Origin of the sequence: Halorhodospira sp. 9622 (assembly GCF_022228025.1) — a bacterium.
Classification (GTDB): domain Bacteria; phylum Pseudomonadota; class Gammaproteobacteria; order Nitrococcales; family Halorhodospiraceae; genus Halorhodospira; species Halorhodospira halophila_A.
In genome coordinates this window covers 1-57,671 of record NZ_JAJNRE010000007.1, presented here as the reverse complement: position 1 = coordinate 57,671, position 57,671 = coordinate 1, and the positions used below count along the sequence as shown (strand labels likewise).

43 protein-coding genes (1 of these 43 running past the window's edge) are annotated in these 57,671 nt (G+C 69.0%); 23 read left to right on the top strand and 20 right to left on the bottom strand.

Annotated features, from left to right (window positions below; genetic code table 11):
* The 4 genes in view from LRG07_RS05725 to LRG07_RS05710 are tightly spaced (at most 2 nt apart) and all read right to left on the bottom strand, a layout consistent with a single transcriptional unit that may run on beyond the window.
* Positions 1-796 carry the 5' portion of an ABC transporter ATP-binding protein gene (locus LRG07_RS05725; protein WP_201169959.1) on the bottom strand. The gene continues 182 nt to the left of window position 1, outside the view, so only the first 796 of its 978 coding nucleotides appear in the window; its start codon is at positions 794-796; its stop codon lies off the left edge, out of view.
* Entirely contained in the window at positions 796-2,130 is a 1,335-nt protein-coding gene (locus tag LRG07_RS05720) for an ABC transporter permease (protein ID WP_238641957.1), read from the bottom strand. Before LRG07_RS05720 ends, LRG07_RS05725 begins: the two co-directional genes overlap by 1 nt.
* Entirely contained in the window at positions 2,127-3,239 is a 1,113-nt protein-coding gene (locus tag LRG07_RS05715) for an ABC transporter permease (protein ID WP_201169953.1), read from the bottom strand. The genes LRG07_RS05720 and LRG07_RS05715 overlap by 4 nt, the downstream gene beginning before the upstream one ends.
* A 2-nt stretch (positions 3,240-3,241) precedes the next feature.
* The gene (locus tag LRG07_RS05710; RefSeq protein ID WP_238641956.1) at positions 3,242-5,773 is read right to left on the bottom strand and encodes an ABC transporter substrate-binding protein; all 2,532 of its coding nucleotides are present in this window, start codon (positions 5,771-5,773) and stop codon (positions 3,242-3,244) included.
* 277 nt (positions 5,774-6,050) lie between these two features.
* On the opposite strand from LRG07_RS05710, the gene LRG07_RS05705 reads away from it, so the two are divergent.
* From LRG07_RS05705 to LRG07_RS05690, 4 genes are all read left to right on the top strand, one after another.
* Positions 6,051-7,055 (top strand): YhdH/YhfP family quinone oxidoreductase, encoded by a 1,005-nt coding sequence (locus LRG07_RS05705; RefSeq protein WP_238641955.1) that lies wholly within the window; start codon positions 6,051-6,053, stop codon positions 7,053-7,055.
* 46 nt (positions 7,056-7,101) lie between these two features.
* Complete coding sequence (prpB, locus tag LRG07_RS05700; protein WP_238641954.1) at positions 7,102-8,007, top strand: methylisocitrate lyase; 906 nt, start codon at positions 7,102-7,104, stop codon at positions 8,005-8,007.
* Positions 8,004-9,125 (top strand): 2-methylcitrate synthase, encoded by a 1,122-nt coding sequence (gene prpC / locus LRG07_RS05695; protein WP_238636579.1) that lies wholly within the window; start codon positions 8,004-8,006, stop codon positions 9,123-9,125. The genes prpB and prpC overlap by 4 nt, the downstream gene beginning before the upstream one ends.
* 110 nt (positions 9,126-9,235) lie before the next feature.
* Positions 9,236-10,681: a bifunctional 2-methylcitrate dehydratase/aconitate hydratase gene (locus LRG07_RS05690; protein WP_201169942.1), complete on the top strand. Its 1,446-nt coding sequence runs from the start codon at positions 9,236-9,238 to the stop codon at positions 10,679-10,681.
* A gap of 49 nt (positions 10,682-10,730) precedes the next feature.
* On the opposite strand, the gene LRG07_RS05685 is transcribed toward LRG07_RS05690, so the two are convergent.
* On the bottom strand, positions 10,731-11,096 hold the full coding sequence (locus LRG07_RS05685) for a hypothetical protein (protein ID WP_201169940.1): 366 nt from the start codon (positions 11,094-11,096) through the stop codon (positions 10,731-10,733).
* A 194-nt stretch (positions 11,097-11,290) separates the two neighbouring features.
* Positions 11,291-12,067, bottom strand: a complete 777-nt coding sequence (locus tag LRG07_RS05680; RefSeq protein WP_201169938.1) for a bifunctional 2-polyprenyl-6-hydroxyphenol methylase/3-demethylubiquinol 3-O-methyltransferase UbiG — start codon at positions 12,065-12,067, stop codon at positions 11,291-11,293.
* A gap of 118 nt (positions 12,068-12,185) precedes the next feature.
* On the opposite strand from LRG07_RS05680, the gene LRG07_RS05675 reads away from it, so the two are divergent.
* The 3 genes from LRG07_RS05675 to LRG07_RS05665 are packed head-to-tail and all read left to right on the top strand — an operon-like array spanning position 12,186 to position 16,021.
* Positions 12,186-13,622 carry a PLP-dependent aminotransferase family protein gene (locus tag LRG07_RS05675; RefSeq protein ID WP_201242993.1) on the top strand — a complete coding sequence of 479 codons (1,437 nt, stop codon included), beginning with the start codon at positions 12,186-12,188 and terminating at the stop codon, positions 13,620-13,622.
* A gap of 49 nt (positions 13,623-13,671) precedes the next feature.
* Positions 13,672-15,339 carry an ABC-ATPase domain-containing protein gene (locus tag LRG07_RS05670; RefSeq protein ID WP_238633435.1) on the top strand — a complete coding sequence of 556 codons (1,668 nt, stop codon included), beginning with the start codon at positions 13,672-13,674 and terminating at the stop codon, positions 15,337-15,339.
* Positions 15,340-15,376: 37 nt separating this feature from the next.
* The gene (locus LRG07_RS05665) at positions 15,377-16,021 is read left to right on the top strand and encodes an SDR family oxidoreductase (protein WP_201169931.1); all 645 of its coding nucleotides are present in this window, start codon (positions 15,377-15,379) and stop codon (positions 16,019-16,021) included.
* A gap of 9 nt (positions 16,022-16,030) precedes the next feature.
* Here the strand turns inward: LRG07_RS05665 and LRG07_RS05660 are convergent, their stop codons facing one another.
* Genes LRG07_RS05660 through LRG07_RS05650 form a run of 3 tightly spaced genes read right to left on the bottom strand, consistent with a single transcriptional unit; the run spans position 16,031 to position 21,207 of the window.
* On the bottom strand, positions 16,031-16,222 hold the full coding sequence (locus LRG07_RS05660) for a DUF2892 domain-containing protein (RefSeq protein WP_201169928.1): 192 nt from the start codon (positions 16,220-16,222) through the stop codon (positions 16,031-16,033).
* Between the two features lie 54 nt (positions 16,223-16,276).
* Entirely contained in the window at positions 16,277-19,771 is a 3,495-nt protein-coding gene (locus tag LRG07_RS05655) for an FAD-dependent oxidoreductase (protein WP_238641953.1), read from the bottom strand.
* The gene (locus LRG07_RS05650; RefSeq protein ID WP_238634692.1) at positions 19,768-21,207 is read right to left on the bottom strand and encodes a DUF4139 domain-containing protein; all 1,440 of its coding nucleotides are present in this window, start codon (positions 21,205-21,207) and stop codon (positions 19,768-19,770) included. The genes LRG07_RS05655 and LRG07_RS05650 overlap by 4 nt, the downstream gene beginning before the upstream one ends.
* An 82-nt stretch (positions 21,208-21,289) precedes the next feature.
* Here LRG07_RS05650 and LRG07_RS05645 point away from each other — a divergent pair, with 82 nt between their 5' ends.
* The gene (locus LRG07_RS05645; protein WP_238641952.1) at positions 21,290-23,395 is read left to right on the top strand and encodes a TonB-dependent receptor; all 2,106 of its coding nucleotides are present in this window, start codon (positions 21,290-21,292) and stop codon (positions 23,393-23,395) included.
* Between the two features lie 95 nt (positions 23,396-23,490).
* Positions 23,491-24,396 (top strand): DMT family transporter, encoded by a 906-nt coding sequence (locus LRG07_RS05640; protein ID WP_238641951.1) that lies wholly within the window; start codon positions 23,491-23,493, stop codon positions 24,394-24,396.
* 9 nt (positions 24,397-24,405) lie between these two features.
* Here the strand turns inward: LRG07_RS05640 and LRG07_RS05635 are convergent, their stop codons facing one another.
* The 4 genes from LRG07_RS05635 to gltB are packed head-to-tail and all read right to left on the bottom strand — an operon-like array spanning position 24,406 to position 31,861.
* Complete coding sequence (locus tag LRG07_RS05635; RefSeq protein ID WP_201169918.1) at positions 24,406-24,876, bottom strand: NUDIX domain-containing protein; 471 nt, start codon at positions 24,874-24,876, stop codon at positions 24,406-24,408.
* Positions 24,845-25,939, bottom strand: coding sequence for a uroporphyrinogen decarboxylase (gene hemE / locus LRG07_RS05630; protein WP_201169917.1), 1,095 nt, complete (start codon positions 25,937-25,939; stop codon positions 24,845-24,847). The genes LRG07_RS05635 and hemE overlap by 32 nt, the downstream gene beginning before the upstream one ends.
* A 10-nt stretch (positions 25,940-25,949) precedes the next feature.
* Positions 25,950-27,359 (bottom strand): FAD-dependent oxidoreductase, encoded by a 1,410-nt coding sequence (locus tag LRG07_RS05625; RefSeq protein WP_201169916.1) that lies wholly within the window; start codon positions 27,357-27,359, stop codon positions 25,950-25,952.
* 41 nt (positions 27,360-27,400) lie between these two features.
* Positions 27,401-31,861, bottom strand: a complete 4,461-nt coding sequence (gene gltB / locus LRG07_RS05620; RefSeq protein WP_201242985.1) for a glutamate synthase large subunit — start codon at positions 31,859-31,861, stop codon at positions 27,401-27,403.
* A 261-nt stretch (positions 31,862-32,122) separates the two neighbouring features.
* Between gltB and LRG07_RS05615 the strand changes: the two genes are divergently transcribed.
* Positions 32,123-32,557, top strand: a complete 435-nt coding sequence (locus LRG07_RS05615; protein WP_201169914.1) for a MaoC family dehydratase — start codon at positions 32,123-32,125, stop codon at positions 32,555-32,557.
* 25 nt (positions 32,558-32,582) lie between these two features.
* Here the strand turns inward: LRG07_RS05615 and aroE are convergent, their stop codons facing one another.
* The 4 genes from aroE to hemB are packed head-to-tail and all read right to left on the bottom strand — an operon-like array spanning position 32,583 to position 36,392.
* Positions 32,583-33,395: a shikimate dehydrogenase gene (aroE, locus tag LRG07_RS05610; RefSeq protein WP_201169912.1), complete on the bottom strand. Its 813-nt coding sequence runs from the start codon at positions 33,393-33,395 to the stop codon at positions 32,583-32,585.
* A gap of 14 nt (positions 33,396-33,409) precedes the next feature.
* Positions 33,410-34,660, bottom strand: coding sequence for an inorganic phosphate transporter (locus LRG07_RS05605; RefSeq protein ID WP_201169910.1), 1,251 nt, complete (start codon positions 34,658-34,660; stop codon positions 33,410-33,412).
* A 3-nt stretch (positions 34,661-34,663) separates the two neighbouring features.
* A complete protein-coding gene (locus tag LRG07_RS05600; protein WP_201169907.1) occupies positions 34,664-35,338 on the bottom strand; it encodes a TIGR00153 family protein in 675 nt (224 codons plus the stop codon).
* Between the two features lie 4 nt (positions 35,339-35,342).
* Positions 35,343-36,392, bottom strand: coding sequence for a porphobilinogen synthase (gene hemB, locus LRG07_RS05595; RefSeq protein ID WP_201169904.1), 1,050 nt, complete (start codon positions 36,390-36,392; stop codon positions 35,343-35,345).
* A gap of 173 nt (positions 36,393-36,565) precedes the next feature.
* On the opposite strand from hemB, the gene LRG07_RS05590 reads away from it, so the two are divergent.
* Entirely contained in the window at positions 36,566-36,808 is a 243-nt protein-coding gene (locus tag LRG07_RS05590; protein ID WP_238641950.1) for a hypothetical protein, read from the top strand.
* Between the two features lie 106 nt (positions 36,809-36,914).
* Here LRG07_RS05590 and LRG07_RS05585 read toward each other — a convergent pair whose 3' ends face one another.
* From LRG07_RS05585 to LRG07_RS05575, 3 genes are all read right to left on the bottom strand, one after another.
* On the bottom strand, positions 36,915-37,802 hold the full coding sequence (locus tag LRG07_RS05585) for a phosphoribulokinase (protein ID WP_201169898.1): 888 nt from the start codon (positions 37,800-37,802) through the stop codon (positions 36,915-36,917).
* A 47-nt stretch (positions 37,803-37,849) separates the two neighbouring features.
* Entirely contained in the window at positions 37,850-38,530 is a 681-nt protein-coding gene (gene rpe / locus LRG07_RS05580; protein WP_201242984.1) for a ribulose-phosphate 3-epimerase, read from the bottom strand.
* Positions 38,531-38,628: 98 nt separating this feature from the next.
* Positions 38,629-39,585, bottom strand: coding sequence for a LysR family transcriptional regulator (locus tag LRG07_RS05575; RefSeq protein WP_011813846.1), 957 nt, complete (start codon positions 39,583-39,585; stop codon positions 38,629-38,631).
* A gap of 198 nt (positions 39,586-39,783) precedes the next feature.
* Here LRG07_RS05575 and LRG07_RS05570 point away from each other — a divergent pair, with 198 nt between their 5' ends.
* The 12 genes from LRG07_RS05570 (at position 39,784) to lpdA (ending at position 57,657) form a co-directional block, all read left to right on the top strand.
* Positions 39,784-41,205 (top strand): form I ribulose bisphosphate carboxylase large subunit, encoded by a 1,422-nt coding sequence (locus LRG07_RS05570; protein WP_201242983.1) that lies wholly within the window; start codon positions 39,784-39,786, stop codon positions 41,203-41,205.
* Between the two features lie 19 nt (positions 41,206-41,224).
* Positions 41,225-41,584 (top strand): ribulose bisphosphate carboxylase small subunit, encoded by a 360-nt coding sequence (locus LRG07_RS05565; protein ID WP_201169891.1) that lies wholly within the window; start codon positions 41,225-41,227, stop codon positions 41,582-41,584.
* A gap of 132 nt (positions 41,585-41,716) precedes the next feature.
* A complete protein-coding gene (locus LRG07_RS05560) occupies positions 41,717-42,523 on the top strand; it encodes a CbbQ/NirQ/NorQ/GpvN family protein (protein ID WP_201169889.1) in 807 nt (268 codons plus the stop codon).
* Positions 42,524-42,563: 40 nt separating this feature from the next.
* Entirely contained in the window at positions 42,564-44,906 is a 2,343-nt protein-coding gene (locus tag LRG07_RS05555) for a nitric oxide reductase activation protein NorD (RefSeq protein WP_201242982.1), read from the top strand.
* A gap of 129 nt (positions 44,907-45,035) precedes the next feature.
* Positions 45,036-47,042, top strand: coding sequence for a transketolase (gene tkt / locus LRG07_RS05550; protein WP_201169884.1), 2,007 nt, complete (start codon positions 45,036-45,038; stop codon positions 47,040-47,042).
* A 50-nt stretch (positions 47,043-47,092) separates the two neighbouring features.
* Complete coding sequence (locus LRG07_RS05545) at positions 47,093-48,277, top strand: phosphoglycerate kinase (protein WP_201169882.1); 1,185 nt, start codon at positions 47,093-47,095, stop codon at positions 48,275-48,277.
* Between the two features lie 35 nt (positions 48,278-48,312).
* Positions 48,313-49,746: a pyruvate kinase gene (pyk, locus tag LRG07_RS05540; RefSeq protein ID WP_201169880.1), complete on the top strand. Its 1,434-nt coding sequence runs from the start codon at positions 48,313-48,315 to the stop codon at positions 49,744-49,746.
* A 33-nt stretch (positions 49,747-49,779) separates the two neighbouring features.
* A complete protein-coding gene (gene fba, locus LRG07_RS05535; RefSeq protein ID WP_201169878.1) occupies positions 49,780-50,844 on the top strand; it encodes a class II fructose-bisphosphate aldolase in 1,065 nt (354 codons plus the stop codon).
* A gap of 104 nt (positions 50,845-50,948) precedes the next feature.
* Positions 50,949-51,590, top strand: a complete 642-nt coding sequence (locus LRG07_RS05530; protein ID WP_201169876.1) for a DUF502 domain-containing protein — start codon at positions 50,949-50,951, stop codon at positions 51,588-51,590.
* A gap of 137 nt (positions 51,591-51,727) precedes the next feature.
* Positions 51,728-54,403, top strand: a complete 2,676-nt coding sequence (gene aceE, locus LRG07_RS05525) for a pyruvate dehydrogenase (acetyl-transferring), homodimeric type (RefSeq protein WP_238641949.1) — start codon at positions 51,728-51,730, stop codon at positions 54,401-54,403.
* Positions 54,404-54,405: 2 nt separating this feature from the next.
* Entirely contained in the window at positions 54,406-55,788 is a 1,383-nt protein-coding gene (gene aceF, locus LRG07_RS05520; protein ID WP_201169871.1) for a dihydrolipoyllysine-residue acetyltransferase, read from the top strand.
* A gap of 96 nt (positions 55,789-55,884) precedes the next feature.
* Positions 55,885-57,657, top strand: coding sequence for a dihydrolipoyl dehydrogenase (lpdA, locus tag LRG07_RS05515; RefSeq protein ID WP_238641948.1), 1,773 nt, complete (start codon positions 55,885-55,887; stop codon positions 57,655-57,657).
* Positions 57,658-57,671: the final 14 nt, after the last annotated feature.

Genomic DNA, 57,671 nt, shown 5'->3' with positions numbered 1-57,671 from the left:
GCTCCTGGTGCAGCCGGGGCACCGAGTCCATCAGCAGCCGCGAGTAGGGGTGGGCGGGATGGCCGAAGAACGCCTCGGCGCTGGCGGTCTCCACCACCTGCCCGGCGTACATCAGCGCCACCCGGTCGGCCAGTTCGCTGGAGGTGGCGATATCGTGGGTGATCAGCACGAAGCTGACCCCGCGTTGGGCCTTGATGCGCTTGAGCACGTTCATGATGGATGCCTGGGTGAGCACGTCCAGCGCCGAGGTGGGCTCGTCGAGGACGACCAGGTCCGGTTCGGTCACCAGCGCCATGGCCAGCACCGCGCGCTGGCGCATGCCCCCCGAAAGCTCGTGGGGGTAGCGGCGCAGGAAATCCGTGGCGATGCCCACCTCCTCGAAGGCGGCGCCGGCGCGACGGTGTGCCTCCCGCCGGCCCAGCCGGTGGTGCACGCGCAGCGGTTCAGCCACCTGTTCCCCGACGCGCACCACCGGGTTGAGGGCGTTCATGGCCGCCTGCATGACCAGGGCGATGCGCACCCAACGCACTTCGCGGCGGAAGCGCTCCTCCGGAAGGCCGAGCACGTCGCGTCCGTCCAGGCGCATCTGGCCGCTGGGGGCATGGGCGTTGCGCGGCAGCGTGCGCAGCAGGGTACGCGCCAGCGAGCTCTTGCCGCAGCCGGACTCGCCGAGCACGGCCAGGGCCTCGTTGCGGCGCACCTCCAGGTTCACGCCGTCCACCGCCCACAGGGTGCCGCGCGCGGTGGCGTAGCCCAGGCGCAGGTTCTCGATCTCGAGCAGCGGGGCACCGGCCATCAGAGGTTCCTCAGCCGCGGGTTGAAGATCCGGTCCAGGGCGAAGCCGAGCATGGCAAAGCCGAGTCCGGTGAGCATCAGCAGCGCCGCCGGCGACAGCACCCAGTAGTAAAAGCCGTGGTAGAGCGCACTCTGGGCCTGGGCATCGTGCAGGACCTTGCCCCACGTCGGCAGCACCGGGTCACCCAGGCCGAGAACCGCCAACGACGCCTCCAGGAAGACGTAGGTGGGGATCAGGGTGACGAAGGTGGGGATGAGCACTGGCAGGATCCGCGGCACCATGTAGCGCAGGATGATCCGGCCGCCCCCGGCCCCATAGGCGCGCGCCGCCTCGATATAGGGCGCTTCACGGATGGGCAGCAGCATCGAGCGGTACATCTTGATCCCGGCGCTGAATATGCCCAGCACCACGACGACGCCGAGCATCAGCCAGATGCTGGTCGAATAGAGGGTGCCGATCATCACCAGGATCGGCAGCAGCGGCAGGATGATGTTCACCTCGGTGAGCCGCTGGATGGTGGCGTCCACCCAGCCCCCGTACCAGACCCCGGTGGCGGCGATGATCAGGGTGGTCACTGTGGTGCCCACGGCGGCGAGCAGTCCGAAGGCGAGGGCGACCGGCGTGCCCCAGAGCAGGGCTACGGCCAGGTCGCGGCGCTGGTGGTCGGTGCCGAAGGCGCCGTGGACCTGCCCGTAGACGACCAGCTCGGCGTGCAGCCGGGCGGACTCTTCGAAGTGCACCGTCTCGATAACCAGCTCGTAGGTGCCGGTGCGCACTGTCGGGTCCGGGGTTCCGGGCTCGGCGTCGGTGAACAGGCCGACCTGGGGCGCGCGGCCCAGCCGACTCTCCAGTTGCCGGTCCTGGGAGATGGAGAAGCGCTCCCGCTCCCCCACCCGGCGGGCGTCGATGGGGATCTCCTCGCCGTCCGGGGTGCGCCAGTGCACCCGCGTGAAGGGCTGGCCCTGCTCGAACTCCGCCTCGAGGAAGAGATTGATCTCCGAGGGGAAGCCGTCGTAGGGGAAGTCGACCTCCAGGGTGGTTGTCTCGAGCCGTGCTGCGCCCAGATCCTGACGCTCGGTGGGCGCATCCTCGCTGGAGACGGTGATGGTGCGCGGGGCGTCCCCGCCGAGAAGCCGGTCGGTCCACGCCGGGCTGGCGTTGACCGGCAGGTCCTGCCAGGCGTCGCCGCCGCGCCAGAGCTTCTGCGCCTCGGAGTAGGGGATGGCGGTCACGGCATAGATGGCCGTGGCGATCAGTATGGCGATGATCAGCAGCCCGGCCACGGCGGACGGGTAGCGTCGTACCTGGGTGAGCCCATCGCGCCAGCGGATCATCCCTGCCCCCCGTCGATGCGGACCCGCGGGTCCAGGATGGCGTAGAGGAAGTCCAGCAGGAACACGGTCACGGCCAGCAGGTAGGCAAAGATGACCACCGAGCCGATGATGACCGGCGTGTCACGGTGCCCGATGGCCTCGAAGAGTAGCGTGCCCAGGCCCGGCCAGTTGAAGACCTGTTCGAGAATGATCGCACCGCTCCATAGGCCGATGAGCATCAGCAGGAAGCTGGTGATGATCGGCGAAAGTGTCGGCCGGAGGATGTAGCGCTGCTCCACCAGGGCGTCGGGCAAACCCTTGGCACGGGCCATCTCCACATAATCCTCGCTGGAGTGGATGAGGAAGAACGTCCGCCACGAGTAGATCGATATGAAGATCTGGGCGATGAACATCGCCGCCACCGGTAGCGCCATGTGGCGGATCACGCTGGCTGCATAGGCCCACGGATCCTCCGGCGGCGGCACCGCCACCATGCCGCCGGACGGCAGCAGCGGGAAGATGAACGCAAGCAGCAGGATCAGGAAGATGCCGTAGAACCACGCCGGCGCCGCCGAGGTGGGTGCCAGGCCGATCACGGTCTGGTCCAGCCGGCTGCCGTAGCGTCGTGACAGCGACAGCGCGGCGAAGACCGAGACGAAAAACACCAGCAGGTTGGCGGTGCCGAAGAGCAGCAGCGTCGCCGGCAGGCGCTCGGCAATGATGTTGTAGACCTGCCGGGAACCGGCATCGCTGTGCATCTGCTCCGCCCGCCCCAGGTCGAGGGTCATGGCCGCGCGCAGGTAGTCGAAGCTGCGCACGATGAACGGCTCGTCCAGGCGCAGGCGCTCGACCTCTAGGTCGATCTGGCGCTGCATCAGTTCCTCGCGCTCCTCCGAGTCGAGGTCCTGGAAGGCCGGGTCTCCCCGGACCTGTTCGGCCACTTCGCCCTGGATCTGGGCCATGCGCAGCTCATCCACCTGCCCGCCCATGTTGGCGATGAGGATGGTCAGGTAGACACCGATCAGCACGGTCAGCAGCAGGGCGATGAGCCGCTTGGCGGTGAAAACCCCAAGATGACGGAGGTCGCGGAGCAAGGAGGCGGTGCGGCTGACGGGGGCGGCGCTGGCCACGGCTACTCCTCCTCCTGGCTGTCTGCTTCGGGGCCGCCGGCCGGTAGGGTGGCGAAGGCGTGGGTGGCGAATGCCGGCAGGGCCACGCTTCGTGAGGTGACGGCCAGTTCCATGCTGTTGGCTCCGGTGCCCAGCGTCTCCAGCGCCTCGGCGGGGACGCGGATGCGCCACTGTCCGTCGCCGTCCGGCTCGCTCTCGCCTTTCAGCGCCAGCCGGTCGTCCCGGTCGAAGAGGAGAAAGCGGGCGGTCTCGATCTCCTCGTCCGGGTAGGGTTCGCCGGCGTAAGTGATGCGGACCGTCAGCTCGAGATCCTCGCCGTGCTCGACCAGCAGCGGTCCGTCGATTTCCAGCTCCGGGATGCGCGGGTCGGTGAAGCGCAGCCACTTGTCGGCCGGATCCGGGTGATCCGGGTAGCGACGCAGCACGATGCTGCCCTCCACCGGGCGGACCGAGTGCAGGTAGAACGGCCCATCATCCACCCAGAAGTGGCCGCGTTCCTGCTGCCAGGTGTCGAGGGCGCGGTAGCGCTCGGCGGCCTCGCCCTCACGCAGCCATTCGCCAAGGGCCTGCTCGAAGGGCACCTGCTCGGCCTCAGCGGCAGCGCGCAGGTAGCCGCGGAGAACCTCCAGGCTCGGCCCCGAGACCAGGTTGAGCCACTCCACATCCATGCGGTCGGCCTTGCTCGAGGAGAAGGCGAGCTCGCCGCGGCGCTCGGCCTGGATGCCCAGGTTGACCACGTGCCAGGGCTGAGCGGCCGGGATGCGGGCGGCGACCAGGTTCTCGGCGTCCGGGTAGACCTGGTCGCTGTAGACCTCGACGGTCAGGGGGTCGGTATCGGTAATCCGCCAGCCGCGGAAGTTGCGTTGATAGACCTCGAACTCCGGCAGGTGGGAGGGATCGAACAGCGGGCTGTCCTCGTCGGCTCGGGCGAAGCTCAGGATCCAAGGCAGCACCACGTCGGCCACGGAGACCTGCGAGCCGTCGTGCCAGCGGCGCTCGAGGTAGTCGTCCTCGTAGTGGAGGACTACCCGCGAGCGGGCGGTCAGTCCATCCTCGTGGCGATCGTCCACGGTCAGGATGCGCTGCTCCTCCGGGTCCCAGTCGATCCAGGCGTCACCGGGGATCTCGATGGTCTCAGCGGTTTCCAGCGAGACCCAGTCCAGGGTGCGGTTGACCGGCGCGTCCTCAGTGACCGTGACCTCCGCCGAGTCGAGTCGCTGCGGCCAGTAGAGGCCGGTGAAGGGGTCGGGCAGCACCGCCGAGTCGGTCAACCCGCGCAGGATCATGCGGTCGAAGATCCAGTTGCTGCCGGCGACGTGGTTCCACGGTTCGGTGAGCATGCTCGGCGTGGCTGCCACCACGCGACCCCCCACGCGATCGCTGAAACGCAGGGTAAAGGGCCACAGCTGCGACCCGGAGAGCCCGCCGGCCAGGTCGCCGGCCACCTCAAGATCGGCGGCGTGGGGCCAGACACTGAGCTGATCCGCCAGCCAGATGCGCGCCGAGTTTTCCATCGCCAGGGTCAGGCCCTCCTCCATGAGTTCCTGGCGTTCCCCGACGCTGGTGTAGTCGCGGCGCTCCAGGCGCTCGGCGGCCTCGCTGAACGCCTCGGTGGGCTCATACGCCTGCCATAGCGGGTCGGGGCGGCCTCGGGGGGTGTAGTAGTAGTTGAAGTTGTCGCCGATGTCGCGGTTGATCACGGTCGAGACCCAGGCGCCGGTGTAGATGTGCCAGCGTCCGGCGGCCGGGTCGCCGGTCATCCAGATGCGGGAGGCCTCCTCGGCCGTGCGGTAGAGGCGCTCGACGGTGAAGCCGAGATCCTCCATCAGGTTGGCGATGTAGTCCCCGACCCGCTCACGGTTGTCCTCGGTGCGGATGAGCACGGTGAGGGTCACCGGCTCGTCGGCGTAATACCAGCGGCCCTCCCGGCGCTCGGCGCCGCGCGCCTCCATGGTTTCCGCGATGGTCGCCTCGGCGCGCTCCGGGTCATGGCGGTACTTGAGTTCCAGCGAGCGTGCGGTCTCCGCCAGCCGGGCGTAGTCGGGGAAGGCCGTGTTGATCGGCAGATAGCGGGGCACCGCAAGACCGCCGAAGAGTTCCTCGGCCACGTGGCGCCGGTCGATCAGGCGATTCAGCGCCTCGCGGATGCGCGGCTCGCGGAATGGATTGAGTCGCTGCTCGTCCTCGAAGGCGGCCGGGTTGAGGGTCAGCTCGATGGCCGTGCCGTGGGAAAGGAAGTGGTCGACCTGCTCCGAGTCCTGCGCCTGGCGGAAGATGGTGGCGCTGTCGATACCCTGAGTGAATAGGTGGTGCGAGCCGTGCTCGATGAGCGCGGTGAGCCGGCCCGGGTCGGACTCATCGGTGAAGATGATCTCATCGACTAGTGCACCGCGGCGTTCGGCCGGGTCGCCCGGTTCGCCCCGGTTGCTGGCGTCGGTGTCCGCGCCGCGCTGTTCGCCGATGATCAGCACGGTGGCGATTGCCCCGGCAATCAGGGCCAGCGCGGCCAGGGGGATATAGGAGCGCGGCGCCATGGGTCGAGCCTGTGAGTCCTCGCTGCGGGGTCGGTTTTTGACCGCAGCTCATGGTGCACCAAGCTTTGCGTGGGGTCCAACCTGCCCTTGGCCCGGGGCGCGCGCAATGCAGCGTGAGCCGGATCATTGTTGAACATAATGCTGCTCCCGTACGAAGCGCGCGGAGAACACGCAGAAAACGCCATGAGAGATCCTAACATATTGGTTGTTATATGATTTGGGAGGCGGTGAAGCGCTGTTGTAAACTCGCTGAACTGGCCGTCAGAGGTGATAAAAAATGCAGGAATTCACGGCGTGGCGGGTCCCGGAATCCGGCAGGGAGGATCAGGGCGGGGTCGTGACCCTCGGTGCCGCCGATCTGCCCGCTGGCGATGTGCTGGTCCGGGTGGCGTACTCCTCCGTCAACTACAAGGATGCGCTGGCCCTGACCGGCCAGGGCAAGATCCTGCGCCGTTTCCCCATCACCCCGGGGATCGATGCCGCCGGCGTCGTGGTTGAGAGCGACAGCGACGATGTGAAAGTCGGGGCGCAGGTGCTGATCACCGGCTGCGGTCTGGGTGAGGTCCACGACGGCGGCTTCGCCGAGTACGTGCGGATCCCTGCCGACTGGGTCGTGCCGCTGCCCGGAGGGCTGACGCCCCGCCAGGCGATGGCACTCGGTACCGCCGGATTCACGGCGGCGCTGGCCCTGATTCGCATGGAGGCGGCCGGGCAGACCCCGGCGCTGGGCGATGTGCTCGTCACCGGGGCTTCGGGGGGCGTGGGCAGCATCGCCGTGGATCTGTTCAGCAACGCCGGTTACCGCGTGGTAGCGGTTTCCGGCAAGAAGGATGCGGCGTCATATCTCCACGCGCTGGGCGCCGCCGAGGTGGTGAGCCCGGAGGCGATCGGGCTCAGCGAGCGGCCGCTGGATCGCGCCCGCTTCGCCGGCGTGGTCGACAACGTTGGCGGTCCCCTGCTCGCCGGGCTGCTGCCCCAGGTCGAGGAGTACGGCAACGTCGCCTCCATCGGTCTGGCCGGGGGCGTGAAGCTCGAGACCACCGTCATGCCGTGGATCCTGCGCGGCGTGAGCATGCTCGGCATCAGTTCCGCCAACTGCCCGCGCCCCCTGCGCCTGGAGAGCTGGCGGCGGCTCGGCGAAGACCTGCGTCCGCAGGACCCGGAAGGCTTCGTTACCCGCGAGGTGGAACTCGACGGGCTGCGCGATGCCGCCGAGGCGATGCTCGCCCGGCAGGTGACCGGCCGCACCCTGGTCCGCGTGGGCGGCGACGCCGTCGCCTGACCCGTCCGGCCCGCCCACCCGATCACGACACGGAGCGAACGAAAACATGACCGATCAGTCATCCGCGGGACGCCGCTTCCGCGACGCCGTTACGCAGGAACAACCGCTGCAGGTGGTCGGCGCCATCAACGCCTATTCGGCGCTGCTCGCCGAGCGGGCCGGGTTCCAGGCGCTGTACGTCTCCGGCGCCGGGGTGGCCAATGCCTCGTATGGCCTGCCGGATCTGGGGATCACCCAGCTGGCCGATGTGGTCGAGGACGTCCGGCGCATCACCGACGTGACCCGCGCGCCGGTGCTGGTGGATATCGACACCGGCTTTGGCGGTGCCTTCAGCGTCGCGCGGACTATCCGCGAGCTGACGCGCGCCGGGGCGGCCGCGGTGCACATCGAGGACCAGGTCCAGGCCAAGCGCTGCGGTCACCGCCCGGGCAAGGAGCTGGTCTCCACCGCCGAGATGGTCGATCGGGTCCGAGCGGCGGTGGACGCGCGGCCCGATCCGGAGCTGGTGGTCATGGCGCGCACCGACGCCCGCGCCTCGGAGGGTCTGGAGGCCGCCCTGGAGCGCGCCGAGGCGTACGTGGAGGCTGGTGCCGACATGGTCTTCGCCGAGGCCATGCACAGCCTTGAGGACATCCGCACCTTCACCGACCGGCTCTCGGTGCCGGTGCTGGCCAACATCACCGAGTTCGGCAAGACGCCGTACTTCACGGTGGCGCAGCTGCGCGAGGCGGGGGCGGGGCTCGTCCTCTATCCGCTTTCGGCCTTCCGGGCCATGAGCCGGGCCGCCGAGGAGGTCTACGGCGCCATTCGTGCCGAGGGAACCCAGGAGGGCATGCTCGATCGCATGCAGACGCGCGAAGAGCTCTACGAGGTGCTCGGCTACCACGACTATGAGCGCAAGCTCGATGAGCTCTTCGGGCGCGACGTACGAACAGGAGGAGAAGAGCGATGACGGGAAAGAAGACCGGTGCCGGGCTGCGTGGCCAATCCGCCGGGGAGACGGCGCTGTGCACGGTCGGCCAGGAGGGGACGGGCCTGACCTACCGCGGCTACGACGTCCGTGACCTGGCGGCACAGTGCGAGTTCGAGGAGGTGGCCTACCTGCTGCTCTACGGCGAACTCCCCGACCGCGCCCAGCTCGAGGCGTACAAGCGCCGCCTCTCCGGCATGCGCGAGCTGCCGCCGGCGGTCAAGGCGGTCCTTGAGCAGATCCCGCGGGATGCCCACCCCATGGATGTGATGCGCACCGGCTGTTCCATGCTCGGCACCCTGGAGACCGAGACCGATTTCTCGCAGCAGGCCGAGGTGGCGGACCGTCTGCTGGCGGTCTTCCCGTCGATCATCACCTACTGGTACCGATACAGCCACGAAGGTGTGCGCATCGATACCGACAGCGACGAGGACTCCATCGGCGCCCACTTCCTCTACCTGCTCCGCGGTGAGCGGCCCAACGCGCTGCACAAGAACGTCATGCACGTCTCGCTGATCCTCTATGCGGAGCACGAGTTCAACGCCTCCACCTTCGCTGCCCGGGTCTGCGCCTCGACGCTGTCGGACATGCACTCGGCCATCACGGGGGCAATCGGGACCCTGCGCGGCCCGCTCCACGGTGGCGCCAACGAGGCTGCCATGGAGATGCTCGAGCAGTGGTCCAGCCCGGAGGAGGCGCGACGCGAGCTGGCCGGAATGCTCGAGCGCAAGGAGAAAGTCATGGGCTTCGGCCATGCGGTCTACACCGAGGTCGACCCGCGCAACGCCGTGATCAAGGAGTGGTCCCGCGAGCTCGCCGCGGAGGTCGGTGACGAGACCCTGTTCCCGGTCTCCGAGGCCGTGGAGCAGTTGATGTGGGACGAGAAGGGGCTGTTCGCGAATGCCGACTTCTACCACGCCTCGGCCTACCGCTTCATGGGGATTCCCACCAAGCTGTTCACGCCGATCTTCGTGATGTCCCGGCACAGCGGGTGGGCGGCCCACGTGATGGAGCAGCGGGCGAAGAACCGCATCATTCGTCCGAGCGCCGATTACACCGGCCACAATCTGCGTGCGGTGCCGCCGATCGATCAGCGCTGACACGCCGTTCAGCCCGGGAACGCCGCCTCCGCCCCGTTGCCGCGGGGGGCGCGGAGTCGGCGGCGACCGTGGCACGATCAACTGCAACTGGTTCTTGAGGAAGCTTGCCCATGTCCGGAGACATCCGCAGCGCCCAGCGCCCCGATCCCGATGCCGAGCTGGTGGCCATCGCCGACTACGTCAGCGCCACCGACATCGACTCCGCCGAGGCGTATCAGACCGCCCGGCACTGCCTGATGGACAGCCTCGCCTGCGCCATGATGGCGCTCGACTACCCGGCCTGCACCAAGCTGCTCGGGCCCATCGTCCCAGGCGCCGAGATGCGCGACGGGGTGGTGGTGCCGGGCACCGCCTATCGCCTCGATCCGGTGCAGGGCGCGTTCAACATCGGCGCCCTGATCCGTTGGCTGGACTTCAACGACACCTGGCTGGCTGCCGAGTGGGGCCACCCCTCGGACAACCTCGGCGGCATCCTCGCCGCCGCCGACTACGAGAGCCGCCGGCGGCTCGCCCGGAGCGAGACGCCGCTGACCATGCGCGAGGTGCTCACCGCCGCCATCAAGGCCCATGAGATCCAGGGCGTGCTGGCGCTGGAGAACAGCTTCAACCGCGTCGGCCTCGACCACGTCCTGCTGGTACGGCTGGCCACCACGGCCGTGACCACCCGGCTGCTCGGCGGCAGCCGCGAGGATGTCATCAACGCCGTCTCCAACGCCTGGATCGACGGCGGGGCGCTGCGCACCTATCGCCACGCGCCGAATACCGGCTCGCGCAAGAGCTGGGCCGCCGGTGACGCCTCGGCGCGCGGCGTGCGGCTGGCGCTGATGAGCCTCACCGGCGAGATGGGCTACCCCTCCGCCCTCTCCGCCCAGGGGTGGGGCTTCCAGGACGTGCTCTTCCGCGGCGAGCCGATCCGTCGCTCCCAGGCCTACGCCAGCTACGTTATGGAGCACGTGCTGTTCAAGATCTCGTTCCCGGCCGAGTTCCACGCCCAGACCGCTGTCGAGGCTGCCCTGCAGCTCCATGCCCAGGTGGCGCCGCGACTTGACGAGGTCGACCGGGTCATCATCGAGACCCAGGAGGCTGGGGTGCGGATCATCGACAAGACTGGGCCGCTGAACAACCCCGCCGACCGCGACCACTGCCTGCAGTACATGGTTGCGGTCCCGCTGATCTTCGGCCGCCTCACCGCCGCCGACTACGAGGACGCCGTGGCCGCCGATTCGCGGCTCGACGCCCTGCGCGAGCGGATGGAGGTCACCGAGAACGAGGCGTTCTCGAGGGATTACATGGACCCCGACAAGCGCTCGATCGGCAACGCGGTGCAGGTTGTGTTCAAGGACGGCTCGAAGACCGAGCGCATCGCCGTGGAATACCCCATCGGCCACCGCCGTCGTCGCGATGAGGGCATCCCGGTGCTTGAGGAGAAGTTCCGCAACGCCGTATCGTCCCGCTTCGCGCCGCGGCAAGCTGGCGCGATTGAGGCTGCGCTCGGCGAGCAGCAGCGGCTGGAGCAGATGCCGGTCCACGAGTTCATGGACCTCTGGCGGGTCTGAGCCCGCTGCCGGCGCCACCCCGGCGGGCAGCCGCCCGCCGGGGGGTGGGTCAGATGTCGAAGAACCCGCCGAAGCCGTCGAACAGACCACCGTCGTCGCCGCCGACATCGCCCACGTCGCCCTCCATCGCGGCGGGGCTGAGGCCGAGATCCCCCGGGCTAAAGCCCATGTCCTCGGCAACGGCGGCAAAGGCCCGCTGCATCTCGGCGTTAAGGGTCATCCCGGCGAGCAGGGTGCCCAGATAGGCACCGCCGCCGACGGCCGCCGCCGTTCCGAGCAGTCCAGGTCCACGTCCGCCACGTCCCGCCCGGGCCTGGCTCGCCTCCAGCAGGTGTAGCCGGTTGATCAGCTCCTGATCGCCCGACTCCAGGATCCTGCGCCGCGCTTCTTCCGCTCTCTTTTGCCGCCGGTTCATCATCGACCTCCTGCGCTGTCCACGCGTGGGTCAGCTTTCAACATCTGAAGCTAGATGCACCGGTGCGTGGCTTCAAGGCAGCCGCGGTACGGTTATCGGGTGGGAGCAGGTCCGGCGAGTGGGCACAAAAAAACGCGGCCCCTGTGGCGGGGCCGCGTCCGTGCATCCGGGCGCCCGAGGGCGCCGGAGGTGTCTCAGGACTCCAGCGGGCGGTAGGCCACCTGCTGGATGAAGTCCACATCGTTGCGGTAGTACGGCTTCTGCAGGTCGCCGTAGCGCTCCACGTTGATGAACCCGGCGTCCTCGAGCAGGTGGGTCATGTAGTCCTGCCGCAGCGGGTACATCTTCAGCTGGAAGGTGGAGCCGTCGGCAAAGACGTACTGGAAACGCGCCATCGTCCGGTGCAGCTCGGCCGGGCCCACGTCCACACCCTCGCCGGTGTAGCAGTAGGCGTGCTTGGAGCTGTAGCCGTTGTCGAGCATGTCGTCGTAGTTGCGCTGATCGATGATCAGCATCCCGCCCGGACGCAGCACGCGGTACATCGCCAGCAGCGCGGTGCGGCGGTCCTCGTGATCGAACAGGTGGGTGAAGGAGTTGCCCAGGCACACCGCAGCGTCGTACTGCTCGGTGCCCATGACCTTGTCGAGCTCCAGCCAGTCGACGGCCCGGGTGTCGCTGAACTCCACGCCGTACTTGCTGGCGTTCTCGCGGGCCTTGATCAGCATGTTCTCGGAGCCGTCGACGGCGGTCACCTCGAAGCCGGCCTGAGCCAGCGAGACGGCGTTGACCCCCGTGCCGGTGGCCAGGTCGATGACCTTCTTGGCGCCGTGGGCGCCCACCAGGCGGTTGTAGAAGGCGCCTTCGCGGGCCAGACGCGTCTCCCACCCCACCAGGTCATCCCAGTAGTCGGCAAAACCGGGGGTATACTGCTCGTACTGCCAGCCTGCTTCGGCGTTTAGGGCCTGGGACATTATTGCATTCCTGCGTTGCTTCTCGGGATCGATGACTATGATCGTCGCGATCCATCGGGCGATACAGAATCAGTTTTGGACATTATGAACCGGTACAGTTGCGTTAGACTGGACCGTGATGACCACACCGCTCTACGAACGAGTGGCCGAGACCCTCGCCGGGCAGATCGAACAGGGCGTCTATGCCCCTGGCGACCGGCTGCCCGGACTGCGACGGCTGCGCCGGCACTTCGGGGTGAGCATGGCGACCATCGTCGCCGCCTGTGAACTGCTTGAGCAGCGCGAGATCCTCGAGGCGCGGCCACGCTCCGGGTTCTACGTCCGCGAACGCACCACCGCCGCCGCGGCGCCGAGCGAGCAGGTGGGCGAAGTGGACGCGCCCAGTCTGGTGCTCGGCCAGGAGCGTGTGCTCGATCTGGTCCGCGCCCACCACGAGCCGGACGTGGTCTCGCTGGGTGCTGCCGCGGCGCCCGCCGCTTTCCTGCCGGCGGCGGCCATGGACCGCAGCTTTGCCCGGGTGCGCCGCCGACAGCGCGAGCGCGTCAATGCCTACGACTTCCCGCCGGGCTGTGCCGAGCTGCGCACCCAGATCGCCCGGCGCATGGCCTACGCCGGCTGCAGCCTTTCGCCGGACGACATCGTGCTGACCGCCGGCTGCCAGGAGGCAATCACCCTCAGCCTGCGTGCCGTGGCCGAGCCCGGCGACGTGGTGGCCATCGAGTCACCCACCTTCTACGGCATCCTCCAGGCCATCGAGTCCCAGGGGATGCAGGCCCTGGAGGTCGCCACCGACCCCCACTCGGGGATGATCCCCGAGGCCCTTGAGCGGGCCCTGTCGCGTTGGTCGATCCGTGCCTGCGTGCTCATGCCCACTTTCGGCAATCCGCTGGGCCACGTGACCCCGGAGGCGCGCAAGCAGGAACTGGTGACACTGCTTAACGCCCACAACGTGCCCCTGATCGAGGACGACGTCTACGGTGAGCTGGCCTTCGACGGCACCCGCCCGTGGGCGGCGAAGGCCTTCGATGGCCAGGGCGAAGTGCTCTACTGCAGTTCGTTCTCGAAGATCCTCGGTGCCGGGCTGCGCGTCGGCTGGGTGGCGCCGGGGCGCTACCGGGATCGTCTCGTCTATCTCAAGTACGCGACCAGTCAAGCCACCTGCACCCTGAGTACGCTGGCCGTGGCCGACTACCTGGAGCAGGGCGGCTACGACCGCTTCCTGCGCCGGGCCCGGCGCAACTACGAGCGGCACGTGCGTTGGGTCGCCGGTCTGGTACGCCGCCACTTCCCCGAGGGGACCCGAGTGACCCGGCCACGGGGCGGTTTCGTGGTCTGGGTCGAACTGCCGGCCGGCTGCGACAGCCTGGAGCTGCAGCGCCGGGCGCTGGCCGAGGGGGTCAGCGTGGCCCCGGGGCCGGTGTTCTCGCCCACCGGGCGGTACGGACGCTGCCTGCGGCTGAACTGCGCCCAGGCCGATGTGGCGGCCACGGAGTGGGCGCTGCAGCGGCTCGGTGCCCTCGCCGCCGGCGAGGACCGTGGCGACGTTCGCGGTTGAGCCGGCCCCTCTTGGCCGGCGCGGCCCGGCTCGGCTACCGTGAGGCGGCATGGAACAGCTGCAGAATACCCTCCAGCGCATCGACGGCCGGGGCTACAAGGCGTACAAGGACATCCAGGGCCGCCACGCTTTCCCCGGCTTCACCCTCTGTGTGGACAAGGTCCAGGCCGACCCGTTTGCCGCGCCTTCGCGGCTGAGGGCTGTGGTGCCGTGGGAGCGGGCGGGGCTGCCCGAAGCGGCCTTGACCGGCGAGCCCCGGCGCCGCGCGGCGCGTGACTACATCGCCCGGGCCTTCGAGCGAGCCGCCGCCAGCGAGCAGGCGGTCCGCATCGATTCAGGCGCGCAGACGGTGCTTGATCGCAGTGCCGTGCTGTTCACCGACGCCGGTGTCGAGCTGCGTTTCACCGTCGCCCTGCCGGCGCGCGGGCGGACCATCCTCGGTCGCCAGGCGGCCGAGATCCTTTGCCGGAAACTGCCGCGGATCGTCGCCGCTGCTGCCGAGGCGCAGCAACTCGACGGCGCTTCGCTGGAGCGCCACTGCGCCACGGTTGAGGACCAGCAGGCGCTGCGTGCGCAGCTCGACGAGCGCGGCCTGGTGGCCTTCGTCGCTGAAGGGGCGGTCCTGCCGCGGCGCTCCGGCGTGGACGACCGGCCCCTGAGCGATGCCATCCCCTTCCACAGCCCCGATTCGCTGCGCCTGACGCTGCACGCCCCCAATGCCGGTCCGATCGCCGGTATGGGCGTCCCGGCGGGGATCACGCTTATCGTCGGCGGCGGCTTTCACGGCAAGTCGACCCTGCTCAATGCCTTGGAGCTCGGGGTCTATGACCACGTCCCCGGGGATGGTCGCGACGGCGTCGTCAGCGTCGAGGACGCGGCGAAGATCCGCGCCGAGGACGGGCGCGCCGTCCACGCCGTGAACCTGTCGCCATACATCGGCGAGTTGCCCTTTGGCAAGTCCACCACCGCCTTCTCCACGGACCTGGCCTCCGGCTCCACCAGCCAGGCGGCCGCCCTGCAGGAGGCCCTCGAGGCGGGGTCGCGCACCCTGCTGGTGGACGAGGACACCTCGGCGACCAACTTTATGATCCGCGATCGGCGCATGCAGGCCCTGGTGGCCCGGGATGCCGAACCGATCACGCCGCTGGTCGATCGCATCGCCGAGCTGCGCGATCGCCATGCGGTGTCCACGTTATTGGTGATGGGCGGCTCTGGCGACTATCTGGACAGCGCCGATACGGTCATCCAGATGCAGGAGTACCGTCCGGCCGATGTCACCGCCGAGGCGCGGCGGGTAGCCGCCGAGTACGCCACCGGGCGCCACGCCGAGGTGCGCTCGCCGCTGGCCTGGCCGACGACCCGCGCCGTGGAGGGGGGTACAGTGCGTACCGAGACCAAGCCCGGTAAGCGCAAGGTGCAGGGCCGCGGGCGCGATACCCTGCTGCTCGGCCGGGAGGCCGTCGACCTGCGCGCCGTGGAGCAGATCGCCGATCCCGCCCAGGTGCGGGCCATCGGCCTGCTGCTCGAGCGACTCTCGGACAGCGGTCGGGTCGAGGACCCGCCGGCGTGGCTGGCCGATCTGCTGAACCGCCACTGGGATCAGCTGCTGCCCCGCCCGGACGGGGACCTGGCCCGCCCGCGGACGATCGAGGTCATGGCTGCGCTGAACCGCCTGCGCGGTGCCCGTTTCGGCGGCGTCGCCGACGGCGTAGGCTAGGCCCAGGCAGGCCAGCGTCGCGAGCGGAGGGCAGAGGATGCGGGTGTTGATCATCGGGGCCCACGGGCAGGTGGGGCGGCGACTGGTGGAGCGGCTGGCGCCGAGCCGGCACGAGGTGCGGGCCATGGTCCGGGATCCGGACCAGCAGCCGGCCCTGGCGGCCGCGGGGGCCACCGAGACCGTGGTGGCTGACCTCGAGCGTGACTGTAGCCAGGCAGTCCGCGGCGCGGACGCTGTGGTCTTCACGGCCGGTTCTGGCCCGCATACCGGTGCCGACAAGACCGAGGCGGTGGACCGTCAAGGCGCGTTGCGGATCATCGAGCTGGCCGAGGCGGCCGGGGTGCGGCGTTTCGTGATGGTTTCGGCGATGCGCACGGAGTGCCCCGAGCAGGCCCCGGAGCGGCTGCGGCCGTACCTGGCGGCCAAGCGTGAGGCCGATGACCGCCTGCGCGCGACGGCCATGGACTGGACCATCCTGCGTCCCGGGCGTCTGCTCAATGAACGCGCCCGCGGGCGGGTGACCCTCGGCGAGGGGCTGCCCTACGGCGAGATTCCGCGGGATGATGTGGCCGCGCTGCTGGCGGCCCTGCTCGACGCCGGGGTGACGTCGCGGCGCACGCTGGATGCCGTCTCCGGCGAAACCGCCGTACGTGAGGCGGTTCGCCGGCTCGGCGTTAGCTAGGCCTCGGTGCTACTTGGCGCAGGTCTTCAGGCCCAGCGGGATGTAGGCCGGGCAGACCCCGACGATGGCGGTCGCCAGCGGGACCAGGCCGATCCATCCCCAGGCGGTCTGTGGCCCGATGAACGCCAGAGCGATCAGGCAGATGCCCACCACGGCACGGATGGCGCGATCCACGGTGCCCATGTTCCTGCTTACGTCCATTGCGATTCCTCCTTGGGTATCGACTCTCGGGTCTGATATCCGAAGTATTGCATATCAGTCCGGTGCGCGTCGCTGCAGCAGCCGCTCCACCCAGGCGGCGGTGAGTCGGTCGAGGAGTCGGTTCTGCTGTTGCCGTGCAGCCAGGTTACCCAGGTCGATCCAGCCCAGTGGCTGATCCTGTTCGGCGCAGGAGAAGACGGCCCGGGTGCGCTCGCCGGTCTCCGGGTCCACCTGCCACTGCAGGCACTGGGCGCAGACGCCCTTGAGCATGCACTGCATGGGACTGCCCACCGTGCCCACGGCCTCGAGGTGGTCCGGGAAGTACGCCGACAGGCCGTCCGCCAGTGCCTGCTGGAAGCCGAACAGGAGCCCGGTGCCGCCGACGACCAGGATCCGGTCGACCTCGGCCAGCGGTAGCCCCGGGGCATCGGGGGCGATCTCGCCGTCGCCGTAGCGGCGGACCAGGTCGACCATGTCGGCGCTGATCACTGCGCTGTCCTGGGGGCGGCGCGGCTCGAAGGCGGGCTCGCGGGCGGTAGCCCAGACGATCTGGTCGGCGCCGGCCTCCAGCTCATCGGGGTGGTCGATCTCGTCGGCGCTGCCGAAGGCGGCGATGTAGAGCACCCGGTTGCCCGCCGCGCGCAGCGCCGAGCCGATATCGTGCATCACCGCCGCGCCCCAGCGGCCGGCCACCACCATCACCGTGCGGTCTTCGGGGATCTCCGTGGGGGCGCCGGTGGGGCCCATCAGCACCAACGGGTCGCCGGGCTGCAGGCGGGCGGCGATGCGCGGGGCGGCCCCCCACTGCAACAGCATCAGGCGGATGCAGTCGCCGTCGATACCGGTGCCCGAGACGGTCATCAGTGGCACCTGCAGGCGGGTGCCGTCGACCACCGGACTGTGCGTCTCCAGCGTCTGCAGGCGGAAGAACTGCCCGGGCCGAAAACGGGCTGCGGCCAGCGGTGCCCGGACCCAGATCTCGGCCACGGCCGGGCTCGGCTGCTCCACGGAGACCACCCGCGGGGTCAGCCGCGCGGCCAGGTTGTCGAGAAAGGCGCGAGCCTTGCGACCGGGCTGCATGGGAAGCCCGCCGAGGGCGGCGAGCACTTGCGGGTAGCTGCGTCGCGCCGAGGCGATGGCCTGCACCACGCTGCCGGCGAATACCGGGTGGGTGTCGCCGATGAACGAGACCGTGCGCCCGGCCGACTGGTAAGACGTGAACGGGCCGATCTCCGGTGCCTTGCAGTGCTCGCCGGCGGCGATGGGCTGCAGGCCCCTGCGCCGGTAGCCGTAGGGCCGGTAGTGGATGCCCTGCAGCTGAAGGCTGCCCGGGTGCTCGTGGGCGTAGATGGTATTGGGCACGGTCCCGGCGGCGACGAAGATCGAGCGGGCCGCAAGCTCCGTCTCGCGCCCGGTGGCGTACCAGCGGCCGCCGTCGTGGCGCATGCGCCGGAAGACCACCGAGTGGACGTGGTCGTGCTCGTCCAGGCGCACGTGCAGGGGCTCGAGCCCCTCGGCGTAGAGGATGCCCTCCTCCAGGGCCTTGGTGAGCTCCTCATGGTTGCGCACGTAGGCCGGCGAGGCGGTGAGGCCCTTGCGGTAGGCGATGGTGACGCCGCCCCAAGCCTGGAGCAGCGGCGCGAATCGCGGCGCCTCGCCGGCCGCATGGGCGCGCTCGCGCTCAGCACGCACGGCGCGCCCATGGGCCAGGAACTCCTCGAGGATGGTCTGGTCCTCGACGCCGAGCCCGGCCCCGAACCCGGCGCCTTCAGCCTCCAGGGCCTCGTAGTGGGCGAGGACCTTCTCCACCTGAGCGATGTAGTGGGCCTGTACCTCGGTGGCAGTATCGACGGCGGTCAGCCCGCCGCCAATGACCACCGCCGGCATGCGCACCTGTAGGTTGGCAATGCTCTCACTCTTGCCGGCCCCAGTCAGCTGCAGGGCCATGAGGAAGTCGTTGGCCTGGCGCATGCCCCGGGCCAGGCTGTTGCCGACCTCCAGCACCCGGGGGTAGCCGGCCCCGGTGGCGATGCAGACGTGGTCGAACCCGAGCGCCCAGGCATCCTCTAGGGTGAGGGTGCCGCCCAGCCGGACGCCGCCGTGGACGGCATAGCGCTCGCGCCGGGCCAGGGTGAGGTAGATGAGCTTAAGGAAGTTCTTGTCCCAGCGGTTGGTGATGCCGTACTCGGCGACGCCCCCAAAGCCGTAGAGGGTGCGCGTCTGCAGCGGTTCCCAGACGTCGCCCCAGTCGCGGATCGGTCCGTCCAGCCACGCCTGGGGCAGCGGTTCGATTTTCAGGCCGTCGACGGCCACCACGGTGCACCCGGCCATGGTCAGGTGGTGGGCCATGGTGAAGCCCGCGGGCCCTTGCCCGGCGATCAGCACCCGGCGGCCGTTCTCCTCGGCGGGCAGGTACTGACGGGCGCGCAGCGGGTTCCAGCGCGCGAGGAGGTGGTAAAGTTCGACGCCCCAGGGCAGCCCGAGCACGTCGGTGAGGGTGCGGGTCTCGATCTGCGGGACGTCCACCGGGTCCTGCTTCTGGTAGATACAGGCCTTCATGCAGTCGTTGCAGATCCGGTGGCCGGTGGCCGGAATCATGGGGTTATCCACCATCGCCACGGCGAGCGCGGCCAGCGGGTGGCCGTCGCGGTAGAGGCGGTTCATCTCCGAGATGCGCTCCTCCAGCGGGCAGCCGGTGAGCTGTACCCCGAGCGGATCCGCCTTGTACCCAAGCTCCGGGTCGCCCTTCCTCTCGGGGAAGCCCCGTGAGCAGAAGTCGCCCTCGTGGTCGTGGCAGTAGATGCAGTAGTGGGCCTCGGCGCTGACTTGGCGCTGCGGGGCGCGGCCGTCAGTGAGCTCGAAGCCGTCCCGGCTGCGCCAGCGCGCGCGGGGGGCGTGGAAGCGGACGGGCTGGCCCTGCGCCTCGGTGGCCTCGGCCTCCAGCGCCACCAGGTTGGTGTGGTCCACCCGCTGCGGCAGCCGGAACGCCGCCCAGTCGGCGACGGCGGCCTGGCCCGGCGGGGTGTGCAGGGCCGCGGCACACCAGTCCAGCAGACGCTCACGTTCGGCTTCTGCGTCGCTTTCGGCGGTGTACTGTGCGGCCAGCCGGGCTACGGCCAGTTCGCGGTCCCGGCGGTCAATGCCCCGGGCATCCAAGGCCTGATCCAGCCACCTGTCGAGCTCGGCGAATGACACCTGGGGGGGCGTCTTGCGTCGGCGGGCCCGCTTCTGGACCCAGTCCCGCCGGAAGGCGAGCACCTCGCCGTCCCGGGTCAGGGCGTCACGGACGGTCTGCAGGGAGGCCTTGATGCCGAAGGCCTCGGCCAGGAACGCCTCGAGGCAGGGTGCCGTGGCGATGAGCCATTCCCCCAGGTCGCGGTCACTGAGGTTCGGGCGGTCCGGGTCGCGGTGCGCCTCGAGCTGCGCCGCCCGTTCCGGAGCCACGGCGCGGAGGTGCGCCAGGAAGCGCCGATCGAGTTCCAGCAGGCCGGTCCGGCTATGCAGATCCCTGTAGTTCAGGCCCTCGAGGCAGATGGGGTCTTCGCTCATTCCTCTCGCTCCACGCGCACCCGGTATTCGAGGGTTGTCTCGTCATCGGCCTCCAGCGCCAGGTCCCACAGGGCCCAACGGCCTTCAGCGCGTTCCGGCTCGTGGCTGGTCTCGAGCAGCTCCCAGTCGCCGGGGAAACGTTCCTCGAGCTCGATCCGAGTGGCGGCCTCGCCGCGGTTGCGCAGGCGGATGCGCCAGGCGGCCTCGAAGCCTTCGGTCGTCTCCAGTGCCCGGCGCTCGCGCAGGGTGCGCTCGCCGGTGACGGTGAAGGCGGGGCCCAGCTCCACCTCGATTTCGTCCCCGGCGGCGGTCCCCGGGATGCGCCCCTCGCCCACCGGCTCGGCGGCCCCGGGCGGGCCGGTGAGCAGCGTTACGCGGCCAGGGGGCAGATCGGTGCCGGCCTGCCAGCTGGCTATGCGCCGGGCCGGCGATTGCTGCGGGCGGTCTGGCTCGGCACCGGCGTTGCTGCGCAGCCGGTGATAGCGGTCGAAGGCGTCGGGCGTCTGGCTGAAGAGCTGGATGCGGTGGCTGCGCCCGGCGAGCAGATCGTGGGGTTCGGCGGTCTGGAACCGGGGCAGGCCGTCGAGTCGATCGGCCGTGACCGACTCGGCCCGGGCGAGGGTGCGGACAGGGGCGTCACCGAGGCTGGCGCCGATCAGGCTCAAGCGGGCCTGTTGCAGGTCGATACCGGTTTCGTTCTCCACGCGGGCGTAGCCGTCCAGGCGCGGCTCGGCGTCTTCGATGACGCGCAGCTGGTAGTCGGGATGCCAGGTCAGGCCCTCGCTGCGGTAGGCCAGGTTAGCGGGGTGGGTGCCGCCGCGCTCGCTGTCGATGGCCAGCTCGAGGGTGGGTCGCCCGTGCAGCCGGGGCGGCCGCTCCGGGAAGGCGAAGCGGGTCTCGCTGCCGCGTGGCAGCGGGTAGACCGCCTCGTCGGTGGCGACAATCACCTCGTCGGCGTCGAAGGTGAGCAGATAGCCACGTTCCCAGGTGCGGTCGGCGCCCGCGCGGTAGCGGATCTCGCTGCCCAAGTGGTGGCGCAGCAGCCCCTCCTCATCGAGGTCGCCCGGCGTGAAGGCAACCGCACCGACCCGGGGGAGGTGCTCGGAATCAAGGCTGACCGTGCCGGCATCGATGTGTTCCGGGACGTCGGTGAGGACGAGCCGCGCCGGCTCGTCGGGGAGCCCGATCTCGCGGGTCTCGCGGAACACCGCCGGCCCCCGCAGGTAGACGGTGACCGCTAGCGCCGTGCGATCCTGTCCGTCGCTGATTACCTCACGCACACCCTCGGGCAGCGTGCGGGTGCCGAGCGGGACCGGTTCCAGCTCCGCCGGCGCGGTCTCGGCGGCGTGGCCGGGGTTGGCGAGAGCGAAGAGCAGCAACGGGGTGACAAGCATGGGCAGCGGGACGGGCGTGGTCATGGTCAGCCGGCGAATCATCGGTGGTCCTGGTGCGCGGCGCGGGTCAGGGTCGAATGTAGCATGCAGGCCAGGCGCCTTTCTCGGGGCACTCGGGGTAGGGTTGTCGCTAGCTGCCGGTGTGCCCGGCCCGGCGGCGGGTGAGGAGGCCGCGCTGCCGCCGGTGGTCGCCGCCGTGCCCCGGCTCGATGTGGATCCCGACGCCTATCCGGCGGCGGTCTCCGTAGTCGGCCGCGAGGCCTACGCCGATCGCCGCCGCCTCTCCCTGGACCAGGGGCTCGACCGCGTCCCCGGGGTGCACACCCAGAACCGCTACAACGCCGCCCAGGACCTGCGTCTTTCGGTGCGGGGTTTCGGCGCCCGCTCGCCCTTCGGGCTGCGCGGCGTCCGCGCCTTCGTGGACGATGTGCCGTACACGGTGGCCGACGGCCAGAGCCAGCTCGATGCGCTGGACCCGGCCTTCGTGGAGCGCCTGGAGGTCATCCGCGGGCCGGCCTCGGCCCTCTACGGCAACGCCGCCGGGGGCGTCTTTCGCCTCACCACGCTGGAGCCCCCGGACAGCGGTGACTTCCTGGGCGGCGAAGTGCTCTTCGGCAGCCACGGCGAGCGGGCCCAGCGGGTCTGGGGCGGGCGCGCCGAGGAGACGTGGCGCACGGCGGTGACCGCCTCCAACCAGGAGATGGACGGCTACCGCGACCACTCGGGCTCGGCGCAGCGGCGGCTGAACATCAAGCTCGACCGCGACCTGGCCGGGGGGGAGCGGCTGCGTTTCATTGCCAATCTTCTCGACGCCCCGGAGGCGGAGGACCCGGGGGGGCTCAGCCGTGACAAGGTGCGGGAGGATCGGCGGCAGGCCGCGGAGAACGCCCTCGATTTCGACGCCGGCGAGGAGGTGGAGCAGCAGAGCGGGGCGGTGATCCTCACCGCGGAGCCGTCGGCCACCGAACGCTGGGAGGGCCGGGCCTTCCTGCAGCGCCGGGACTTCTACCGGCGGAATCCTTTTGACGGCGGTGATGAATATCAGGGGCCGGATGGTGAAGACCGGCTCAGTCCTGGTGGCATTGTGACCTTCGAGCGCTACTTCGGCGGCGTCGGTGGCCGCCACGTGCGCCGCACCGAGGCCGCCGGGCGGCCGGTGCAGGTCTCCGTGGGCGCCGACGCCGAGTGGCAGTACGACGACCGGCAGCGCTACGAGAACCTCGATGGGCGCGAGGGCGAGCGGACTAACGATCAGATTGAGCAGGCCCAGGTGGTGGCGGGCTATCTGCAGGCGGAGTGGCAGGTGGCGCCGCGCTGGCGGCTGGTCGGCGGCGGCCGTCTGGACTGGACCCGGATGAGCATCGACGATCGCAAGGCGACGCATGGGGGAACCGAAAGTCAGACCTACACCGAGCCGAGCTACCTGGCCGGGGTGCGCTACGCCGTGGCGGAGGATCACAGCCTCTACGCCAACGCCAGCTCCGCCTTCGAGACGCCGACCCTCTGGGAGCTCTGGGACCGCGACGAAGGGGGCATCAACGACGCGATCGAGCCGCAGCAGGCGCGCTCCCTGGAGGTCGGGGTCAAGGGGCGGGCCCTGGATCGGCGGCTGCGCTACGAGGTGAGCCTCTTCCAGGTGGTGACCGAAGACGAGCTGGTCCCGCAGGGGGAGACCGACGGTCCGGAGTGGTATAGGAACGCCGGCGAGACCCGCCGGCGGGGCGTGGAGCTGGGGGTGGAGGCGTTCCCGACGGATCGCCTGGAGCTGACCGCCGCGCTGGCCTACGGGCAGTTCACCTTCCGGGATTATGTTACGCCGGCACTGGATGAGGTCGACGGCGCCCAGAACAACGATCAGGTCCGCGGCAACCGCATCCCGGGCGTGCCCCGCGCCCACGGCTATCTGGAGGCCGCCTGGCAGGCCCCCAACGGCTGGCGGGTGGCCGGTGACCTGCGGGCCAGCGAGGGTATTTGGGCCGACGACCGCAACACCCAGCGCAGCTCCGGCTACTCCGAGGTCGGCCTGCACGCCAGCCGCACCTTCGTCACCGACGCCTACGAGGCGCAGCCCTTTTTCGGGGTCAACAACCTCTTCGACGAGACCTACGACGCCAACGTGCGCATCAATGCGGCAACGGCCGAAGTCGACGGGTCGCTCGAGGAAGGTGGCTACTTCGAGCCTGCCCCGGAGCGCACCATCTACGCCGGGATTCGCTTCGAGACCTACTGAAACGAGGGCCGGGAGGGGTTATCCTCCCGGCCTTCGTCGCGACGCCAAGCCTCCCGCCGGGCCGGCGGGGTCATCCAACAGGGAGTTCAGTCAGTATGCCGCGGAGCGCTGCGCCCTTCGGCGCCCGGGACCGTGCCAAGGGCCTGATGATCGCCGCCGCCGGAGTGACGGCGCTGAGCTTCGATGCGGTGCTGGTGCGCCTGGCCGGGGCCGGGGGCTGGGATGTGGTCTTCTGGCGGGGGCTGCTGATGGCGGTGGCGGTCAGCGCCCTGCTCTTCGCCACCCAGGGCCGCTACACCCTGCGCATCTGGCGCCGGGGAGGCTGGGCCGCGGCGGCCTCCGGGCTGTTCTTCGGGCTGAACTCGATCCTCTTTGTCTTCGCGGTGCTCAACACCCACGCCGCCAACGTGCTGGTGCTCTTCGCCACCGCACCGCTTTTCTCGGCGGTGTTCACCTGGCTCTTCCTGCGTGAGCCGATCCAGAGCCGGACCTGGTGGACCATCGCCGCGGTGATCGTCGGCATGGCCGTGATCTTCAGCGCTCCGGCGGAACCCGGCGGGCGGCTGGGCGACCTGGCGGCCCTGCTGGCCGCCGCCAATATGGGCGCCAACCTCACGCTGCTGCGTGCCCGTCCGGAGATCAACCGCCTGCCGGTGGTGGCCACCGGCGGCGTCGTCGCCGCCCTGTGTGCCGCCCCCTGGGCGGCGCCGTTGGCCCTGGGCTGGGAGAGCTACGCGGTGCTCGGCGTCATGGGTCTGGTGCAGATGCCCCTGGCCCTGGTGCTCATCGCCCAGTCCACCCGCTACCTGCCCTCGCCGGAAGTCAGCCTGGTGCTGCTGCTCGAGGCGGCCCTGGGGCCGGTCTGGGTGTGGCTGGTCTTCGCCGAGGTGCCGCCGGTGCCGTCGATGCTTGGCGGGGCGGTGATCGTGCTGGCGCTGCTCGGGTATTTCGCCCGGGACGCCTGGGAGGGCGCGGTGGGGTGGCGCTTCGGGCGGAGCTGAGGGTGGCACTCAGGCGCCGTCGTGCACGGCGCCGGCGATCTGCGTCTCGGCCCAGTCGAGGACCTCGCGGACACGCGGCGACGCAAGTCGGTACGCCTCGCCCGGCGTGACCCATCGGTACTCGTGGTGCTCCGGGCGGCCGAGTTCCGGGTTGATGCCGAGGACCACGCGCCGCGTGGTGGTCTCGGCGACGTAGTAGCGGGCCACCTTGCCCTGGGCGTAGGGGCCGGTCTCGAAGAACGCGTAGCCCCAGCGGAAGGTCAGCTCGGTGATTCCGGCCTCTTCCTGGACCTCGCGCCGGGCTGCCTCGAGTGGCTCCTCGCCGGGCTCGACCTTGCCCTTGGGGAAGTCCCAGTACTGGAAGGCGCGCAGGAGCAGATAGAGACGCCCCCGCTCGGCGAAGCGCACCGGAATGACGCCCGCCGAGAGGGTACGCCGTCTCCGCCGCCTACGACGTGGCCGAGGTGGCCGCTGCGTCATGGTAGGCCGGGGAGAGTTCGTGAAGGGCACGGATCATGGCGTCGACGTTCTCGGGCGGCGTCTCCGGCTGGATCCCGTGGCCGAGGTTGAAGACGTGGCCCGGCCCGTGGCCGAACTCCTCGAGGCAGCGGGCCACCTCGCGGCGGATTACCTCGGGGTTGGCGTGCAGCATGCACGGATCCAGGTTGCCCTGCAGCGCCACCCGGTCGCCGATGCGGCGGCGGGCTTCGGTCAGTGAGGTGGTCCAGTCAAGACCGACGCCGTCACAGCCGGTGTCGGCGATGTCTTCCAGCCACTGCCCGCCGCCCTTGGTGAACAGGGTCACCGGGATGCGCCGCCCCTCGCGCTCGCGGGGCAGCTGCTCGACGATGCGCTGCATGTAGGCCAGCGAGAACTCCCGGTAGCGCACCGGGTCCAGCGCGCCGCCCCAGGTATCGAAGATCATCAGCGCCTGGGCACCGGCCTCGATCTGCCCGTTGAGGTAGTCGGCCACCGTGTCGGCCAGCTTGGTCATCAGCCGGTGGGCGGCCTCCGGCTCGTTGAAGAGCAGGCTCTTGCTGGCCGCGAAGGTCTTGCTGGAGCCGCCCTCGATCATGTAAGTGGCCAGCGTCCAGGGGCTGCCGGTGAAGCCGATCAGCGGCACCTGACCGGCCAGCTCCTTGCGGCAGGCCGCGACCGCGTCCATGACGTAGCTCAGCTCCTTGTCGGCGGAGGGCTGCGGCAGGCGGTCGATGTCGGCGGCCGTCTTGACCCGGTGCTCGAAGACCGGTCCCTCACCGGAGACGAAGTTCAGCCCCAGCCCCATGGCCTCCGGGATGGTGAGGATGTCCGAAAAGAGGATGGCGGCATCGAGCTCATAGCGCTCCAGCGGCTGCAGCGTGACCCGGGCCGCCAGCTCGGGGCTGCGGCACAGGCCCATGAAGCTGCCGGCCTGGGCCCGCACCTCTCGGTATTCGGCCAGATAGCGGCCGGCCTGGCGCATCATCCAGACCGGGGTCCGGTCCACGGGCTGGCGCTGGAACGCGCGCAGGATTCGATCGTTCTTGAGCTCAGAGCTGCTCACCGCGTCACTCCTATACCTGTAGGTGATCAAGGATGCCCTTGGCTGCCTCACGGCCCTCCCAGACAGCCGTCACGACCAGATCGGAGCCGCGGACCATGTCGCCGCCGGCGAAGATCTTCGGGTTGGTGGTCTGCCCGAAGGTTCCGTCCTGCCGGCTGACCCGCACCTGGCCCCAATCGTCGAGCTCGACGCCGTGCTGCTCCAGCCAATGCGGCGGGCTGGGCCGAAAGCCGAAGGCGATGATGAGGCTGTCGGCCGGCAGCACCTCTTCGGAGCCGGGCACCGGCTCCGGCCGGCGTCGCCCGTGTTCGTCCGGGGCACCGAGCTCGGTCCGGACTACCTTAACCCCTTCGATGTGGTTTTCTCCAATGACTTCGATCGGCTGGCGATTCCAGAGGAACTCGACGCCCTCCTCCTTGGCGTTCTCGACCTCGCGCCGGGAGCCGGGCATGTTCTGCTCGTCGCGGCGGTAGGCGCAGGTGACGCTGGCCGCCCCCTGCCGGATGGCGGTGCGGTTGCAGTCCATGGCCGTGTCGCCGCCGCCGAGGACCACGACGCGCTTGCCGCGCATGTCGATGAACTCGTCCTCGGTGCCCTGCCAGCCCTCCTCGCGGTTGATGTTCGAGACCAGGTAGGGCAGCGCCTCGTAGACCCCGGGCAAATCCTCGCCGGGGAAGCCGCCGCGCATGTAGGTGTAGGTGCCGGTACCAAGGAAGACGGCGTCGTACTCGGCGAGGAGTTCGTCGAAGCTGACCGCCTGCCCGACCTCGGTGTTGAGGCGGAACTCGACGCCGATGCCCTCGAGGATTTCGCGGCGCCGGCGGACGATGTCCTTGTCGAGCTTGAACGGCGGGATGCCGAAGGTCAGCAGGCCGCCGATCTCCGGGTAGCGGTCGAAGACCACCGGCCGGACCCCGTTGCGGGCGAGCACGTCGGCCGCACCAAGCCCGGCGGGACCGGCGCCGATGATCGCCACCCGTTTGCCCGTGTCGACCACGTCGCTGACATCGGGCCGCCAGCCCTGGCGCAGGGCCTCGTCGCTGATGTACTTCTCCACCGACCCGATGGTCACTGCACCGAAGCCGTCGTTGAGGGTGCAAGCCCCCTCGCAGAGTCGGTCCTGTGGGCAGACGCGACCGCAAACGTCGGGCAGGGTGTTGGTCTTGTGGGAGAGTTCCGCGGCCTCGAACAGGTTGCCCTCGGCCACCAGCCGCAGCCAGTGCGGGATGTAGTTATGGACCGGGCACTTCCACTCACAGTAGGGGTTGCCGCAGTCGAGGCAGCGCCCCGCCTGGGCGGCGGCGGTCTGCTCGTCGTAGCGGCCGTAGATCTCGGCGAAGCGGCGGATGCGCTCGTCGACTTGGAGCTTGTCCGGGTCGCGGCGCGGGATCTCGAGGAACTGGAAGACACTGCTGGACATGGCTGACTAATCCGTCCGTGCTCGGGCGCCGCCGGCGGCCGTCAGGCCGCCTGGCGGAGCGTATCGAGGATGGTGTGAAGATCGGCGGCCTTCGGCTTGACCAGCCAGAAGCGGGGCAGGTAGCCGCGGAAGTCGTCGAGGACCGCCCGTCCCCACACGCTGCCGGTCTCGGCCACGAACTCGCGGATCAGCTCGCGCAGGTAGTTGCGGTGAGCCTCCATGTTTTCCGACTGCAGTCGGTGGATGTCGATGAGCTCGTGGTTGTAGCGGTCGGCGAAGGTGCCGGCCTCGTCGAGGACGAAGGCGAGACCGCCGGTCATGCCGGCACCGAAGTTGACCCCGGTGGGCCCGAGCACGCAGACCACGCCGCCGGTCATGTACTCGCAGCCGTGGTCGCCGACGCCCTCGACCACCGCGGTGGCGCCGGAGTTGCGCACACCGAAGCGCTCGCCGACGGTGCCGGCGGCGTAGAGCCGCCCGCCGGTGGCGCCGTAGAGGCAGGTGTTGCCCATGATGGTGGTCTTGCGCGCCTCGAACCGGCTGCCTTCGGGTGGGTAGAGGACGAGCTTACCGCCGGCCATGCCCTTGCCCACGTAGTCGTTGGCGTCCCCCTCGAGCACCATGTGCAGCCCGCCGGCGTTCCAGACGCCGAAGCTCTGCCCCGCGGTACCGGTCAGGCGTAGGGTGACCGGGCTGTTCGCCATGCCCTGGTTGCCGTGGCGGCGGGCGATTTCGCCGCTGAGCCGGGCGCCGATGGAGCGGTTGTTGTTGCGCAGGGTGTAGTGGAACTCACCGCCGGTGCCGGCCTCGATGGTCGGTAGGCAGTCGGCCACCATCCGCTCGGCCAGCTCGCCCTTGTCGAAGGGCACGTTGGACGGCTCCAGGCAGCGCTTGGGCTTGTCTTCGGGGACACCGCCGTCGGAGAGGATCGGCGACAGGTCCAGACGCCCCTGGCGCTCGGTCTCGCCGGGCAGGATCTCCAGCAGGTCGGTTCGCCCGATGAGGTCCTCGAGCCGGCGTACACCGAGCAACGCCAACCACTCGCGGGTTTCCTCGGCGACGAAGCGGAAGTAGTTCGCCACCTTCTCAGCGGTCCCGACGAAGTGCTTCAGGCGCAGGACGTTGTCCTGGGTGGCCACGCCGGTGGCGCAGTTGTTCAGGTGGCAGATGCGCAGGTACTTGCAGCCGAGGGCCACCATGGGCGCGGTGCCAAAGCCGAAGCTCTCGGCGCCGAGGATCGCTCCCTTGATCACGTCCAGGCCGGTCTTCATGCCGCCGTCGGCCTGCAGCCGCACCTTGTCGCGCAGGTCGTTGGCGCGCAGGGTCTGGTGGGTCTCGGTCAGGCCCAGCTCCCACGGGCCGCCGGCGTACTTCACGGAGGTCAGCGGGCTGGCGCCGGTGCCGCCGTCGTAGCCGGCGATGGTGATCAGGTCGGCATACGCCTTGGCCACGCCGGCGGCCACGGTGCCGACGCCGGCCTCGGCCACCAGCTTCACCGAGACCTGCGCCTGCGGGTTGACCTGCTTGAGGTCGAAGATCAGCTGCGCCAGGTCCTCGATGGAGTAGATGTCGTGGTGCGGCGGCGGCGAGATCAGGGCCACCCCGGGCTTGGAGTAGCGCAGCCGGGCGATCATCTCATTGACCTTGTGCCCCGGCAGCTGTCCGCCCTCGCCGGGCTTGGCGCCCTGGGCCACCTTGATCTGCAGCACCTCGGCGTTGACGAGGTAGTGCGGGGTGACGCCAAAGCGCCCCGAGGCGATCTGCTTGATCTTCGAGACCCGATCAGTGCCGTAGCGGGCCGGGTCTTCGCCGCCTTCGCCGGAGTTCGACCGGCCGCCGAGGCGGTTCATGGCCATGGCCAGGGCCTCGTGGGCCTCTGGCGACAGCGCCCCGAGGCTCATCCCGGCGGAGTCGAACCGGGTGAGGATGTCGTCGATGGGCTGGACCTCGTCCACCGCAATGCCCTGCTCCGGGGCCTTGAGCCCGAGCAGATCACGCAGGGTGGCGGTGGGGCGCTGGTTCACCTCGTCCGCGAACCGCTTGTAGGTGGCGTAGTCGCCGTTCTCCACCGCCTGCTGCAGGTAGGAGACCACCTCGGGGTTGTAGCAGTGGTACTCGCCGCCGTGGACGTACTTGAAGACCCCGCCCTGGTCGAGGAGTTCGGTGGGGCGGTGGGCGCGCCGGGCCAGTTCGCGCGCGTCGGCCTCGAGGTCGGTGAAGTCCATGCCCTGGATGCGGTTGGTGGTGCCGGTGAAGCACAGGTCCACCACCTCGTCGGACAGGCCCACGGACTCGAACAGCTGTGCCCCGCGGTAGCTGGCGATGGTGGAGATCCCCATCTTGGAGAGGATCTTGTACAGCCCCTTGTTCAGCCCCTTGCGGTAGTTGAGGCAGAGCTCCTCGACGTCCCCCTCGATCCGCCCGGAGCGGGCCATCTCGGCCACGACTTCGTAGGCGAGGTAGGGGTAGACGCAGGTTGCCCCGTAACCGATCAGGCAGCCGATGTGGTGGGGGTCGCGGGCGGTGCCGGTCTCGACGATGAGATTGGCGTTGCAGCGCAGGCCCCGGGCCACCAAGCGGTGGTGGACGGCGCCGGTGGCCAGCAGGGCGTGGATGGTCAGCCGGCCGCGCTCGACCCGGCGGTCGGAGAGCACCACCAGCGTCGACCCGGCGCGGACCGCTGCCTCGGCCTCGGCGGCGACGGCCTCGATGGCGCTGCGCAGACTCAGTTGAGCGGGGTCGTAGGTCAGGTCGATGACGGTGTGGGCGTACTCCGGGTCGTCCAGGGCCTTGAGCGCCGCGAACTTTGCGCCGGAGAGCACCGGCGAGTCCACGGTAATGCGCTTGGCGTGATCCTCGGACTCGTCGAAGAGGTTCTTTTCCCGGCCCAGACAGGTCTCCAGCGACATCACGATCCGCTCGCGCAGCGGGTCGATCGCCGGGTTGGTGACCTGGGCGAACTGCTGTCGGAAGGTGTCGTAGAGGGCTCGGACCTTGCGCGAGAGCACCGGCAGTGGGGTGTCGTCGCCCATCGAGCCGACGGCCTCCTGGCCGTCCTCGGCCATCACCTTCATCACCTGGTCGCGCTCCTCGAAAGAGACGCCGAAGAGCTTCTGGTGGACTTCAAGGGCCTTGGCATCGAGCTGCGGCGTGCGGCCGTCGTGGCCGGCGAGGGGCTCGAGGCGGCGCAGGTGGTCGCTGAGCCAGACCTTATAAGGCTTGCGGCGCATCAGCCGCTCGTCGATCTGCTCGGGAGTGAGCAGCTGTCCGGTTTCGGTATCGGCGGCGAGCATTTCGCCGGGCTTGAGTCGCCCCTTGGCCACCACCTCGGCCGGGTCGTAGTCCCAGACGCCGATCTCCGAGGCCAGGGTGATGTGGCGATCGCGGGTCATCACCCAGCGTGCCGGCCGCAGGCCGTTGCGATCCAGGGTGCAGGCGGCGTGGCGGCCGTCGGTGAGGACGATGCCGGCCGGACCGTCCCAGGGCTCGCAGTGCATGGAGTGGTACTCGTAGAACGCGCGCAGGTCCGCGTCCATAGAGTCGACGTTCTGCCAAGCCGGGGGCATGAGGAGGCGCATGGCGCGGAAGATGTCCATCCCCCCCTGGAGGAGCACGTCGAGCATGTTGTCGAGGCTCGAGGAATCGGAACCCTCGCTGTTGACCAGCGGGTGCACCGCTTCCATGTCAGGGATCAGCGGGGTGTTCAGCGTGAAAGCCCGGGCATTGGCCCAGTTGCGGTTGCCCTGGATGGTGTTGATCTCGCCATTATGGGCCAGGTAGCGGAACGGCTGGGCGAGGCGCCATTGGGGCAGGGTGTTGGTGGAGAAACGCTGGTGGAAGACGCAAAGGGAAGAGGCGAGGCGCGGGTCCTGAAGGTCCTGGTAGAAGGAGGGGAGGTAATCCGGCATCACCAGCCCCTTGTAGGAGAGGACCCGGCCCGAAAGGCTGGCGACGTAGAAGACCTCGTCTTCGCTGCTGATTGCCTTCTCGGTAAGCCGGCGGGCGATGAACAACCGCCGTTCCAGGTCCTGGGCCTCCATCCCCGGATCGGCGTTGACGAAGACTTGTTCGATCCGGGGACGGGTTTGGAGGGCCTGGGCCCCCAGCGCCGAGGGGTCCACCGGGACCTCGCGGAATCCGGCCGGCTCCAGCCCCTGGCTGCGCAGCGCCTCACGTAGGGCCTCGCGGGCGGCTTCCGCGCGCTGGTCGTCGGGGTGGAGGAACAGGCTGCCCACGGCGTACTGCTCGCCGAGTTCCAGGCCAGCCTCCTCTGCCACGGCGCGCAGGAAGGCGTCGGGCTTGGTCAGCAGCAGGCCGCAGCCGTCGCCGGTCTTGCCGTCGGCCGCCACCGCGCCACGGTGAGTGAGTCGCCCGAGGGCGGCTACAGCGGTTTCGATGAGCCAATGGCTGGGGTTACCATCCATATGGGCAATCAGCCCGAAACCGCAGTTGTCTCGTTCGAAGCTGGGCCGGTACAGGCCGGGTGCGTTTTCGTCCGTCACGGTCGCCTCTGGGATGCTGCGGGGTCGTTTTTTTCAGGGGGCGGCCGGCCCTCTGGGCGCGGTGCGCCGCCGGTGTCGATCACCCGCCGACAAAAGCGGGACGGTAGTATATGCACGAGCCCCCGTGGGCGCAAACGCCGATTGCCGGCGGTCCGGCACGGCGTCCCACTGGCCTTTTTGCACCCGCGCGTGTCAGAGTGACAACCCAGTCACCATCCGTATTTACCGCGTTCAACGACGGCGAGCGGGAGCAAGAAGCGCATGGTTCATGAGCTGCAGGGGTACTGCGTCGAGGATCTGGAGCCGGGGATGGCGGGATCCTACACGCGGACCGTCACCGAGGCCGACCTGGTCCTCTTCGCCGGCCTCTCCGGGGACAATAACCCCGTGCACATCAACGAGGAGTTTGCCTCGACGACCTTCGCCAAGGGGCGCATCGCCCACGGGCTGTTCCTAGGTGGGCTGATCTCCTGCGTCCTCGGCACCCGCATGCCGGGGCCGGGGGCCATTTACCTCGGTCAGCAGCTGCGCTTCCAGGCGCCGGTGCGCATCGGTGACACCGTGCGCGCCGAGGCCACAGTCATCGAGGTGGAGCGCGAGCGCCATCGCGTGCGCCTGGATACCCGCTGCTACGTGCGCAAGCGCACCGTGCTCACCGGTGAGGCCGAGGTCATGGTCAACAGCCGCGAGGCCTGAGCGGCCCCGCGCGTAGACAGGCGGTTCAGGCCCCGCCGCGCAGCGCCTCGATGACCGGAGCAGTCTGCGGGTAGGTGCCGCGCCAGAGATAGAACGATTCCGCTGCCTGCTCAACGAGCATGCCCAGACCGTCGCAGACCACGGCGGCGCCGCGCGCCCGTGCCCAGGCCATGAACGGCGTGTCGCCGTCGGCATAGACCAGGTCGTAGGCGGCGGCGCCGGGGGCGAGCAAGTCGTCGGGCAGGGGTGGCATCTCGCCCTGCAGCCCGGCGGCGGTGGTGTTCAGTACCACGTCAAAGGTATGCCCGTGCAGCGCTTCGAAGCCGCAACCGCGGATGCGCGTGTCGGCGGAGGCGAGGGCCTCGGCGCGACTCACCGTGCGGTTGGCGATGACCAGCGTCTGTGGCCCCTCGGCGAGCAGCTCGCTCAGGACCCCTCGGGCGGCGCCGCCGGCGCCGAGCAGGAGCAGGCGCCGGCCGGCCAGCTGGACCCCGTGATTGTCGCGCAGGTCGCGCAGCAGGCCGATACCGTCGGTGTTGTCGCCGAAGCGGCGACCGTCGGCCTCGGCGCGCAGGGTGTTCACGGCGCCGGCGGTTCGGGCCCGCTCGCTGAGGGTGTCGGCGAAGGCACAGGCTGCCTCCTTGAACGGCACGGTGACGTTGAGCCCGTGGCCGCCGCCGGCGAAGAACGCTTGCGCCACGGCGTCGAAGTGTTCCTCCGGGGCCCACAAGCGCTGGTAGAACAGGTCGGCCCCTACCTCCGCGGCGAAGCGGGCGTGGATTTGGGGTGATTTGCTGTGGGCAATCGGGTTGCCGACGACGGCGTAGTGATCGCTCATGGGTCTGTCCCGGTTCAGCCGAAGCTCCAGTAGAGCAAGTAGAAAAAGACCACGGCGAGGATGCCACCGGCAGGCAGGGTGACGAGCCACGACATGAACACCCCGGTCACCACCCGCAGGTCGATGGCGGCCAGTCCACGGGCCAGCCCGACGCCGAGCACGGCCCCGACCAGGGTGTGGGTGGTGGAGATGGGCAGGCCGATGCCCGAGGCGGTGACCACGGTCCCGGCGGTGGCCAGATTGCAGGCGAACCCCCGGCTCGGGGTGAGCTGGGTGATGTTCTTGCCCACTGTGGCGATGACGTGGCGGCCGAGCATCAGCAATCCAGCGACGATACCCACTGCGCCCAGGACCAGGACCCACACCGGGACCGGTGCCTCGGGCTGGATCTCGCCGCTGGTCACGGTGGCGACCACCGCGGCCACCGGCCCGACGGCGTTGGCTACGTCGTTGGAGCCGTGGGCGAAGGCCATGGCGCAGGCGGTGATGATCATCAGTACGGCGAAGACCCGTTCGACGTTACGGAACTGGTAGCGCCGGTGAGGGCGCTCGTCGAAGCGGGTGCGATGGATCGCCAGCTTGCCGGCCCAGGCCATGACCAGGCCGATGGCGAGCGACAGCAGGAGGTTGGTGGCGAAGCCCAGCTCCAGCCCGATGTGCTGCAGCCCACGGAAGAGGGTGATGACCGAGACGAAGAACCCGGTGAGGAAGATATAGAAGGGCACCCACTTCTTGGCCGCCTCCAGCGGATGGCGGCGGTCGAGGACCAGCATCTGCACTGAGCGGAACAGGGCGAAGCTGACCACCGCAGCGATCAGCGGCGAGGTGACCCAGCTGGCGGCCACCTGCCCGACGGCCGGCCAGTGGATGGCCCCCCAGCCCAGTCCGGCGATACCGAAGCCGACCAGGGCGCCGATGATCGAGTGCGTGGTGGAGACCGGCCAACCTCGCCAGGAGGCCACCAGCAGCCAGCAGCCAGCGGCGGCGAGGGCGGCGAGCATGCCGAAGACGAGGATCTCCTCCTCGCCGACCAGTGATGAGGTGTCGACGATGCCGCCGCGGACCGTGGCTGCCACCGCGCCGCCGGCGAGCACCGCGCCGGCGAACTCGAAGATGGCGGCGATCACCACCGCCTGGCGAATGGTCAGTGCCCGCGAGCCCACCGACGTGGCCATGGCGTTGGCCACGTCGTTGGCCCCGATGCCCCAGGCCATGAACAGTCCGAACGCAGCGGCGAGGGCCAGGTAGACGACGGCGTATTCCATGCCTCAGCGCGCGAGCAGGATCTGAAAGCGGGCGCCCGTCTGCTGGGCACGGTCGGCGAGGGTGCCGAGGGCCTCGATGATCTGGTAGAGGAACATGACATCCACCGGGTAGAGCTCGCGCTCGATCTCGAACAGCTGCGAGCGCAGCTGGACCTGCATGCGGTCGGTTTCGGCCTCTACGTCGTCGAGTTTGTCCAGCAGGCTCTCGACGATCTCCAGCTCCGCGCCGCGGAAGCCGGCCTCGACCAGCTCATCGAGCTCGCGTACCGAGGCCTTGGCCTGGCGGGCCGCCTCGATGCCCTGATCGAGCAGACCCAGGGTGGCCTCTTCCAGTGCCGCCGGCCACTGCATCTGGCGGCCGATCATCAGCCCGGCGATGTCCTTGCTCTTGTTGGCGATCCGATCCTGGGCGCGCAGCAGCTCGAGGAAGTCACGCCGGTCCCACGGCATGAACAGATCCGGCGGCAGGTGTGCGCGGATCTCCTTCTTCAGGCGGTCCGCCTCGTGCTCGTGCTGGACGATCTGGCGGTGGGCGTCGCGCATGCGCTGCACGTCGCCCGCCGCCGAGGCCCGGAAGAGTTCCGGCAGCACCTCCACGCAGTCGACCACCTCGGCCATGTGTTGCTGCAAAGGTGCGACCGGCGAGGAGCCGAAGATCCGGGCGAAGTAGCTCTTCAAGATCTCAGTCCTCTTCGCGCATCCACTGAGCCGCAGCCCGTGCGTGGTAGGTCAGGATGCCATCGGCGCCCGCCCGGCGCAGCGAGAGCAGCGCCTCGAGCACGCACTCGCGCTCGTCGAGCCAGCCGTTCTGGGCGGCTGCCTTGAGCATGGAGTACTCGCCGCTGACCTGGTAGGCGAAGGTCGGCACCCCGAATTCGTCCTTGATCCGCCGGATGACGTCCAGGTAGGGGAGGCCGGGTTTGACCATGAACATGTCGGCCCCCTCCTGCAGATCGAGGGCCACCTCGTGCAGGGCCTCGTCGCTGTTGCCCGGGTCCATCTGATAGCTGTCCTTGCCCGGTCCGGCCACGCCGCTGCCGAGGTTGTCCGAGGAGCCCACGGCATCGCGGAACGGACCGTAGTAGCAGGAGGCGTACTTGGCCGCGTAGGAGAGGATGCGCACATTGCGGTGGTCGTGGGACTCCAGGGCGCTGCGGATCGCCCCCACGCGGCCATCCATCATGTCGGAGGGGCCGACCACGTCGGCTCCGGCCTCGGCGTGGGAGAGCGCCTGGCGGACCAGGACCTCGACGGTCTCCTCGTTCATGACGTAGCCGGTTTCGTCGATCAGCCCGTCCTGGCCGTGACTGGTGAACGGGTCGAGGGCGACGTCGGTCATGACGCCCATCCCGGGGACCGCATCCTTGACCGCACGCACGGCGCGCTGGGCGATGCCGCTCGGGTTGTAGGCTTCGCGCGCGTCCTCGCTTTTCACTTCGGCGGGGGTCACCGGGAAGATGGCGATCAGCGGGATGCCGAGGGCGTGCAGCTCCCGCGCCTCCTGGACCAGTCGGTCGATGGTCATGCGCTCGACGCCGGGCATGGAGGGCACCGGCTCGGTGCGATCCTCGCCGTCGAGGACGAAGACCGGCTGGATCAGATCCTCCGGGCCCAGCCGGGTCTCCCGCATGAGTCGGCGGGAGAAGGCGTCGCGGCGCATCCGGCGCGGGCGCCGCAGGGGGTAGCCGCCATTGAACTGCGGTTGGGAGCTCCGTGTCACGACCGCCTCCATTGTTTCACGCTGCCGTTGAAGGCCTTGATTATGCCCGCTCCCCTGGCGTCGCCCAAGGGTTCACCCCGGGGGAACTTGACGCAGTGTGCCGGTGTCCTTGTGATTGAGGCGGGGGCGCGTGCTGATGCGCGCTTCCCCGGATCATTCCAAATCGCCTAGAGAGGAGAGGACTGATGCGCAAGCTGGCAACCATCCTGGGGGTCCTGACCATCGCCGGCGGGCTGACGCTGGCAGGCTGCGGCGGCGGCGACGACTTCGAGGAGCTCGACGAGTTCGAGGAGATGCCGGAGGGCGATGAGCCGGCCCCGATGGACGAGGACGAGGCCTTTGACGACTTTGATGACGACTTCGATGACGACTTCGATGACGACTTCGAGGATGACTTCGGCGACGAGGATCTCGAAGAGCAGTTCTAAGTCCTGACGGCCCGCCCCGAGGTGGGTCGATCCCGAATAAAGAGGGGGCGTCACCGCGGTGACGCCCCCTCTTTCGGTTTCTCCTGCCGGCCGCGGGCCGCGCCGCCTAGCGCGAGCCCTTGAGCTTGCGACTGCGCTCGACGAACTCGTGGATGATCGGCGTCATAATCAGCTCCATGGCGAAGCCGGTCTTGCCGCCGGGGACCACCATGGTGTTCCGCCGCGACATGAAGGAGTCGGGGATCATGTTCAGCAGGTACGGGAAATCGATCCCGAAGCGCTCCGGCTGACGGAAGCGGATCACCGTAAAGGACTCATCCGGCGTCGGCACATCCCGGGCGATAAACGGGTTCGAGGTATCCACCGTGGGTACGCGCTGGAAGTTGATGTCGGTCCGCGAGAACTGCGGCGTGACGTAGTTCACGTAGTCCGGCATGCGCCGCAGGATGGTGTCCACGGTCTTCTCGGCTGTGTAGCCGCGCTCGGCGCCGTCGCGATGGATCTTCTGGATCCACTCCAGGTTGACGATGGGCACCACGCCGACGAGCAGGTCCACGTGCTGCGCCACGTTGTGCTCCTCGGTCACGACGCCGCCGTGCAGCCCCTCGTAGAAGAGCAGATCGCTGTCCTGGCCGGCGTCCTCCCAGTCGGTGAACTCGCCGGGGCGCAGTCCGTAGGGTTCCGCCTCCTCATCGCTGTGAAGGTACCTGCGGCGTCGACAGATGCCCTCCTGGCCGTACCGGCGGAAGGAGTGCTCGAGCTCGTCGAAGACGTTGGCCTCCGGCCCGAAGTGGCTCAGGTTGCGCCCCTCCTCGGCGGCTCGGGCCAGCTGGTCGCGCATCTCCTGCCGGTTGAAGCGGTGGAAAGCGTCGCCCTCGATCACCACCGGGGTGACCTGTTCCCGGCGGAAGATGTGCTCGAAGGCGTTCTTGACGGTGCTGGTCCCTGCCCCGGAGGAGCCTGTGACCGCAATGATGGGATGCTTCTCGGACATGGCTTGACCCTCTTGCTCGCTGACTAGAAATTCCCTTGAATGCGAGCTCAACCGGCGCGGTGCGCAGCCTCGAGCTCCTTGCGCATATCGGCGATGGCCTGGCCGTAGTCTTCGGCCCCGAAGACCGCCGAGCCGGCCACGAAGGTGTCCGCGCCGGCCTCGGCCACCTGACGGATGTTCTCGGCCTTGATCCCGCCGTCGACCTGCAGGCGGGCGTCCGGGTTCAGCTCATCGATCAGTTGCCGCGCCTCGCGGATCTTGTCGATGGTCCCGGGGATGAACTTCTGCCCCCCGAAGCCGGGGTTGACCGACATCAGCAGCACCATGTCGACCTTATCGGCGACGTAGCGCAGGCAGTCGAGCGGCGTGGCCGGGTTGAAGACCAGGCCGGCCCGGCAGCCGTGCTCGCGGATCAGGCTCAGGGAGCGGTCGACGTGCTCGCTGGCCTCGGGGTGGAAGGTGATCCAGTCGGCCCCGGCCGCGGCGAAATCGGGGATGATCCGGTCCACCGGCTTGATCATCAGATGCACGTCAATGGGCGCAGTGATGCCGTGATCGCGCAGCGCCTGGCAGACCAGCGGGCCGATGGTCAGATTGGGGACATAGTGGTTGTCCATGACATCGAAGTGGATGGCATCGGCGCCGGCCCGGAGAACGGCGTTGACCTCATCGCCCAGGCGGGCGAAATCGGCGGACAGGATGGACGGTGCGATCCACGGCTTGTTCATGGGTACTCCTCCCGGCTTGAACCCAGGGCGCCCCGGCAAGCTAAGCCCGGGGCGCCCCGCGGGGAACTAAGGATTGATGATTATTGGAATAAACGGGCTCACGGAACGGCCTGCAGCGGCGGTTCCTGCGGGGGCGCAACCCCTGGCGTCTCCGGGACCTGCCAGTGCCGGTGGGCCTCGTCGAGGATGAACTGACGGAACGCCTCCGCCGCCGGCGAGAGGCGCTTGCCCGAGCGGTGGACCAGGTACCACTGCCGCTCCAGAGGGAAGCCCTCGACGTTGAGCACCCGCAGCCGGCCCAACTCGAGCTCCAGGGCTACGGTGTGGATGGAGACGACGCCGAGCCCGAGTCCGGCCTGTACCGACTGCTTGATGGCCTCGTTGGAACTCATTTCGAGCCCGCCGCGCAGGTTCATGCCGCGTTCCTCGAGCACGCGCTGGACCGCGTTGCGGGTGCCCGAGCCCTGCTCGCGCAGCACGAAGAGCTCGTCCTGCAGGCGTTCGAGTGGGATCGGCGAGCCGTCTGCCAGTGGGTGGTCCGGCGCGGCGATGATCACCAGCGGATTCGGCATGAAGGCCTCGGCGGCGACATCCAGCCCCTCCGGCGGGCGACCCATGACCGCCAGGTCCATCTCATTGTCCTGAATGCGGCGGATCACCCCCTCCCGGTTGGTGACCTCTAGCTGGAACGTCACCCCGGGCTGTCGCCGGGTGAAGGCGGCGAGCAGGTCGGTGGCGAAGTAGTTGGCGGTCGAGGCCACCGTCAGTCGCAGTCGGCCGCTGTTCAGCCCGCGCAGGGCTTCGAGGCCGTCGGCGAGCTCGCGCAGTTCGGCGGAGATGCGCTGGGCATAGCGCCGCACCTCCTCGCCGGCCTCGGTGAGGTAGATTCGTTTACCGATCTGCTCGAACAGGGGCAGTCCGACCTGCTGCTCGAGCTGCTTGATCTGCATGGAGACCGCCGGCTGCGTGAGATACAGCTCCTCGGCGGCACGGGTGAAGCTGAGATGTCGGGCTACAGACTCGAACACCTGTAGCTGCCGTAGTGTGATGTTCATCCTCCTGGGCCTCCCCCAATGCTTGTTAATAATGGAAAACTTATCCAAGCACCAAAAACAATTTCTTTTTCTTCTTGAACTGCAAGGCTATGCTGTCTGGAGACATGCCGCAAGGGGCAGCCACAAGAACCGGTGCTGCTCATTAAAGCCCCGGGGCGTGTTTGGACTTACGAGCAGAAACGCTTGAGGAGAGGATCGATGGCTAGCAAGACGTACACCGCGGGCGTCAAGGAGTATCGGGAGACCTACTGGGAGCCCGATTACAAGATCAAGGATAGCGACCTTCTGGCCGTGTTCAAGGTGACGCCGCAGCCCGGCGTGGACCGCGAGGAGGCGGCCGCCGCCGTCGCCGCCGAGTCCTCCACCGGGACCTGGACCACGGTCTGGACCGACCTGCTCACCGACCTGGAGCACTACAAGGGTCGCGCCTACAAGGTCGAGGACGTGCCGGGCGACGACGAGGCCTTCTACGCCTTCATCGCCTACCCCATCGACCTCTTCGAAGAGGGCTCGATCGTCAACGTCTTCACCTCGCTGGTGGGCAACGTCTTCGGCTTCAAGGCCGTGCGCGCCCTGCGCCTGGAGGACGTGCGCTTCCCGCTGCACTTCGTGATGACCTGCCCCGGGCCGCCGAACGGCATTCAGGTCGAGCGGGACAAGATGAACAAGTACGGCCGGCCGCTGCTCGGCTGCACCATCAAGCCCAAGCTCGGCCTCTCGGCCAAGAACTACGGCCGCGCGGTCTACGAGTGCCTGCGCGGCGGTCTCGACTTCACCAAGGACGACGAGAACGTCAACTCCCAGCCCTTCATGCGCTGGCGCGACCGCTTCGAGTTCGTCATGGAGGCGATCCAGAAGGCCGAGGAGGAAACCGGCGAGCGCAAGGGCCACTACCTCAACGTCACCGCCCCGACGCCGGAGGAGATGTACAAGCGTGCCGAGTTTGCCAAGGAGATCGGCGCGCCGATCATCATGCACGACTACATCACCGCCGGCTTCTGTGCCCACCAGGGCCTGGCCAACTGGTGCCGCGACAACGGCATGCTGCTGCACATCCACCGCGCCATGCACGCGGTGCTCGACCGCAACCCGAACCACGGCATCCACTTCCGGGTGCTGACCAAGATCCTGCGCCTGATGGGCGGCGACCAGCTGCACACCGGAACGGTGGTCGGCAAGCTCGAGGGTGACCGCCAGTCGACGCTGGGCTGGATCGACCTGCTGCGCAAGCCTTACATCGAGGAGGACCGCTCCCGCGGCCTGTTCTTCGATCAGGAGTGGGGCGCGATGCCGGGCGCCTTCGCCGTCGCTTCCGGCGGGATCCACGTCTGGCACATGCCGGCTCTGTTGTCGATCTTCGGTGACGATGCGGTCTTCCAGTTCGGCGGCGGTACGCTGGGCCACCCCTGGGGCAATGCCGCCGGCGCCGCGGCCAACCGCGTGGCCCTGGAGGCCTGCGTCAAGGCCCGCAACGAGGGCCGCGAGCTCGAGAAGGAGGGCAAGGAGATCCTCACCGAGGCCGCCAAGAGCAGCCCCGAGCTGAAGGCCGCCATGGAGACGTGGAAGGAGATCAAGTTCGAGTTCGACACCGTGGACAAGCTGGACACGGCGCACCGGTAAAGGGGAAGGAGACTGAGCAATGAGTGAGATCCAGGATTACAAGTCCAAGCTGTCCGATCCGAACAGCCGTCGCTTCGAGACCTTCTCCTACCTGCCGGAGATGAGCGACGCGGACGTCCGCAAGCAGGTCCAGTACATCGTCGACCAGGGCTGGAACCCGGCCATCGAGCACACCGAGCCGGAGAACGCCTTCGACCACTACTGGTACATGTGGAAGCTGCCGATGTTCGGCGAGACCGACGTGGACGCCATCCTCAAAGAGGCCGAGGCGTGCCACAAGGAGCACCCGGAGCACCACGTGCGCCTGATTGGCTACGACAACTACCGGCAGACGCAGGGCACCGCGATGGTGATCTATCGGGGTCCCATCGACGCCTAGTGGCCGGGGTGTGCCCGGCGATCGCCGCCCGCGCCGGGCGGTGGTCGCCGGGACCGCACCGCTGCTTTTCGAATGGTGGCCGGGATCGCCCCCGTCGCCATTCGAAAAGCCAGTACCCGAGCGGAGGGGCCGATGACCGAGCACGATGTGGACCAGTATCGCGTCACTGAAGCGCCGTACTACCGGCCGGTCAGTGACGAGGTCGATCTCTACCAGGCCGCCTACCAGGCCCGCATGCCCGTCATGCTCAAGGGGCCGACCGGCTGCGGCAAGTCTCGTTTCGTCGAGTACATGGCCTGGCAGCTGCAGCGTCCCCTGGTTACGGTGGCCTGCAACGAGGATATGACCGCCGCCGACCTGGTGGGCCGCTACCTGCTCGACGCCAATGGCACCCGCTGGCAGGACGGGCCGCTGACCACCGCGGCGCGGATCGGCGCCATCTGCTACCTCGACGAGGTGGTCGAGGCGCGTCAGGACACCACCGTGGTGATCCACCCCCTGACCGACCACCGGCGCACCCTGCCGCTCGAGAAGAAGGGCGAGCTGGTGCACGCCCACCCGGACTTCCACCTGGTGATCTCCTACAACCCCGGCTATCAGTCGCTGATGAAGGACCTCAAGCAGTCCACCAAGCAGCGTTTCGGCGCCCTCGACTTCGACTACCCGGAGGCCGCGGCCGAGGCGGAGATCGTCGCCCACGAGACCGGCGTCGACAGCGATATCGCCGACAAGCTGGTGCAGATCGCCCACCGCGCCCGCAACCTCAAGGGCCACGGGCTGGATGAAGGGATCTCCACGCGTCTGCTGGTCTACGCCGGCAACCTGATCGCCAAGGGCATCGAGCCGCGCTCAGCCTGCACCATGTCGCTGGTGCGCCCCCTGACCGACGATCCGGACATGCGCGAGACGCTGGATCAGGCGGTGGCGACCTACTTCTGAACGACCGGGTGATCACCCGGGGGCAGTGCGGGGGATTGCGATGACGGTGCGCCTCGAGGACTACCGTGAGACCCTGGTGGCGGCGGATCCGCGGATCGCCGAGACGCTGGAGGCGAGCTTCGCCGAGGCGTCGCGGGTGATGTCGCCACGGGGGCTGCACAACTACCTGGAAGGGGCCCGGGCCCTGGCCGAGCTGGGCCGCGGCGCCGACCTGGTCATCTGCTACCTGGAGGCGATGCCTGCGGTGGCCAAGGAAGTGGGCGAGGACGTGCTCACCGAGGTGGTCACTGCCGCCATGAAGCTCTCCTCGATGGTCAGCGGCCAGGTGATTGCCCTGCTGCTGGCCGGCTTACCCACTGCCGCGCGACGGCTCGGCGATCCGGAGCTGCTGCGCCAGTTCCTGAACCTCGTCCACCAGCTTTCGGCCAAGGCTCCGCGCGGCCTGCGGCCGATGCTCGAGAACCTCGACGAGCTCTTCTCCAAGCTCACCCTGGGCGGGTTCCGGCGCTGGGCGCTGTGGGGCGCCCAGGCCCACGCCCGCGATTTCGAGCAGCAGCGCGCCTACTTCGGCCTGCAGAGTGCCGACAGTCAGGCGATGCTCCAGCAGGAGCGCCGCGGCACGCTGCTGGTGGATAACCAGCGCAAGCTCAACTTCTACCTGCGTGCGCTCTGGGCCCGGGACTTCTTCATGCGGCCGACCTCCGGGGACTTCGAGACCCGCGAGGGGTACAAGCCGTTCATCGAGCAGCGGGTGATCCATCTGCCCGACGCTTACGACGACTACCACGGGCTGCCGGGCAAGGACCTCTATCGGGCCGCGGCCGCCCACGCGGCCGCGCACCTGGTCCATACCATCGAGCCGCTCTCGCCCGAGATGCTCAATCCGGCGCAGATGGCCGTCATCGGCCTGATCGAGGACGCCCGGGTCGAGGCGCTGGCCATCGACGAGTTTCCGGGGCTGCAGCGGCTGTGGCTGCCTTTCCACCGGGCCCGGGCCGCCGAGCGCGAGGCGGAGCTGGATCCGGTGGTCGAGCGCCTGGAGCGGGCTGCCCACGCCCTGCTTGACCCGGAGTACGCCGACGACGACCCCTGGGTCCAGCAGGTGCGCGAGATCTTCCACTACCACTTCGCCGATCGCCCCCGGGACGTGGGGCTGTCGTGGGAGCTGGGCATGGAGCTGCACAATAGCCTGGCGCAGCGCTACCCCATGCCCTCGGCCCGCGTCCTGCAGCGGATGGCCGTCCCTTACCGCGACGACAACCGCTACCTCTTCGCCAGCGATGAGGAGGAGTGGCTCGAGGCGGAGTACATCCCGGCCAGCCACCGGCAGGTGCGCCGCCAGGTCAACCTGATGGAGTTCGTCAACGAGGTTGACTGCGAACTCGCCGGCGACGACGCGCAGGAGGTCTGGGTCCTCGGGACGGAGCTCTTCCCCTACGAGGACTTCGGGGTCAGCTACAACGAGATGGAAGGGGTGGAGCCGGCCAGCCCGCCGTTCCATTACCCGGAGTGGGATTACCAGGTCCAGCTCAATCGCCCCGACTGGGTCACGGTGGTCGAGCGCCGTCCGAAACGCGGCGACCCCGAGGTCATGGACCAGGTCCTCAAGGACTACCGGCCGGTGGCCAGCCGCCTGCGCTACCTCGTCGACGCCTTGCAGCCCCAGGGGGTGATCCGCGAGCGCCGACAGGAGGACGGCGACGAGCTGGATATCGACGCCGCCGTGCGCTCCATGGTCGACCTGCGCCTGGGCATGAGCCCCGATCCGCGCATCAACACCCGCTACATCCGTAAGACCCGGGATCTGTCGGTGCTGCTTCTGCTCGATCTCTCCGAGTCCACCAACGACGCTATGGGCGGCAGCGAGAAGACCGTCATCGAGTTGACCCGCGAGGCCACCTCGCTGCTCGGCTGGGCCATCAACGGCATCGGTGACCCCTTCGCTGTCCACGGCTTCTCCTCGGACGGTCGGCACGACGTCCAGTACTACCGGTTCAAGGACTTCCATCAGCCGTGGAGCGAGGAAGCGAAGTCCCGCCTGGCTGGGATGCGCGGGCAGTACTCGACCCGCATGGGCGCGGCAATGCGCCACGCCGGGGCCCACTTGGTGCGTCAACCGCAGCGGCGCAAGCTGTTATTGATCGTCACCGACGGAGAGCCGCACGACGTCGACGTGCGGGATCCGCAGTACCTGCGCCACGACGCCCGCAAGGCTGCCGAGGAGCTGTCCGCCCGAGGGGTGACCAGCTACTGCCTGACCCTGGATCGGGACGCGGACGCCTACGTGTCACGGATCTTCGGGGCCAACGGCTACTCGGTGGTCGAGCACGTGGAGCGCCTGCCGGAGCGCCTGCCGGCGGTGTTCGCCCAGCTGACCCGGTAGCCGCTTATTCGGACGATCAGGACGGTTTGCTTTTGCTGATCGTTCGCGATCCGTAAAGTTTCGGGGCAGTATGGCGGCATGCTCGACCCGAGCCGCAACAGAACAATATTCCATTGAGGGAGGTAGAACATGGCGTCGACCGAACTGAGCCGACGAGAGCTCGCCAACGGCATTCGCGCCCTGGCCATGGACGCTGTCCAAAAGGCCAACTCCGGCCACCCGGGGGCACCGATGGGTATGGCGGACATCGCCGAGGTGCTGTGGCGGGACTACATGCGCCATGCGCCCCAGCGGCCGGGCTGGTTCGACCGCGATCGTTTCGTCCTCTCCAATGGTCACGGGTCGATGCTGCAGTATGCGCTGCTCCATCTGACCGGCTACGACCTCACCACCGACGACCTCAAGAACTTCCGCCAGCTGCACTCCCGGACCCCGGGGCACCCGGAGTACGGCTACACGCCGGGCGTGGAGACCACCACCGGGCCGCTGGGCCAGGGGCTGGCGAACAGCGTTGGCCTGGCGCTGGCCGAGCGGATGCTGGCGGCGCGCTTCAACCGCCCGGGCCACGAGATCATCGATCACTACACCTACGTCTTCATGGGCGACGGCTGCCTGATGGAGGGGGTCTCCCATGAGGCGTGCTCGCTGGCCGGCACCCTGGGGCTGGGCAAGCTGATTGCCTTCTACGACGACAACAGCATCTCCATCGACGGCAACGTCGAGGGCTGGTACACGGAGGATGTCCGCAAGCGTTTCGAGGCTTACGGCTGGCAGGTGATCGGCCCGGTGGATGGTCACGACGGCGAGGCCGTGCGGCAGGCCATCGAGCAGGCGCGCGCCGATACCAGCCGCCCGACGCTGATCGACTGCAAGACGGTGATCGGCTTCGGTGCGCCCAATCAGTGCGGCACCGCTGGCGTGCACGGTGCCCCCTTGGGCGAAGAGGAGATCGCCGCCTGCCGCAAGCAGCTGGGCTGGGAGCACGGCCCGTTCGAGATCCCCGAAGCCCATTACAAGGCGTGGGATGCGCGTGCTGGTGGCGAGCAGCTGCTCCAGGAGTGGGGCGAGCGCCTCGAGGCGTACCGCAAGGAACACCCCGAGCTGGCCGACGAGCTGGAGCGGCGGATGCGCGGTGAGTTGCCGGGCAACTGGCAGGAGCTGGTTGCCGAGGGCCTGGAGAAGTTCGCCGGCGGCAAGAAGGACGCCACCCGCAAGTCTTCCCAGGCGGTGCTCGGTCACTTCGGGCCGCAACTGCCCGAGCTGCTCGGCGGTTCCGCCGACCTGACAGGCTCGAACAACACCTGGTGGGACGGTTGCTCGACGGTCAGCCAGGAGCAGCCCGACGGCAACTACGTCTTTTACGGCGTGCGCGAGTTCGGGATGACCGCTATCATGAACGGCATCGCCCTGCACGGCGGGTTCATCCCCTACGGCGGCACCTTCCTGATCTTCTCCGACTACGCCCGCAACGCCGTGCGTATGGCGGCGCTGATGAAGCAGCGGGTGGTGATGGTCTACACCCACGACTCCATCGGCCTCGGCGAGGACGGACCCACGCACCAGCCTGTCGAGCAGCTGGCCAGTCTGCGCCTGATCCCCAACCTGCACGTTTGGCGTCCGTGTGACGCCCAGGAGACTGCAGCGGCCTGGGCGGCGGCCATCGCCCGCGAGGACGGACCGAGCGTGCTGGCACTGTCGCGCCAGGGCATGGAGCCGCAGCAGCGCAGCGGCGACCAAGCCCGGTCCATCGCCCGCGGTGGCTATGTCCTCAAGGAGGCCGGCTCCGGCAAGCCCGAGCTGGTCATCCTGGCCACCGGCTCCGAGGTGGATCTGGCCATGGCGGCCCGGGACCGTCTCGAGGGCGAGGGGCGCAGCGTTCGCGTGGTCTCCATGCCCTGTGTCGAGGCGTTCTGCGCGCAGGACGAGGCCTACCGTCAGCAGGTGCTGCCCGGTGATGTACCGCGGGTGGCCGTCGAGGCCGGTGCCACCGGCCTGTGGCAGGGCTGGGTCGGTCAGTGCGGCCTCGTAGTCGGCCTCGACACCTTCGGCGAATCGGCGCCGGGGCCGGAACTCTACGAGCACTTCGGCCTGACCGCGGACAGCGTGGCTGATGCGGGCCGGCGGGTCCTCGGCTGAGGGCCCCCGCCCGCGGGCGCAGAACCAGAATCGACTAGAGGAGAGTGGCCGTGAAAGCGAAGCGCATGACCGATCTCGACCTGGCGGGCAAGCGGGTGCTCATCCGCGAGGACCTGAACGTCCCGATCAAGGAGGGCCAGGTCGCCGACGATACCCGCGTGCGCGCTGCCGCCGAGAGCATCCGCCAGGCCATGCAGGCCGGTGGCCGGGTGCTGGTGATGTCCCACCTCGGGCGGCCCAAGGAGGGCGAATACGACGCCGAGGCCTCGATGGCTCCGGTGGCCCGCCGCCTGGGCGAGATCCTGGGTTGCGAGGTGCCGGTGGTGCGTGAATGGCTCGATGGCGTCGACGTTGCCGAGGGCGGCGTCGCGCTGGCGGAGAACGTGCGCTTTCAGCCCGGCGAGACCAAGGACGACGAGGATCTGGCCCGACGCATGGCGGCACTGTGCGATGTCTTCGTCATGGATGCCTTCGGCACCGCGCACCGTGCCCAGGCCTCCACCCACGGCGTGGCCCGTTTCGCGCCCGAGGCGTGTGCCGGTCCGCTGCTCGCCGCCGAGCTGGAGGCCCTGGGCAAGGCGCTGGACAACCCGGCCCGGCCGATGATCGCCATCGTCGGCGGCTCCAAGGTCTCCGGCAAGGTGCAGGTGCTGGAGGCGCTCACTCACAAGGTGGATCAGCTCATTGTCGGCGGCGGGATCGCCAACACCTTCATTGCCGCGGCGGGATACTCCGTCGGCAAGTCCCTCTATGAGGCTGACTTCGTCGAAACCGCCAAGCGCCTGATGCAAGAGGCCCGCGCCAAGGGTGGCGAGATCCCGATCCCCGAGGATGTGATCACCGCCAGGGAGTTCTCCGCGGACGCCGAGGCCAGCGTCCACCCGGTGGAGGCCGTGCCCGACGACGAGATGATCCTCGATGTCGGGCCGAAGACCCGTGCCCGCTACGACGGCATGCTGCGCAATGCCGGTACGGTGGTCTGGAACGGCCCGGTGGGCGTGTTCGAGATGGCGCCCTTCGCCGGCGGTACCGAGGCACTGGCCGAGGCCATTGCCGCCAGTGACGGCTTCTCGATCGCCGGCGGCGGTGACACCCTGGCCGCCGTGGAGCAGTTCGGCATCACCGAGCGGGTCTCCTACATCTCCACCGGCGGTGGCGCCTTCCTCGAGTTCCTCGAGGGTCGCGAGCTGCCCGGTGTTGCGGCCCTCGAGCAGCACGCGGCGGCGCATTCGTGATCGACGCGGTACTCAGTCAGGGAGTCGGTGGCGTGATGCCCCGCAGAACCAAGATCCTGGCGACCCTCGGGCCGGCGACGGACCGGCCCGAGGGCCTGGAGGCCGTCCTCGCCGCCGGGGTGGATGTGGTGCGCATCAACCTCTCCCACGGCGAGGCCAGCGACCACCGCCAGCGGGTCGAGGCCGTGCGCGCCTGGGGCGAGGCCCATGGTCGCCGTGTCGGGGTGCTGGTGGATCTGCAGGGGCCGAAGATCCGCATCGAGCGCTTTCGCAATGGCCCGATCCAGCTGCGCCGCGGCGACCCCTTTATCCTCGATCCCGCCGTGGATCCGGATGCTGGGGACCACACCCGCGTCGGGGTCGCCTACCGGGCCCTGCCGGATGACCTGCATCCCGGCGACGAACTGCTGCTCGACGACGGCCGCCTGGTGGTCCGGGTCGAGCGCATCGAGGGGACCGCCGTCCACACCACCGTGCAGGTTGGCGGTGAACTCAGCGATCGCAAGGGCATCAACCGCCGCGGTGGCGGGCTCTCCGCACCGGCGCTCACCGACAAGGACCGGGTCGATATCGTTACGGCCGCCGAGTTGGCCGCCGATTACGTGGCGGTCTCGTTCCCGCGGTGCGCTGACGACATCCACGAGGCCCGGCGGCTGCTCACCGAGGCCGGTGGGCGCTCCGGGATCGTGGCCAAGATCGAGCGCGCCGAAGCGCTGGACGCCGCCGAGGAGATCATGGATGCCGCCGATGCCATCATGGTCGCCCGCGGCGATCTCGGCGTGGAGATCGGCGATGCTGCGTTGCCCGAGGTCCAGAAGCAGCTCATCCAGACCGCCCGGGCTCGCAACCGGGTGGCCATCACGGCGACGCAGATGATGGAGTCGATGATCGACAACCCCATCCCGACGCGGGCCGAGGTCTTCGACGTGGCCAACGCCGTGCGGGACGGCACCGACGCCGTGATGCTATCGGCCGAAACCGCCACCGGCTCGTTCCCGGCCGAGACGGTGGCCGCCATGGACCGGGTCTGTCGGGCGGCCGAGCGCAGTCGCACGGTGACGGTTTCCCACCACCGGCTGGACGAGCACTTCACACAGGTCGACGAGACGGTGGCCATGGCGGCGATGTACGCCGCCAACCACTTCTCCATCAAGGCGCTGATCGCCATCACCGAATCCGGGGGAACGGCCTCGTGGATGTCGCGGATTAGCTCGGGGCTGCCGATCTACGTCCTGACCCGCCACCCGGAGACCCGGGGGCGGGTGACCCTCTACCGCGGCGTCTATCCGCTGGAGTTCGATGCCGAGCAGGAGGACCTCAACGCCCTCAAGAGCCGGCTACTGGCGCGCCTCTCCCGTCAGGGACTGGTCAACCAGGGCGACTACGTCCTGGTCACCCACGGCGAGGAGCTCGGTGCCGCGGGCGGTACGAACACGTTGCGCATCGTCTGCGTGGACGATTATCTCTAGAGTGAATGCACAGATAGCGGAGGAGTCGAGACTATGGCGATGATCACCCTGCGACAGCTGCTCGATCATGCAGCCGAGCACGGCTACGGCATGCCGGCGTTCAACGCCAACAATATGGAGCAGCTCCACGCCATCATGGAGGCGGCCAAGGAGTGCGATAGCCCGGCTATCGTCCAGGCGTCCGCCGGGGCCCGCAAGTACGCCGGCGTCCCCTTCTATCGGCACCTGATGGAGGCCGCCGTGGAGTCCTATCCGGACGTCCCGCTGGTGGTCCACCTGGACCACGGTGCCAACCCCGGTGCCTGCATGCGCGCCATCCAGTCCGGGTTCACCTCGGTGATGATGGACGGCTCGCTGAAGGAAGATGGCAAGACCCCCGCCGACTATGACTACAACGCCGGAGTGACCCGCCGCGCTGCCGAGATGGCGCATGCCGGCGGTGTCTCGGTCGAGGGCGAGATCGGCGTGCTCGGCTCCCTCGAAACCGGTGAGGCCGGCAAGGAGGACGGCGTCGGGGCCGAGGGCAAGATGGACAAGGACAAACTGCTCACCGACCCGGAGGAGGCGGCGCAGTTCGTCCGCGATACCCATGTCGACGCCCTCGCCATCGCCTGCGGCACCAGCCACGGCGCCTACAAGTTCACCCGTCCGCCCACGGGCGACATCCTGGCCATCAGCCGGATCAAGGAGATCCACCAGCGCCTGCCGGACACCCACCTGGTCATGCACGGCAGCTCCCAGGTGCCGCAGGAGTGGCTGGAGCTGATCAACCAGTTCGGCGGTGAGATCCCCGAGACCTACGGCGTACCGGTCGAGGAGGTCCAAGAGGGCATCCGCAACGGGGTGCGCAAGGTCAACATCGATACCGACCTGCGCCTGGCCTCCACCGGCGCGGTGCGCAAGCACCTGGCCGAGAACCCGTCCAACTTCGACCCGCGCAAGTTCCTGAAGGCCTCCACCGAGGCTATGAAGGAGATCTGCAAGGCCCGCTACGAGGCCTTCGGCTCGGCGGGGATGGCGTCCAAGATCAAGCCGGTCCCCCTAGAGACCATGGTCGAGCGTTACGAGTCCGGCGAGCTCGCCCCCAAGGTGAGCTGAACCGGGAGCTGTCCCCAGAGCCTTGGGGGGGGGGGCCCCCCCCCCCCCCCCCCCGCGGGGGGGGGCCCCCCCCCCCCCCGGCCAAGCCAGCGGGGAGCAATACCATGCGCAGGATTAGCGGTATTTTCCTCAAGGGGCTGCTGGCGGTTCTGCCGGCGGTCGTCACCCTCTATCTTCTCTACTGGCTGATCATGACCGCCGAGCGGGCGCTCGGGAGCGTCGTGCAGCTGATCATCCCCGAGACCTGGTATCACCCCGGCCTGGGCGTGGCCCTGGCACTGGCCGGCATCTTCGCCATCGGCGTCCTCCTCAACTTCTACCTTCTGCGCCGCCTGTGGGAGTGGTTCGAGCAGATCCTCCTGCAGCTGCCGGTGGTCAAGACCATCTACGGGGCGGTGCAGGACCTGACCGGGTTTGTCTCCCGGGCCGAGGAGCTGGGCGACCAGGTGGTCACGGTGCCGCTGCCCGGTAGCGATTACCGGGTGCTCGGCGTGGTGACGCGCAGGCAGTGGGCGGGGGTGGCCGAAGGGCTCGGTGACGAGCACACCATCGCCGTCTACACCCCCATGAGTTACCAGGTGGGTGGCTACACGCTGCTGGTTCCGGCCTCGGTGGTCGAGCCCGTCGATATGAGTGTCGAGGACGCCATGCGCTTTGCGGTCACCGCGGGGATGTCGACGCGCAAGAGCGCCTCGCTCGACGAGCTGCTCGAGGAACCGCCCGAGGGAGCGGAGAGGCAGCCGTGACCTAGCGACGACAAGAACAACAAAGCTCGCCCGTCTGCGGGGATCCCCCGGGGGCCCACAAGGCCGCCGGGTGCGGGACGGCCACCCGCCGTGTCGCGCCCCGTGGGTCCCGGCGACTCTTAACCAGGAGGTGGACCATGAAATCGATACCCGAGTTGCGCGACGATCCGGATCCGGAGGAGATCCAGGAGTGGCTCGACGCCCTGGATGCGGTGATCGAGCACGAGGGGCCCGAGCGGGCGCAGCAGATCCTCGAGCACCTGGTCAGCAAGGGCCGGCGCCGGCTCGGCCATCTGCCCTTCAAGGCCACCACCGGCTACATCAACACCATCCCCCGGCACCTCGAGGTGCGCCCGCCGGAGTACACCGATCACCACCTGGAGTGGCGTATCCGGGCGCTGGTGCGCTGGAACGCCATCGCCATGGTGGTTGCCGCCAACCGTGAGCACGACGGCATCGGCGGGCACATCGCCAGCTACGCCTCGGCCTGCACCCTCTACGAGGTCGGCTTCAACCACTTCTGGCGGGCGCCCAACGAGGAGCAGGACGGCGATCTGGTCTTCCTCCAGGGGCACTCCGCGCCGGGGATCTACGCCCGCGCCTTCCTCGAGGGGCGGCTCAGCGCCGAGCAGCTGGCCGGTTTTCGTCAGGACGTCGACGGCGACGGCATCAGCTCCTATCCCCACCCTTGGCTGATGCCCAACTTCTGGCAGTTCCCCACCGTCTCCATGGGCCTCGGCCCGATCCAGGCGGTGCAGCAGGCGCGCATGATGAAGTACCTGCACCACCGCGGGATCGAGGACACCGCAGACCGCAAGGTCTGGTGCTTCATGGGCGACGGCGAGATGGACGAGCCGGAGTCGATGGGCTCGATCGGCCTGGCCGCCCGCGAGCAGCTCGACAACCTGATCTTCGTGGTCAACTGCAACCTGCAGCGCCTCGACGGTCCGGTGCGCGGCAACGGCAAGATCATCCAGGAGCTCGAGGGCGAGTTCCGCGGCGCCGGCTGGAACGTGATCAAGGTGATCTGGGGCTCGCGCTGGGATCCGCTGCTCGAGCTTGACCACGAGGGGCTGCTGCAGCAGCGCATGGAGGAGGCCGTCGACGGCGAGTACCAGGCCTTCAAGGCGCGCGGCGGTGATTACACCCGCAAGCACTTCTTCGCCAAGTACCCGGAGCTGGAGAAGATGGTCGCCGGCATGTCCGACTACGACATCTACCGGCTCAACCGCGGTGGCCACGACCCGCACAAGGTCTACGCGGCCTACCACGCCGCGGTGAACCATACCGGGCAGCCGACCGTGATCCTGGCCAAGACCGTCAAGGGCTACGGCATGGGCGAGGCCGGCGAGGGGCAGAACATCACCCACCAGCAGAAGAAGATGGGTGAGAACGCCCTGCGCCGGTTCCGCGACCACTACGAGATCCCCATCCCCGACGAGCAGCTCAAGGAGACGCCCTTCTACAAGCCCGATGACGACGCCCCGGAGATGCGCTACCTCCACGAGCGTAGGCAGGCCCTGGGCGGCTACATGCCGGTGCGCTACGAGCGGGCGCCGGCGCTCGAGGTCCCGCAGCTCTCCGCCTTCGACGCGCTGCTCAAGGACAGCGGCGAGCGGGAGCTGTCCACCACCATGGCCTTCGTGCGCGCGCTGACGGTGCTCACCCGCGACAAGCAGATCGGCCAGCGGGTGGTGCCCATCATCCCCGACGAGGCGCGCACCTTCGGGATGGAGGGGCTGTTCCGTCAGCTCGGCATCTACTCCAACGTGGGGCAGCTCTACGAGCCCGAGGACGCCGATCAGCTGATGTCCTACCGCGAGGTGCAGACCGGGCAGATCCTCGAGGAGGGGCTGGATGAGGCCGGTGCCATGTCCTCGTGGATGGCGGCGGCCACGGCCTACGCCAACCACGGCGTCAACATGATCCCCTTCTACATCTTCTACTCCATGTTCGGCTTCCAGCGGGTGGGGGACCTGTGCTGGGCCGCCGGGGATATCCAGGCCCGGGGCTTCCTGATTGGTGGCACCGCCGGCCGGACCACCCTCAACGGCGAGGGGCTGCAGCACCAGGACGGCCACAGCCACGTCCTCGCCTCGACCATCCCCAACTGCGTCTCCTACGACCCGGCCTTCGACTACGAGCTGGCGGTGATCGTCCAGGACGGGCTGCGCCGGATGTACGCCGAGCAGGAGAACTGCTTCTACTACCTGACCGTCTACAACGAAAACCACACCCATCCGGCGATGCCCGAGGGGGCCGAGGAGGGCATCCGCCGCGGCATGTACCTCTTCCGCGCCGGCCCCAAGAAGAAGGGGCCGCGGGTGCAGCTGATGGGCTCGGGGAGCATCTTCCGCGAGGTGATCGCCGCCGCGGAGCTGCTCGCTGGCGATTTCGGCGTCCATGCCGATATCTGGAGCTGCCCCTCGTTCACCGAGCTGGCCCGCGACGGCATGGCCTGCGCCCGGGGCAACCGCCTCCACCCGGAGTCCGAGCGTCGGCAGTCGTACCTGCAGGCGTGCCTGGAGGGCTACAGTGGCCCGGCCATTGCCGCCACCGACTACATGCGCGCCTACCCGGATCAGATCCGTCCCTACATCGGACGCAAGTTCTGGTCCCTGGGTACCGACGGCTTCGGCCGCTCGGATACCCGCGAGAAGCTGCGGCGCTTCTTCGAGGTGGATCGCTACCACATCGCCGCGGCAGCCCTCTACGCCCTGGCCGATGAGGGCGAGATCGAGGCCGGGAAGGTCAGCGAGGCCATCGGCAAGTACCAGCTGGCGGCGGATGCCCCGAACCCGTGGGAGGTGTGACCGTGGCGGAACAGGAGCTCAAGGTACCGGATATCGGCGGCTTCGAGGCCGTGGAGGTGATCGAGGTCCTGGTCGCGCCCGGGGACCGGATCGAGCCGGAGCAGTCGCTGATTACCCTCGAGTCCGACAAGGCGAGCATGGAGGTGCCGGCGGAGGTCGGGGGCGAGATCCGGGCGGTGCACATCGCCGTCGGTGATATGGTCTCCGAGGGGAGTGTGATCGCCACCGTCGACACGGCCGCCGCCGATGCCGCATCCGGGCCGGCTGAGCCGGCGGCACCGGCCGAGGCCCCGGCTGCTGAGGGCGCCCCGGCCGAGGAAACGGCCGGATCGTCCGGAAGCGAAAAGCCGGCCGGCGGATCGGCGCCGGTGGCCCCTGCGCCCGCCCCGGCGGGCAGCGGCACAGGGCCCGCCGCGTCCAGCGGCGGGCAGCCGCCGATCGATCGCGACGGCCACCGCGCCGCCCACGCCAGCCCTTCGGTTCGTCGCTACGCCCGCGAGCTCGGCGTCGACCTCGGGCGCGTCAGCGGCAGCGGACGCAAGGGGCGTATTCGGCGCGAGGACGTGGAGGCCTACGTCAAGCGCGTGATGCAGGGCCAGGAGGTCCCGCCAACGGGTGCCGCCGCCGGCGCCCCGGCCGCCGAAGGGGTCGGGATCCCGCCGATCCCCGAGCAGGACTTCAGTCGTTTCGGCGAGGTGGAGCGGGTGGCGCTGACCCGCATCCAGCGGCTCTCGGGGCCGCACCTGCACCGCAGCTGGCTGAATGTCCCCCACGTCACACAGTTCGATGAAGCCGACATCACCGAGATGGAGGCCTTCCGCCAGTCGTTGAAGAAGGAGGCCGAGGCCCGGGGCGTGAAGCTCACCCCGCTGGCCTTCCTGGTCAAGGCGGCCACCGCGGCCCTCGCCGAGTACCCGCGTTTCAACGCCAGCCTCTCGGCGGACGGGCAGGAGCTGATCATCAAGCACTACTGCCATATCGGCGTGGCCGTCGACACCCCCGAGGGTCTGGTGGTCCCGGTCCTGCGCGACGCCGATCAGAAAGGCGTGCTGCAGATCGCCGAGGACCTCGGCGCCCTCTCGGCCAAGGCCCGCGACGGCAAGCTCTCTCCGGCGGACATGCAGGGAGGCTGTTTCTCCATCTCGAGCCTCGGTGGCATCGGTGGTACGGCGTTCACGCCCATCGTCAACGCCCCGGAGGTGGCGATCCTCGGCGTCTCCAAGTCGGAGACCCGGCCGGTGTGGGATGGGCAGGCCTTCCAACCGCGGCTGATGCTCCCGTTGTCGCTCTCCTACGACCACCGCGTCATTGACGGCGCCATGGCCGCCCGGTTCACCACCTACCTGAGCCAGGTCCTCGGCGACCTGCGCCGGCTGGTGCTGTAAGGGGCGCCCAGCGGGCGGGGGCGGCCGCCGGCCGCCCCCGCGCAAACCAGCGCCGGCGTGCTGCGCCGGCGGACTCGGCAAGGATTGGAGCACGGCATGGCTGAGCAACAGGTCAAGGTACCGGATATCGGCGGCTTCGAGGCCGTGGAGGTCATCGAGGTGCTGGTCGGACCGGGGGATCGGGTCGCGTCCGAGCAATCACTGATCACCCTGGAATCCGACAAGGCGAGCATGGAGGTGCCCGCATCCGCGGCCGGGGTGGTGCGTGAGGTGCACATGGCGGTGGGCGATACGGTCTCCGAGGGGTCTCCGATCCTGACCCTCCAGGCGGAAGAGGCCGCCGGCGGTGATCCGGCTGCCGGCGAGGGCGCGGCCGGTGGGGCCGCCACCGGGGCACCCGCCGAGCAGACCCCGGCGGACGAAGGGGTGGCCGCGGCCGCCACCGATGCCCCGCAGGAGGCGGACTGCGACCTGGTCGTCCTCGGCGCGGGGCCGGGGGGGTACAGTGCCGCCTTCCGGGCCGCCGACCTAGGGCTGAAGGTGATGCTGGTGGATCGGTACCCGGTCCTCGGCGGCGTCTGCCTGAACGTCGGCTGCATCCCCTCCAAGGCGCTGCTCCACGCCGCCAAGGTGGTGGACGAGGCGGATCAGTTCGCCGCCCACGGGATCGCCTTCGGTAAGCCGAAGATCGATCTGGAGCGGCTCAACGACTGGAAGCGCGGCATCATCAAGCAGCTGACCCAGGGGCTGGCCGGCATCGCCAAACAGCGCAAGGTTGAGGTGGTCACCGGCGAGGCGACCTTCGCCGATGCCCACCACCTGCGGGTGGCCGGTGAGGAGGGAACGCGGACCATCAGTTTCCGGCACTGCATCATCGCCGCCGGGTCGCGGCCGGCGATCCCGCCGTCGCTGGCCGTGGACGACCCGCGGGTGATGGACTCCACCGGTGCCCTCAAGCTCGAGGAGATCCCCGAGCGATTGCTGGTGGTTGGCGGCGGGATCATCGGCCTGGAGATGGCCTCGGTCTACTCCGGGCTGGGCAGCAAGGTGACGGTGGTCGAACTCTCCGACCGGCTCATGCCCGGGGCCGACCCGGATCTGGTCAAGGTCCTGCGCAAGCGCCTGGCCAAGCGCTGCGAGGCGATCCACCTCAACACGGAGGTGACCGGGGTCAAGGCGAACAAGAAGTCGCTGACGGTCACCTTGAGCGGTGCGGATGCCCCGGAGAGTGACCGCTTCGATCGCGTCTTGGTGGCGGTGGGCCGCCGTCCGAACAGCGACGGTATCGGCCTTGAGGCCGCCGGACTGACGCCGGGCGATGACGGCTGCCTGAGCGTGGACGAGCACATGCGCACCGCAGTGCCGCACATCCACGCCATCGGCGATATCGTCGGCCAGCCCATGCTGGCCCACAAGGCGGTGCACGAGGGCAAGATCGCCGCCGAGGTGATCGCTGGGGAGAAGAGCGCCTGGGACGCCCGGGCCATCCCCTCGGTGGCCTACACCGATCCGGAGGTCGCCTGGGTGGGGGTGACCGAGGAGCAGGCGAAGGCCGAGGGGATCGCCTACGAGAAGGGGGCCTTCCCGTGGGCGGCCAACGGTCGCGCGCTGTCGCTCGATGCCAGCGATGGCGTCTCCAAGATCCTCTTCGATGCGGACACTGGGCGGGTGATCGGCGGCGGCATCGTGGGCCCCGGTGCCGGCGATCTGATCGGCGAGATCGGCCTGGCCCTGGAGATGGGGGCGGATGCCCACGACATCGGTCTGACCGTCCATCCCCACCCGACCCTCTCCGAGACGGTGGCCATGGCGGCGGAGATGGCCAGCGGCAGCATCACCGATCTGCTGCCGCCGAAAAAGCGCAAGTAGCTGCCGCTCGTCGC

What these genes read in the sequence shown, in the direction of transcription:
- LRG07_RS05720 (WP_238641957.1), bottom strand. Translation starts at nt 2,130, where the DNA reads ATGATCCGCTGGCGCGATGGGCTCACCCAGGTACGACGCTACCCGTCC.
- LRG07_RS05710 (WP_238641956.1), bottom strand. Translation starts at nt 5,773, where the DNA reads ATGGCGCCGCGCTCCTATATCCCCCTGGCCGCGCTGGCCCTGATTGCC.
- LRG07_RS05705 (WP_238641955.1), top strand. Translation starts at nt 6,051, where the DNA reads ATGCAGGAATTCACGGCGTGGCGGGTCCCGGAATCCGGCAGGGAGGAT.
- prpB (WP_238641954.1), top strand. Translation starts at nt 7,102, where the DNA reads ATGACCGATCAGTCATCCGCGGGACGCCGCTTCCGCGACGCCGTTACG.
- prpC (WP_238636579.1), top strand. Translation starts at nt 8,004, where the DNA reads ATGACGGGAAAGAAGACCGGTGCCGGGCTGCGTGGCCAATCCGCCGGG.
- LRG07_RS05690 (WP_201169942.1), top strand. Translation starts at nt 9,236, where the DNA reads ATGTCCGGAGACATCCGCAGCGCCCAGCGCCCCGATCCCGATGCCGAG.
- LRG07_RS05685 (WP_201169940.1), bottom strand. Translation starts at nt 11,096, where the DNA reads ATGAACCGGCGGCAAAAGAGAGCGGAAGAAGCGCGGCGCAGGATCCTG.
- LRG07_RS05680 (WP_201169938.1), bottom strand. Translation starts at nt 12,067, where the DNA reads ATGTCCCAGGCCCTAAACGCCGAAGCAGGCTGGCAGTACGAGCAGTAT.
- LRG07_RS05675 (WP_201242993.1), top strand. Translation starts at nt 12,186, where the DNA reads ATGACCACACCGCTCTACGAACGAGTGGCCGAGACCCTCGCCGGGCAG.
- LRG07_RS05670 (WP_238633435.1), top strand. Translation starts at nt 13,672, where the DNA reads ATGGAACAGCTGCAGAATACCCTCCAGCGCATCGACGGCCGGGGCTAC.
- LRG07_RS05665 (WP_201169931.1), top strand. Translation starts at nt 15,377, where the DNA reads ATGCGGGTGTTGATCATCGGGGCCCACGGGCAGGTGGGGCGGCGACTG.
- LRG07_RS05660 (WP_201169928.1), bottom strand. Translation starts at nt 16,222, where the DNA reads ATGGACGTAAGCAGGAACATGGGCACCGTGGATCGCGCCATCCGTGCC.
- LRG07_RS05655 (WP_238641953.1), bottom strand. Translation starts at nt 19,771, where the DNA reads ATGAGCGAAGACCCCATCTGCCTCGAGGGCCTGAACTACAGGGATCTG.
- LRG07_RS05650 (WP_238634692.1), bottom strand. Translation starts at nt 21,207, where the DNA reads ATGATTCGCCGGCTGACCATGACCACGCCCGTCCCGCTGCCCATGCTT.
- LRG07_RS05640 (WP_238641951.1), top strand. Translation starts at nt 23,491, where the DNA reads ATGCCGCGGAGCGCTGCGCCCTTCGGCGCCCGGGACCGTGCCAAGGGC.
- LRG07_RS05635 (WP_201169918.1), bottom strand. Translation starts at nt 24,876, where the DNA reads ATGACGCAGCGGCCACCTCGGCCACGTCGTAGGCGGCGGAGACGGCGT.
- LRG07_RS05625 (WP_201169916.1), bottom strand. Translation starts at nt 27,359, where the DNA reads ATGTCCAGCAGTGTCTTCCAGTTCCTCGAGATCCCGCGCCGCGACCCG.
- LRG07_RS05615 (WP_201169914.1), top strand. Translation starts at nt 32,123, where the DNA reads ATGGTTCATGAGCTGCAGGGGTACTGCGTCGAGGATCTGGAGCCGGGG.
- aroE (WP_201169912.1), bottom strand. Translation starts at nt 33,395, where the DNA reads ATGAGCGATCACTACGCCGTCGTCGGCAACCCGATTGCCCACAGCAAA.
- LRG07_RS05605 (WP_201169910.1), bottom strand. Translation starts at nt 34,660, where the DNA reads ATGGAATACGCCGTCGTCTACCTGGCCCTCGCCGCTGCGTTCGGACTG.
- hemB (WP_201169904.1), bottom strand. Translation starts at nt 36,392, where the DNA reads ATGGAGGCGGTCGTGACACGGAGCTCCCAACCGCAGTTCAATGGCGGC.
- LRG07_RS05590 (WP_238641950.1), top strand. Translation starts at nt 36,566, where the DNA reads ATGCGCAAGCTGGCAACCATCCTGGGGGTCCTGACCATCGCCGGCGGG.
- LRG07_RS05585 (WP_201169898.1), bottom strand. Translation starts at nt 37,802, where the DNA reads ATGTCCGAGAAGCATCCCATCATTGCGGTCACAGGCTCCTCCGGGGCA.
- rpe (WP_201242984.1), bottom strand. Translation starts at nt 38,530, where the DNA reads ATGAACAAGCCGTGGATCGCACCGTCCATCCTGTCCGCCGATTTCGCC.
- LRG07_RS05575 (WP_011813846.1), bottom strand. Translation starts at nt 39,585, where the DNA reads ATGAACATCACACTACGGCAGCTACAGGTGTTCGAGTCTGTAGCCCGA.
- LRG07_RS05570 (WP_201242983.1), top strand. Translation starts at nt 39,784, where the DNA reads ATGGCTAGCAAGACGTACACCGCGGGCGTCAAGGAGTATCGGGAGACC.
- LRG07_RS05565 (WP_201169891.1), top strand. Translation starts at nt 41,225, where the DNA reads ATGAGTGAGATCCAGGATTACAAGTCCAAGCTGTCCGATCCGAACAGC.
- LRG07_RS05560 (WP_201169889.1), top strand. Translation starts at nt 41,717, where the DNA reads ATGACCGAGCACGATGTGGACCAGTATCGCGTCACTGAAGCGCCGTAC.
- LRG07_RS05555 (WP_201242982.1), top strand. Translation starts at nt 42,564, where the DNA reads ATGACGGTGCGCCTCGAGGACTACCGTGAGACCCTGGTGGCGGCGGAT.
- tkt (WP_201169884.1), top strand. Translation starts at nt 45,036, where the DNA reads ATGGCGTCGACCGAACTGAGCCGACGAGAGCTCGCCAACGGCATTCGC.
- pyk (WP_201169880.1), top strand. Translation starts at nt 48,313, where the DNA reads ATGCCCCGCAGAACCAAGATCCTGGCGACCCTCGGGCCGGCGACGGAC.
- fba (WP_201169878.1), top strand. Translation starts at nt 49,780, where the DNA reads ATGGCGATGATCACCCTGCGACAGCTGCTCGATCATGCAGCCGAGCAC.
- LRG07_RS05530 (WP_201169876.1), top strand. Translation starts at nt 50,949, where the DNA reads ATGCGCAGGATTAGCGGTATTTTCCTCAAGGGGCTGCTGGCGGTTCTG.
- aceE (WP_238641949.1), top strand. Translation starts at nt 51,728, where the DNA reads ATGAAATCGATACCCGAGTTGCGCGACGATCCGGATCCGGAGGAGATC.
- lpdA (WP_238641948.1), top strand. Translation starts at nt 55,885, where the DNA reads ATGGCTGAGCAACAGGTCAAGGTACCGGATATCGGCGGCTTCGAGGCC.